Annotated in this window: 53 protein-coding genes and 1 pseudogene (1 of these 54 running past the window's edge); 32 read left to right on the top strand and 22 right to left on the bottom strand. The window is 70.1% G+C overall.

The features are described 5' to 3' along the window. The 3 genes from JHN63_RS09560 to JHN63_RS09550 form a co-directional block, all read left to right on the top strand. Positions 1 to 854, top strand: the 3' portion of a protein-coding gene (locus JHN63_RS09560) for a metallophosphoesterase (RefSeq protein ID WP_200678790.1). It extends 361 nt beyond the left edge of the window; only the last 854 of its 1,215 coding nucleotides appear in the window; its start codon lies beyond the left edge, outside the window; its stop codon occupies positions 852 to 854. Between the two features lie 195 nt (positions 855 to 1,049). Then, the gene (locus tag JHN63_RS09555; RefSeq protein WP_200678789.1) at positions 1,050 to 2,606 is read left to right on the top strand and encodes an ABC transporter substrate-binding protein; all 1,557 of its coding nucleotides are present in this window, start codon (positions 1,050 to 1,052) and stop codon (positions 2,604 to 2,606) included. Positions 2,607 to 2,734: 128 nt separating this feature from the next. Further along, positions 2,735 to 3,139, top strand: a complete 405-nt coding sequence (locus tag JHN63_RS09550) for an ATP-binding protein (protein ID WP_200678788.1) — start codon at positions 2,735 to 2,737, stop codon at positions 3,137 to 3,139. Positions 3,140 to 3,158: 19 nt separating this feature from the next. On the opposite strand, the gene JHN63_RS09545 is transcribed toward JHN63_RS09550, so the two are convergent. After that, positions 3,159 to 4,613: a cell wall metabolism sensor histidine kinase WalK gene (locus tag JHN63_RS09545; RefSeq protein WP_200678787.1), complete on the bottom strand. Its 1,455-nt coding sequence runs from the start codon at positions 4,611 to 4,613 to the stop codon at positions 3,159 to 3,161. Next, positions 4,610 to 5,296 carry a response regulator transcription factor gene (locus JHN63_RS09540; protein WP_200678786.1) on the bottom strand — a complete coding sequence of 229 codons (687 nt, stop codon included), beginning with the start codon at positions 5,294 to 5,296 and terminating at the stop codon, positions 4,610 to 4,612. Before JHN63_RS09540 ends, JHN63_RS09545 begins: the two co-directional genes overlap by 4 nt. Before the next feature lie 187 nt (positions 5,297 to 5,483). On the opposite strand from JHN63_RS09540, the gene JHN63_RS09535 reads away from it, so the two are divergent. Then, positions 5,484 to 7,883, top strand: coding sequence for an MMPL family transporter (locus JHN63_RS09535; protein WP_200678831.1), 2,400 nt, complete (start codon positions 5,484 to 5,486; stop codon positions 7,881 to 7,883). Between the two features lie 9 nt (positions 7,884 to 7,892). Here JHN63_RS09535 and JHN63_RS09530 read toward each other — a convergent pair whose 3' ends face one another. From JHN63_RS09530 to JHN63_RS09515, 4 genes are all read right to left on the bottom strand, one after another. After that, positions 7,893 to 8,678 carry a TetR/AcrR family transcriptional regulator gene (locus tag JHN63_RS09530; protein ID WP_200678785.1) on the bottom strand — a complete coding sequence of 262 codons (786 nt, stop codon included), beginning with the start codon at positions 8,676 to 8,678 and terminating at the stop codon, positions 7,893 to 7,895. Positions 8,679 to 8,689: 11 nt separating this feature from the next. Then, positions 8,690 to 9,208 (bottom strand): thiol-disulfide oxidoreductase DCC family protein, encoded by a 519-nt coding sequence (locus JHN63_RS09525; protein ID WP_374222905.1) that lies wholly within the window; start codon positions 9,206 to 9,208, stop codon positions 8,690 to 8,692. Then, on the bottom strand, positions 9,205 to 9,612 hold the full coding sequence (locus tag JHN63_RS09520; protein ID WP_200678783.1) for a hypothetical protein: 408 nt from the start codon (positions 9,610 to 9,612) through the stop codon (positions 9,205 to 9,207). The genes JHN63_RS09525 and JHN63_RS09520 overlap by 4 nt, the downstream gene beginning before the upstream one ends. A 96-nt stretch (positions 9,613 to 9,708) precedes the next feature. Then, complete coding sequence (locus JHN63_RS09515) at positions 9,709 to 10,119, bottom strand: VOC family protein (RefSeq protein ID WP_200678781.1); 411 nt, start codon at positions 10,117 to 10,119, stop codon at positions 9,709 to 9,711. Positions 10,120 to 10,291: 172 nt separating this feature from the next. Between JHN63_RS09515 and JHN63_RS09510 the strand changes: the two genes are divergently transcribed. Beyond that, positions 10,292 to 10,597: a hypothetical protein gene (locus JHN63_RS09510; protein WP_307781857.1), complete on the top strand. Its 306-nt coding sequence runs from the start codon at positions 10,292 to 10,294 to the stop codon at positions 10,595 to 10,597. Continuing rightward, complete coding sequence (locus JHN63_RS09505) at positions 10,597 to 13,080, top strand: DUF4132 domain-containing protein (protein WP_200678779.1); 2,484 nt, start codon at positions 10,597 to 10,599, stop codon at positions 13,078 to 13,080. The genes JHN63_RS09510 and JHN63_RS09505 overlap by 1 nt, the downstream gene beginning before the upstream one ends. Before the next feature lie 6 nt (positions 13,081 to 13,086). On the opposite strand, the gene JHN63_RS09500 is transcribed toward JHN63_RS09505, so the two are convergent. From JHN63_RS09500 to JHN63_RS09475, 6 genes are all read right to left on the bottom strand, one after another. Continuing rightward, positions 13,087 to 13,695, bottom strand: a complete 609-nt coding sequence (locus tag JHN63_RS09500) for a Uma2 family endonuclease (RefSeq protein ID WP_200678778.1) — start codon at positions 13,693 to 13,695, stop codon at positions 13,087 to 13,089. Positions 13,696 to 13,852: 157 nt separating this feature from the next. Next, entirely contained in the window at positions 13,853 to 14,632 is a 780-nt protein-coding gene (locus tag JHN63_RS09495) for a succinate dehydrogenase iron-sulfur subunit (protein ID WP_200678777.1), read from the bottom strand. Continuing rightward, positions 14,632 to 16,386, bottom strand: a complete 1,755-nt coding sequence (gene sdhA, locus JHN63_RS09490; RefSeq protein WP_200678776.1) for a succinate dehydrogenase flavoprotein subunit — start codon at positions 16,384 to 16,386, stop codon at positions 14,632 to 14,634. Before sdhA ends, JHN63_RS09495 begins: the two co-directional genes overlap by 1 nt. 30 nt (positions 16,387 to 16,416) lie before the next feature. Further along, on the bottom strand, positions 16,417 to 16,899 hold the full coding sequence (locus JHN63_RS09485) for a succinate dehydrogenase hydrophobic membrane anchor subunit (protein ID WP_026150201.1): 483 nt from the start codon (positions 16,897 to 16,899) through the stop codon (positions 16,417 to 16,419). Between the two features lie 5 nt (positions 16,900 to 16,904). Then, the gene (gene sdhC / locus JHN63_RS09480; RefSeq protein ID WP_037750247.1) at positions 16,905 to 17,285 is read right to left on the bottom strand and encodes a succinate dehydrogenase, cytochrome b556 subunit; all 381 of its coding nucleotides are present in this window, start codon (positions 17,283 to 17,285) and stop codon (positions 16,905 to 16,907) included. 263 nt (positions 17,286 to 17,548) lie between these two features. Further along, positions 17,549 to 18,115, bottom strand: a complete 567-nt coding sequence (locus tag JHN63_RS09475; RefSeq protein WP_200678775.1) for a 2-oxo-4-hydroxy-4-carboxy-5-ureidoimidazoline decarboxylase — start codon at positions 18,113 to 18,115, stop codon at positions 17,549 to 17,551. A 256-nt stretch (positions 18,116 to 18,371) separates the two neighbouring features. On the opposite strand from JHN63_RS09475, the gene JHN63_RS09470 reads away from it, so the two are divergent. The 4 genes from JHN63_RS09470 to JHN63_RS09455 all read left to right on the top strand — a co-directional run bounded on the left by JHN63_RS09470 (position 18,372) and on the right by JHN63_RS09455 (position 23,265). Next, on the top strand, positions 18,372 to 19,994 hold the full coding sequence (locus tag JHN63_RS09470) for a glycoside hydrolase family 20 protein (protein ID WP_200678828.1): 1,623 nt from the start codon (positions 18,372 to 18,374) through the stop codon (positions 19,992 to 19,994). 64 nt (positions 19,995 to 20,058) lie between these two features. Further along, positions 20,059 to 20,736, top strand: coding sequence for a DUF4328 domain-containing protein (locus tag JHN63_RS09465; RefSeq protein ID WP_200678774.1), 678 nt, complete (start codon positions 20,059 to 20,061; stop codon positions 20,734 to 20,736). 148 nt (positions 20,737 to 20,884) lie between these two features. Next, positions 20,885 to 21,454, top strand: coding sequence for a hypothetical protein (locus JHN63_RS09460; RefSeq protein ID WP_200678773.1), 570 nt, complete (start codon positions 20,885 to 20,887; stop codon positions 21,452 to 21,454). Positions 21,455 to 21,789: 335 nt separating this feature from the next. After that, on the top strand, positions 21,790 to 23,265 hold the full coding sequence (locus JHN63_RS09455; protein WP_200678771.1) for an MFS transporter: 1,476 nt from the start codon (positions 21,790 to 21,792) through the stop codon (positions 23,263 to 23,265). A gap of 3 nt (positions 23,266 to 23,268) precedes the next feature. On the opposite strand, the pseudogene JHN63_RS09450 reads toward JHN63_RS09455, so the two are convergent. Further along, positions 23,269 to 23,461, bottom strand: a pseudogene (locus JHN63_RS09450) (gfo/Idh/MocA family oxidoreductase); the annotation flags it as partial. A gap of 441 nt (positions 23,462 to 23,902) precedes the next feature. On the opposite strand from JHN63_RS09450, the gene JHN63_RS09445 reads away from it, so the two are divergent. The 4 genes from JHN63_RS09445 to JHN63_RS09430 all read left to right on the top strand — a co-directional run bounded on the left by JHN63_RS09445 (position 23,903) and on the right by JHN63_RS09430 (position 26,883). Further along, positions 23,903 to 24,589, top strand: coding sequence for an RNA polymerase sigma factor (locus JHN63_RS09445; RefSeq protein WP_200678769.1), 687 nt, complete (start codon positions 23,903 to 23,905; stop codon positions 24,587 to 24,589). Continuing rightward, entirely contained in the window at positions 24,582 to 24,782 is a 201-nt protein-coding gene (locus JHN63_RS09440; RefSeq protein ID WP_200678768.1) for a hypothetical protein, read from the top strand. Before JHN63_RS09445 ends, JHN63_RS09440 begins: the two co-directional genes overlap by 8 nt. A gap of 263 nt (positions 24,783 to 25,045) precedes the next feature. Beyond that, on the top strand, positions 25,046 to 25,708 hold the full coding sequence (locus tag JHN63_RS09435; RefSeq protein WP_200678766.1) for an RNA polymerase sigma factor: 663 nt from the start codon (positions 25,046 to 25,048) through the stop codon (positions 25,706 to 25,708). After that, positions 25,708 to 26,883 carry a hypothetical protein gene (locus JHN63_RS09430; RefSeq protein ID WP_200678764.1) on the top strand — a complete coding sequence of 392 codons (1,176 nt, stop codon included), beginning with the start codon at positions 25,708 to 25,710 and terminating at the stop codon, positions 26,881 to 26,883. Before JHN63_RS09435 ends, JHN63_RS09430 begins: the two co-directional genes overlap by 1 nt. A 225-nt stretch (positions 26,884 to 27,108) precedes the next feature. On the opposite strand, the gene JHN63_RS09425 is transcribed toward JHN63_RS09430, so the two are convergent. Next, positions 27,109 to 27,936: a L,D-transpeptidase family protein gene (locus tag JHN63_RS09425; RefSeq protein WP_200678762.1), complete on the bottom strand. Its 828-nt coding sequence runs from the start codon at positions 27,934 to 27,936 to the stop codon at positions 27,109 to 27,111. Positions 27,937 to 28,117: 181 nt separating this feature from the next. On the opposite strand from JHN63_RS09425, the gene JHN63_RS09420 reads away from it, so the two are divergent. Continuing rightward, positions 28,118 to 28,699, top strand: coding sequence for a Uma2 family endonuclease (locus tag JHN63_RS09420; RefSeq protein ID WP_200678760.1), 582 nt, complete (start codon positions 28,118 to 28,120; stop codon positions 28,697 to 28,699). Positions 28,700 to 28,729: 30 nt separating this feature from the next. Further along, a complete protein-coding gene (leuE, locus tag JHN63_RS09415; RefSeq protein WP_200678758.1) occupies positions 28,730 to 29,386 on the top strand; it encodes a leucine efflux protein LeuE in 657 nt (218 codons plus the stop codon). Here leuE and JHN63_RS09410 read toward each other — a convergent pair. Then, complete coding sequence (locus JHN63_RS09410) at positions 29,383 to 30,798, bottom strand: FAD-dependent oxidoreductase (RefSeq protein WP_200678756.1); 1,416 nt, start codon at positions 30,796 to 30,798, stop codon at positions 29,383 to 29,385. The genes leuE and JHN63_RS09410 overlap by 4 nt on opposite strands. Positions 30,799 to 30,871: 73 nt before the next feature. On the opposite strand from JHN63_RS09410, the gene JHN63_RS09405 reads away from it, so the two are divergent. Next, entirely contained in the window at positions 30,872 to 31,522 is a 651-nt protein-coding gene (locus tag JHN63_RS09405; protein WP_200678754.1) for a TetR/AcrR family transcriptional regulator C-terminal domain-containing protein, read from the top strand. 7 nt (positions 31,523 to 31,529) lie between these two features. On the opposite strand, the gene JHN63_RS09400 is transcribed toward JHN63_RS09405, so the two are convergent. From JHN63_RS09400 to JHN63_RS52515, 3 genes are all read right to left on the bottom strand, one after another. Next, positions 31,530 to 32,018 (bottom strand): RICIN domain-containing protein, encoded by a 489-nt coding sequence (locus JHN63_RS09400; protein ID WP_200678752.1) that lies wholly within the window; start codon positions 32,016 to 32,018, stop codon positions 31,530 to 31,532. Between the two features lie 94 nt (positions 32,019 to 32,112). Beyond that, positions 32,113 to 32,967 carry a helix-turn-helix domain-containing protein gene (locus JHN63_RS09395; RefSeq protein WP_200678750.1) on the bottom strand — a complete coding sequence of 285 codons (855 nt, stop codon included), beginning with the start codon at positions 32,965 to 32,967 and terminating at the stop codon, positions 32,113 to 32,115. A 21-nt stretch (positions 32,968 to 32,988) separates the two neighbouring features. Further along, entirely contained in the window at positions 32,989 to 33,948 is a 960-nt protein-coding gene (locus tag JHN63_RS52515) for a helix-turn-helix domain-containing protein (RefSeq protein ID WP_234476352.1), read from the bottom strand. Between the two features lie 174 nt (positions 33,949 to 34,122). On the opposite strand from JHN63_RS52515, the gene JHN63_RS09385 reads away from it, so the two are divergent. Then, positions 34,123 to 35,109: a glycosyltransferase family 2 protein gene (locus JHN63_RS09385; RefSeq protein WP_200678748.1), complete on the top strand. Its 987-nt coding sequence runs from the start codon at positions 34,123 to 34,125 to the stop codon at positions 35,107 to 35,109. Then, the gene (locus tag JHN63_RS09380; protein ID WP_200678746.1) at positions 35,106 to 36,467 is read left to right on the top strand and encodes a polysialyltransferase family glycosyltransferase; all 1,362 of its coding nucleotides are present in this window, start codon (positions 35,106 to 35,108) and stop codon (positions 36,465 to 36,467) included. The genes JHN63_RS09385 and JHN63_RS09380 overlap by 4 nt, the downstream gene beginning before the upstream one ends. Positions 36,468 to 36,538: 71 nt before the next feature. Here the strand turns inward: JHN63_RS09380 and JHN63_RS09375 are convergent, their stop codons facing one another. From JHN63_RS09375 to JHN63_RS09365, 3 genes are all read right to left on the bottom strand, one after another. Beyond that, a complete protein-coding gene (locus JHN63_RS09375; protein ID WP_200678744.1) occupies positions 36,539 to 37,714 on the bottom strand; it encodes an acyltransferase in 1,176 nt (391 codons plus the stop codon). Positions 37,715 to 37,857: 143 nt separating this feature from the next. Beyond that, positions 37,858 to 39,198 carry an alpha-2,8-polysialyltransferase family protein gene (locus JHN63_RS09370; protein WP_200678742.1) on the bottom strand — a complete coding sequence of 447 codons (1,341 nt, stop codon included), beginning with the start codon at positions 39,196 to 39,198 and terminating at the stop codon, positions 37,858 to 37,860. After that, the gene (locus JHN63_RS09365; protein ID WP_200678826.1) at positions 39,198 to 40,178 is read right to left on the bottom strand and encodes a glycosyltransferase family 2 protein; all 981 of its coding nucleotides are present in this window, start codon (positions 40,176 to 40,178) and stop codon (positions 39,198 to 39,200) included. Before JHN63_RS09365 ends, JHN63_RS09370 begins: the two co-directional genes overlap by 1 nt. A gap of 198 nt (positions 40,179 to 40,376) precedes the next feature. Here JHN63_RS09365 and JHN63_RS09360 point away from each other — a divergent pair, with 198 nt between their 5' ends. From JHN63_RS09360 to JHN63_RS09340, 5 genes are read left to right on the top strand one after another with little or no spacing between them, the layout of a single operon-like run. After that, on the top strand, positions 40,377 to 41,696 hold the full coding sequence (locus JHN63_RS09360; protein WP_200678741.1) for a DUF6716 putative glycosyltransferase: 1,320 nt from the start codon (positions 40,377 to 40,379) through the stop codon (positions 41,694 to 41,696). Between the two features lie 32 nt (positions 41,697 to 41,728). Then, entirely contained in the window at positions 41,729 to 43,030 is a 1,302-nt protein-coding gene (locus JHN63_RS09355; RefSeq protein WP_200678740.1) for an N-acylneuraminate cytidylyltransferase, read from the top strand. A gap of 14 nt (positions 43,031 to 43,044) precedes the next feature. Continuing rightward, on the top strand, positions 43,045 to 43,983 hold the full coding sequence (locus tag JHN63_RS09350) for an N-acetylneuraminate synthase family protein (RefSeq protein ID WP_200678739.1): 939 nt from the start codon (positions 43,045 to 43,047) through the stop codon (positions 43,981 to 43,983). 54 nt (positions 43,984 to 44,037) lie between these two features. Further along, positions 44,038 to 45,126, top strand: a complete 1,089-nt coding sequence (locus tag JHN63_RS09345; protein WP_200678738.1) for a hypothetical protein — start codon at positions 44,038 to 44,040, stop codon at positions 45,124 to 45,126. Positions 45,127 to 45,161: 35 nt separating this feature from the next. Further along, positions 45,162 to 46,019 carry a hypothetical protein gene (locus JHN63_RS09340; protein ID WP_200678737.1) on the top strand — a complete coding sequence of 286 codons (858 nt, stop codon included), beginning with the start codon at positions 45,162 to 45,164 and terminating at the stop codon, positions 46,017 to 46,019. Here the strand turns inward: JHN63_RS09340 and JHN63_RS09335 are convergent. Beyond that, positions 45,995 to 46,675, bottom strand: coding sequence for a class I SAM-dependent methyltransferase (locus JHN63_RS09335; RefSeq protein WP_200678736.1), 681 nt, complete (start codon positions 46,673 to 46,675; stop codon positions 45,995 to 45,997). The genes JHN63_RS09340 and JHN63_RS09335 overlap by 25 nt on opposite strands. Positions 46,676 to 46,926: 251 nt before the next feature. On the opposite strand from JHN63_RS09335, the gene JHN63_RS09330 reads away from it, so the two are divergent. From JHN63_RS09330 to JHN63_RS09295, 8 genes are all read left to right on the top strand, one after another. Next, positions 46,927 to 48,156: a M20 family metallopeptidase gene (locus JHN63_RS09330; RefSeq protein WP_200678735.1), complete on the top strand. Its 1,230-nt coding sequence runs from the start codon at positions 46,927 to 46,929 to the stop codon at positions 48,154 to 48,156. A 288-nt stretch (positions 48,157 to 48,444) separates the two neighbouring features. Next, the gene (locus JHN63_RS09325) at positions 48,445 to 49,485 is read left to right on the top strand and encodes a BMP family protein (protein ID WP_200678825.1); all 1,041 of its coding nucleotides are present in this window, start codon (positions 48,445 to 48,447) and stop codon (positions 49,483 to 49,485) included. A gap of 215 nt (positions 49,486 to 49,700) precedes the next feature. Beyond that, positions 49,701 to 50,762: a BMP family protein gene (locus JHN63_RS09320; protein WP_200678734.1), complete on the top strand. Its 1,062-nt coding sequence runs from the start codon at positions 49,701 to 49,703 to the stop codon at positions 50,760 to 50,762. A gap of 225 nt (positions 50,763 to 50,987) precedes the next feature. Next, entirely contained in the window at positions 50,988 to 52,691 is a 1,704-nt protein-coding gene (locus JHN63_RS09315) for an ABC transporter ATP-binding protein (protein ID WP_200678824.1), read from the top strand. Then, entirely contained in the window at positions 52,688 to 53,815 is a 1,128-nt protein-coding gene (locus JHN63_RS09310; RefSeq protein ID WP_200678732.1) for an ABC transporter permease, read from the top strand. The genes JHN63_RS09315 and JHN63_RS09310 overlap by 4 nt, the downstream gene beginning before the upstream one ends. Continuing rightward, positions 53,812 to 55,074 carry an ABC transporter permease gene (locus JHN63_RS09305; protein ID WP_200678730.1) on the top strand — a complete coding sequence of 421 codons (1,263 nt, stop codon included), beginning with the start codon at positions 53,812 to 53,814 and terminating at the stop codon, positions 55,072 to 55,074. Before JHN63_RS09310 ends, JHN63_RS09305 begins: the two co-directional genes overlap by 4 nt. Next, entirely contained in the window at positions 55,071 to 55,481 is a 411-nt protein-coding gene (locus JHN63_RS09300) for a cytidine deaminase (RefSeq protein WP_200678727.1), read from the top strand. The genes JHN63_RS09305 and JHN63_RS09300 overlap by 4 nt, the downstream gene beginning before the upstream one ends. Positions 55,482 to 55,579: 98 nt before the next feature. Beyond that, the gene (locus JHN63_RS09295) at positions 55,580 to 56,857 is read left to right on the top strand and encodes a thymidine phosphorylase (protein WP_200678823.1); all 1,278 of its coding nucleotides are present in this window, start codon (positions 55,580 to 55,582) and stop codon (positions 56,855 to 56,857) included. Positions 56,858 to 56,921: the final 64 nt, after the last annotated feature.

The following is a 56,921-nucleotide window of genomic DNA, read 5'->3' as shown; positions in this document are numbered from 1 at the left end:
CAGCCACGGAGGAGCCGCGGCCTTCCGGTCCCTCGCGTCGGCTCTTCGTCTCGCGGGCCGTCGGGGGTGCGGCTGCCGCTGCCGCCGTGGGGACCGTCGGATACGGCACCTACGGGGTGCTGCGCGGGCCGGGTGTCAAGCGGGTCACCGTGCCGTTGGCCAAGCTGCCGCGGTCCGCGCACGGGTACAGGATCGCGGTCGTCAGTGACATCCACCTGGGGCCCGTCCTGGGCCGTGGGTTCGCGCAGAAGGTCGTCGACACGATCAACTCGACGCAGCCCGATCTCATCGCGGTCGTCGGTGACCTGGTCGACGGCAGCGTCAAGAACCTGGGGCCCGCGGCGGCACCCCTGGGCGGGCTGAGGGCCCGTCACGGGAGCTACTTCGTCACCGGGAACCACGAGTACTTCTCCGGCGCCGAACAGTGGCTGGAAGAGGTCCGCAGGCTCGGGATCCACCCCCTGGAGAACGCCCGTACCGAACTCCCCGGGTTCGACCTCGCCGGGGTCAACGACCTCCAGGGCGAGAGCGAGGGACAGGGGCCCGACTTCGGGAAGGCGCTCGGCGATCGTGACACCACGCGCGCGTGCGTGCTGCTCGCGCATCAGCCCGTGCAGATCCACGAGGCCGTGAAGCACGCCGTCGACCTCCAGCTCTCCGGGCACACCCACGGCGGCCAGTTGTGGCCCGGCAACTTCGTCGCGGCGGCGGCCAATCCGACGGTCGCCGGACTGGAGCGCTACGGCGACACCGAGCTGTACGTCAGCAGGGGCGCGGGCGCGTGGGGGCCGCCCACGCGAGTGGGGGCGCCGTCGGACATCACGATCGTCGAACTCGCCTCGAAACAGGCCTAGTTGCCGGTGGAAGGCGCTCTCGGCACTTGGCTGGGAGTCGCCTGTGAAACGGGCCATTAACACCGGTCGGTAAGTTCTTTCTCATCTCGGCAGAACCCTCTTCCCCCACATGAAACTCCTGTGGTTAGGTGATCCGCGCCACTAGGGGAGTGGCATATGCGAGGGACCCGGGAGGGTCCTTGGGAGGGCACACCGATGCGGTCGGTTCGCATACGGATTCTCGCGACGCTGCTGGTTCTGGCGGCCGTGGGAGTCGGGGGCTGGCAGTTGCTGCCCCCGGACGGGAACAAGAACAAGACGATCACGGTGGGGACGACGGACGCCGTCACGTCCCTCGACCCGGCCGCCGCCTACGACGCCGGTTCCTGGGCGTTGTACAGCAACGTCTTCCAGTCGCTGATGACCTTCGACTCGGGCGGCACGACACCCGTGCCGGACGCGGCCAAGAGCTGCGCGTTCGTGGGCGGCGGGCTGCGGACGTACCGCTGTGTGGTGCGCGAGGGGCTCACCTTCCCGAGCGGGCGCTCGATGACCGCCGAGGACGTCAAGTACTCCTTCGACCGGGTCAAGAAGATCAACTCCGATGTGGGTCCGTCGGCGCTGCTCTCCACGCTCGGCTCGGTCGACGCCTCCGGGATGACCGTCACCTTCCATCTCTCGTCGCCGGACGCCACGTTCCCCTTCAAGGTGGCCACCGGCGCCGGTTCGATCGTCGACAGCACCAAGTACCCGAAGGACGCCCCGCGCAACGGCTTCCGGGCCGACGGCACCGGGCCGTACACCCTGACGACGTATACGAAGGGCAAGAGGGCGGTCCTCACACCGAACGGCCACTACAAGGGTGCCGTCAAGAGCACCGGCAGCCCGATCGAGCTGCGGTACTACGCCGACTCGGACGCGCTGCAGAAGGCGTACCAGGAGAAGCGGGTCAAGGTCGCCACCCGCCAGCTGCCCCCGAAGATGCTCTCCGGGCTCTCGGCGAGCGACCCGAACCAGCGGGTGTCGGAGGCGGACAGCTCCGAGACCCGCAACCTGTACCTCAACACCCGTAAGGGCACGCCCCTGCACGACGTCCTGGTGCGGCGGGCCATGGCCTGGCTGATCAACCGCGAACAACTGGCCGCCACGGTGTACGACGACACGGTCGACCCGCTGTACTCGCTGATCCCCGCCGGTCTCGTCGGCCACACGACGTCCTTCTTCGACGACTACCCCTCCCAGAGCACCAAGAAGGCGAAGGCCCTCCTCGAAGAGGCCGGTGTCTCCCTCCCGGTGACCTTCACCTACGGGTACGGCATCGGGCACGGCGCAGGCGCCGAGGAGGCCGCCGAGCTGAAGAAGCAACTGGAGGCGGGCGGGCTCTTCAAGGTGAACGTCAAGGGCTACGAGTGGACCGACTTCCAGAAGCGCTGGGCGACCGGCAAGCTGGACGCGTACGCCGTCGGCTGGGTCGCCGACTACCCCGACCCGGACACCTTCGGCTCCCCGCTCGTCGGCACCGGCTCCACCATGAACACCGGCTACAGCAACAAGATCGTCGACCAACTGATCCTCAGCAGCCAGCAGTACGCCGACCGCAGCCGTGTCGACGACGACTTCCGCGACCTCCAGTCGGACGTGGCCGAGGACGTGCCGCTGATCCCGCTGTGGCAGCGCAAGGAGTACGTCGTGAGCAGCGAGGACGTCGGCGGCATCTCCTACCTCACGGACGGCACCGGCGTGTTCCGGCTGTGGGCGCTGGACTGGATCTGAGGCGGCTCCGCGGCAGCGGACGTGCTGCCGCGGCGTTGACCTTTGTTCGATCTTTTGTCCGAGTGACGGCGGACGGCCACCACACGCAGCACCATGTGACGGAGGCGTGTGTGGGGTGAGGAGCCGACGTGGTCAGACGCAACTCCTTCCGGCTGCCCCGGCATCCGGCTTCGGTGGGTCTCGCCCGGCGCCGGGTCCGGGACCATCTGGCCGACTGGGGGCACCGGAGTGACGACCCGGCGCTCCAGGACGCGGTGCTGCTCGTGTCCGAGCTGGCGACCAACGTCGTACGCCACGGGCCGCTCCTGGAGCGGGAGTTCGAGGTGGCGGTGACGGCCCTCGCGGACGGCTCCTGCCTCATCGAGGTGTCGGACGAGGGCCGGTTGGAGCCCCGGCTGCGGGTCGTGACGGACGTCGAGGAGGCCGGCCGCGGACTCCACCTCGTGGAGGGCATAGCGGCCGCCTGGGGCGTCTGGAGCCGCGGCCCGCACGGCAAGACGGTGTGGGCCCTCGTCCAGGCGGACACCGGCTGAGACCCCTGGCCCTGGTGTCCTACGACGGCACGGGCGTCCGTGTCGGCAGGGTCACCGTCACCGCGAGCCCCTCGCCCGGCGCCGTCCGCACCGCCACCTCGCCGCCGTGCGCCTGTACGACGCCCTGCACGATGGCCAGCCCCAGTCCGCTGCCCGCGCCGCCGCCCGCCCGGAAGAAGCGGTCGAAGATGCGCGCCGCGTCGTCCTCGCACAGCCCCGGCCCCTGGTCCGCGACACACAGCCGTACGACCCCGTCCTCGCGCTCCACACCGAGCCGTACGGGCGTGTCGGCGGGGGTGTGGGTGCGGACGTTGGTCACCAGGTTGCCGACCAGCTGGCGCAGCCCCGACTCGTCGGCGCGCACCAGGAGGGAGCCGTCGGCGCCGACCGTGACGGGCCGCTCGGGCTGCTGCACCCGCAGGTCCTCGGCCGCGTCCCGCACCAGGCGGCTCAGATCGACGTTGCGGAAGCGCAGCTCGGGCCGCTGGTCCAGGCGGGCCAGCATGAGGAGTTCGTCGACGAGGTGGCCCATCCGGTCCGCCTCCGCGTTCATCCGGTCCCAGGCCCGTCTGCGCTCGTCGGGCTCGGTCAGCATGCCCTTGTCGTACAGCTGGAGGTAGCCGCGTATCGCCGACAGCGGGGTGCGCAGCTCGTGCGAGGCGTCGGCCACGAAGCGGCGCAGCTGGGCCGCCGTGCGCTCGCGCGTGCGGTACGCCGACTCCACCTGGTGGAGCATGGAGTTGAGGGCGAGGCGCAGTTGCTCGACCTCCTGCGTCGGGTGGTGGCTGGAGGGCACGCGCCGGGTCAGATCGCCCTCGGCGATCGCCGTCGAGGTCTCGACCATGTCCTCCAGGGGCCGCAGTCGCCGCCGCACGCTGATCATGGTCAGCGTGGCGAGCAGCACCAGCAGCAGGCTGCCGAAGGTGAGGTCCAGCTTGAGGGCCTTGGCCATGCCGTGGTGGAGGTTGCCGGTGGCGGCGGCGATCAGGATGTACGTGCCGTCGGTGAGTTGGGTCCCGGTCGCCCGGTAGGAGTCGCCGCGCAGCGAGATGTCGCGCGGAGTGCCGTCCTTGGTGAGCTTGGTCGGGTCCTGGAAGGCGTCGGCGAGCGCCCGCTGCGCGGCGGTCGGCGCGTACCCGGCGATCGTGAGCACCTTGCCCCGGCGGTCGACCGCCGCGAACACCGTGTCCGGCTTCGGGGAGCCGGCCTGCTGCTGCGGCACCAGCCGGTCGCCGATGCCGGCCAGCGAGCTCAGTACGTTGATCTGCCGCATGGTGAGCTGCGAACTGCTCAGCGAGTCACGGGACTTGGTCAGCTCCGCGTCCACCTGGGCGAGCAGATAGTGCCGCATGCCCATCAGGCTGACGGCGGTGGCCATGACGATGCCGAGGGAGAGCAGCGCGAGGTTGGCCAGGGTCAGCTTGGCGCGCAGGGAGTGGGCACCGCGCTCGCAGTTCGGCAGGCGGATGTTCATGCGAGCCCGTATCCGACGCCCCGGCGCGTGGTGATCACGGGCGGTCCCAGGGTCTCCAGCTTGCGCCGCAGATAGCTGATGTAGGTCTCGACGACGGTCGACTCCTGCGGGGTGTGCTCGTACTGCCAGACGTGGCGCAGGAGTTGCTCCTTGGGCACGACCCGCCCGCCGTTGCGCACCAGGAAGCGCAGCAGGGCGTACTCGGTGGGGGTCAGCTCGACCGAGCGGCCCGCGCGGTGCACCGAGTACGTCGTCTCGTCCAGCTCCAGGTCGCCGTAGCGCAGGGGCGGGCGCTGCGGGAGGACGTCGGCGGGGCGGGTGCGGCGCAGGACGGCGGTGATGCGGGCGACGACCACGTCGATGTCGAAGGGCTTGGTGATGTAGTCGTCGCCGAAGCCGAGGGCGCCGACGATCTCGGCCGGCGCGTCCCGCGCGGTGAGGAAGACGATCGCCAGCTCGGGCCTGCGGGCGCGCAGTTCGTGCCCCAGGGCGCGGCCGTCGCCGTCCGGGAGCATCACGTCGAGCAGCGCGCAGTCGGGGCGGGTGCGCTCGGCCAGCGCGAGCGCCTCGCGCACGGTGCCGGCGGTCATCACCTCGAAGCGGTGGTAGCGCAGCGCGATGGCGAGGACGTCGGCGATGCTCGGTTCGTCCTCGACCACCAGCACGGTTCCTGGAGCCGTCATGCCCCCAGTATCGGCGGCGGCACTGACATCGGGGCCGTCCGGTCTTTGGAGTTCCTTGAGAGTCATGGCCAGGACATGTCCACGCGTGCGTGCCGCCGCCAATTCTGTAGCCCAGGACCTGGGGGACCAACTGACCGACCGACCGAGTCGACTCGGTTTCGATGAAGGAGCGTTGAGCGTGGCGGCATTGGCACGGTGGTGCTATCGGCACCGGTTGGTGGTCCTGTTGCTGTGGGTGGGGGCGTTGTTCGGCCTGGGCTTCTCGGCCACGGCGGCGGGTACGGACTACGCGAACGTCTTCTCCCTCCCGGACACGGACTCCAAGAGCGCGTACGACCTGATGGAGAAGGCCTTCCCGAACAGCTCGGGCGACACCGACACGGTGGTGTGGAAGGTCGACTCGGGCTCGGTGAAGGACCAGTCCGTCCAGTCCCGGATCCAGCCCGCGCTGGACAGGATCGCGGACATGAAGGGCGTCGGCGGGGTCACCGGCCCCTACTCGGGCGCCCGGGGCGCCACCCAGATCAGCTCCGACGGGACGATCGCGTACGCGCAGATCACCTTCGCCGAGCAGGCGAACGCCGTCCCCAAGGAGCTCGTCCAGAAGGTCGTCGACACCGCGCAGGACGCACAGCGTGACGGCCTCCACGTCGAGCTGGGCGGCCAGGCCGTCCAGCGGGTCGAGGAACCGCCGGGCGGCATAGCCGAGGGCGTCGGCATCCTCGCGGCGGCCGTCGTCCTGTTCCTGGCATTCGGTTCGTTCTACGCCGCCCTGCTCCCGATCGGCATCGCGATCTTCGGCGTCGGCACGGGCCTGTTCTCCACCCAGCTCCTCAGCCACACCACCGACATCCCCGACCTGGCACCCCTGCTGGCCACCCTGATCGGCCTCGGCGTCGGCATCGACTACGCCCTGTTCATCGTCACCCGGCACCGACGCGGGCTCCAACGCGGCCTCGATCCGGAGGAGTCGACGGTCATCGCCCTCAACACCTCGGGCCGGGCCGTGCTGTTCGCGGGCGGCACGGTGTGCATCGCGCTCGCCGGCATGCTGGTGACGAACCTGCGCTTCCTGGACGGCGTGGTCGTCGGCACCTCGCTCACGGTCGTCCTGAGCGTCCTGGCGGCCACGACCCTGCTGCCCGCCCTGCTCGGCTTCCTGGGCCCGCGCGTGCTCAGCCGCAAGCAGCGCCGCAAGCTGGAGAACGGCCCCGAGCCGGAGCGCACCGACAACCTCGCGGTCCGCTGGTCGGCCGCCGTGCAGAAGCGGCCGCGCCGGATCGCCGCCCTCGCCCTCGTCGTCATGGCCGTCCTCGCCCTCCCCGTGCTGTCGTTGCGCCTCGGCGCCACCGACCAGGGCAACGACAACGCCTCGACGACCACCAGGAAGGCGTACGACCTCCTGGCCGACGGTTTCGGCCCCGGCTTCAACGGCCCTCTCCAGGTGGTCACGTCGAGCGGTGACACGGCCACCCTGGTCGAGGACATCCGGGCGACCAAGGACGTCGCCCAGGTCGCCGCGCTGCCGCCCGTGAGCGGGGTGACGGTGATCCAGGTCGTCCCGAAGACCTCACCGCAGTCCGTGGAGACGGACGACCTGATCGACACTCTGCGGGACAAGGTGATCCCCGGGGCCGGCGCGACCGGTCACGTCGGCGGTGTGACGGCGATCTCGAAGGACTTCGCGTCGGTGACGGGCGACCGCCTCCCGCTCTTCGTCGCGACGATCATCGGTCTGAGCTTCCTGCTGCTCCTGCTCGCGTTCCGTTCCCTGGTGGTGCCGTTGACGGCCGCCCTGATGAACCTCATCGCGGCGGCGGCCTCCTTCGGTGTCCTGGTGGCGATCTTCCAGTGGGGCTGGGGCCTGGACATGCTGGGCCTCGGCAAGGAGGGCCCGATCAACGCCTTCCTGCCGGTCATCATGCTGTCCCTGCTGTTCGGCCTCTCCATGGACTACCAGGTGTTCCTGGTGAGCCGTATGCACGAGGAATGGGTGCACACCAAGGACAACGCCCGCGCGGTCCGCGTCGGCCTCGCGGAGACCAGCCGGGTCATCAACTCCGCCGCCCTGATCATGGTCTGCGTCTTCCTGGCCTTCGTCCTGAGCGGCAACACGGGCGCGGCGACGGCGGGCGTCGGCCTGGCCGCCGCGGTCGCCCTGGACGCCTTCATCCTGCGTACGGCCCTGGTGCCGGCCGCGATGCACCTCCTGGGCAACTCCAACTGGTGGCTCCCGGCGTGGCTCGACAAGAGCCTGCCGCACCTCGCCGTGGAACCCGCCGAGGAGCCCGTACAGGCCGTCGTGGAGGGCCCGGCGTCGGCCGTCCACGGTTTCGTCCGTACGGCCGAGGGCGAGCCCGTGGAGGGCGCGTCCGTCACGCTGCGGACGACCGGCGGACGCGAACTGGACCGCGTCGAGTCCCTGGCGGACGGCTCGTACATCGTCTCGGTGCCGGCACCGGGCACCTACCTCCTGGCGACGACCGCACCCTCGTACGGCGCGATCGCCCGGCAGGTCACCGTGGCGGACGGCCCGCTGGTCTACGACGTCGAGCTCGCCGAGGGCGAGGTGGACGCGGTCAACTGACCTGACCGCTCAGGGGCGTTCGTCGTCGGCGGGTCCGGCGGCGGGCGCCCCGCGCTTCTTCTTCGCCGGGTCGGGCAGCGCGTGGGTCATGCCCGGCAGGAAGTCCGTGAACAGCTCGTGCACCTCAAGGACGAGCGGCCGCAGCACCCGGAAGCGGGCCAGCGACACACCGCGCGCGGTGAGGCGGGCGCCGCGCTCGGCGAGCCGGTAGCTGCGCTCGCGCCCCTCGGTCCGGTCGAACACCCAGTACAGGACGAGCCCCATCTGGGAGAGCCACATCAACTCGGGCAGCACGTCCCGCAGTTCCGGCGCCACCTTGGTCTTCGCCCCCGAGAGCACCTCCCGGTGGACACTGATGGCCTGCACACGCGCGTGCTCGCTCTCCGCGGAGAACGGGCTGAGCGGGCTGTCCGGGTCGGCGGCGTTCTTGAAGAACTGCACCGCGAACTCGTGGTACGGCTTCGCGATGTCCAGCCACACCCGCAGCACGCCCGAGAGCCGCGCCTCCAGATCGGTCTCCTTGTCCAGCACCTCGCGGACCGCGAGCCGGTGCTCCTCGGCGAGACGGTCGTAGAAGCCCTGGACCAGGTGCTCCTTGCCGGCGAAGTAGTAGTAGGCGTTGCCGACCGAGACGCCCGCCTCCTTGGCGATCGCCCGCATCGTCGTCTTGTCGTAGCCGTGCTCCTGGAACAGCCGCATGGCCGTCTCCAGGATCAGCGCGCGGGTCTGCTCGGACTTCGCGGACTTGGCGGGCGTACCGCCGTCCTCTTCGGGGCTGTCGTTCTTCGCGGGCACGGAAACAGAGCCTATCCAGTGGCGCAGGAACCGCCTGCGCAGCCCGGCCCGGTGTACGACCAGCCGGTGTTCGGGTCGTACGTCCAGCCGTCCCGCTGCCGGTACACGCCACCGCCCCACCCGCCGGGGCCCCACTGCGCCCCGCGCCACTTCGCGGCGGCGAGCACGGCGCCCTTGGCGATCCTGGCCCCGGCCGGGGTGCTCAACCGGTGTGCCAGCGGCCGGTGTTCGCGCAGGGCCCACAGGGTGACGATCCAGGCGGCGGCACCTCGGTAGACCTGCCCGGAGTCGCCGACGACGGTGATCTCCTCGAGGGTGGCGCGATGGTCGAGCCCGGGAAAGCGTTGTCGTGCCTCTTCGGAGGAGGCCGGTACCAGTTCCAGGGGGACCAACTGCGACTGCCGTACGAGCCAGTCGCGCACGAAGGCGCACAGGGCGCAGTCGGCGTCGTAGAGGACGGTGAGCCCGTGGACCGGGACGCGCGGGGCGTCCCGGTCCCGGGGTGCCGTGGCCGGGGCCACCCCCGTCACGCCCCGACCGTCGGCGGGACCCAGCCCTGCGGCCCGACCGGCGGCACCTGCTCGTGCTCCAGGACCCCGCGCCTGCGGATCTTGTTGAGCACGAACACGTTCCCCAGATGCATCACCCCGAGGACCAGCAGCACCACGCCCAGCTTCTTCGAGAGGGCCTCGAAGATGCCCCGGGTGTCGTCGATGGTGCCGTCGCCGCTGAGGTACAGGGCGACGAACCCGAGGTTGACGAGGTAGAAACCGACCACCAGGAGGTGGTTCACGGCCTCCGCGAGTTTTTCGTTCCCCCGGAGGACGTCGGCGAGGAAGATCCGTCCGTTGCGGCTGAGCGTGCGGGCCACCCAGACGGTGAGTCCGATGCTGACGATCAGATAGATGACGTAGGCGATGACCGTGCGGTCCATGCGCCTCCCCCTTCTTGAACACGTTCAAAAATGCTGACAGGGGAAACTGTAGGAGCATTTTTGAACGTGTTCAACTCGCTTGTGCTGGGACCTGCGTCACACCCGCCGCGCCAGCTCCGGCCGCTTCGAGTAGTCCGTGAACCCGAGGACGTTGCCCCAGGGATCGGCGATCTCGACGGTCCACCCGGTGGCCACGGAGAAGGGTGCGTCGAGCAGCGCGATGCCGGCCGCCCCGAGGCGCTGCGCGGCCTTCCGCGCGTCCGGCACCTCCAGCCACACGCGGGCCGAGGGCCAGGCCGGCGGCCGGTGCCCGAGCCCCTCCTCCTGCCGCAGCAGCACCCCGGGTGTCTCGCCGCCGACCTTCAGGATCGCGATCCCGGCCTCGTCGAGCCGGAACCCGACGGTGAACCCGGCGCGTTCGTAGAAGGGGACGGCCTCGGCGAGGTCTCCGACGGGGAGCAGGACGTTGTCGAAGCCGAGCAGTTCGTACGACTCTTCATCTGACATGCCGTCAGGTTAGAGCGATGATCGGCGAAGGGCCGGGATTGGCCTCGGCGCGGGATTGTCAGTGCTGCCTCGTACTGTCGGAGGCATGGGAATCGTGACGTTCGTCGACGAGACGACAAGCGGGAGCCGGAGCGACGGCTGAGGGCTGGAGATCGCCGAGGAGCGCATCGGCGTGCGCGAGCTGATCCGCCGCCGGGTGTTCCAGGAGGTCGCCGAGTACAACGCACGGACGCCGGAGGTCTTCCAGGGCCTGGTCCAGCCGCGCGACACGGAGCGGGTGCTGAACGGATACGCGCTGCGCACCCCCCGCCGGATAGACCCCGAGGAGCAGACGGAGCTGGCCCTCGCGGCCTTCGCGGGCAACGGCTTCCTGCTGCTGGTGGGGGACCGCCAGCTCACCGAGTTCGACGAGGAGATCGAGCTGGGGCTCGGCGTCGAGGTCACGTTCCTGAAGCTCGTCGCGCTGGTGGGTGGCTGATGAGCGACACACCCGCCGGGTACGACGAGAAACTCCGCGACATCCGGGGCCTGATCGCCACCGACGACAGCGACCGTCTGGTCCTCGAACTGATCGAGTTCGCCGAACTGCTCGACGACCAGTGGTACCAGTACCGGCTGGCCGGCCCCGTCGTCTCCGCGGTGATGGACACCTCCGCGCAGTTCCAGGTCCGGGTGTCCCAACTGCTGTTGGAGCGCTACGAGGAGACGGCCGGGGACCCGGCCCTGCGCCACCGCATCACGTGCCTGCGCAACGCACTCCGGGGAGTCGAGAAGATCGAGGGACAGCCGCACGAGGCCCGCGCCACCCTCATGCGCGTGCTCGCCGACCAGGAGCTGCACTACGACACCGACGAACTCGCCCGGCTCGCCGAGCTGGAGTTCGCCGAGGGCCGTGAACTCCCGGGAGACTTCGTCGCGTTGATCCGCCGCTCGCACCTGACGCGGTGGAACGGCGCCGATGTGCTGGGCCCGATCGTCGACCGGATCACCGACCCCGTGGTGAACCCCGGCGAGGCCTGGGCCGACGCGGCGATCGCGGAACTGACCGACCTCGGCGAGGACTGGCGGCGCCTGGTCGCCCACGCCACCACCGCCACCGCCGCCCGTCCCTCCACGAAGTGGGAGAAGACCGGACGGACACTGGTCGACGCCGTCGGTCCGGACGCGGTGCGCTCCCGACTGGTGCCCTGGCTACGGCTGGTGGGCCGACCGCGCACCCACCCGCTGGCCGCCACGGAGCAGACGGGGGAGAGCTTCGACGCGTACAACGCCATCGCTCTGCGCGGACTCGCCTGGTCGCTGGCCCTCCTGCCGCCGCACCCCGAGACCGCCCGCGCCCTCGGCACCCTCGTCGAGACCGCGCTGCGCAAGGTGCCCGGCCTGGGCCCGGTCAACCCCAAGGTCGCCAACGCGGCGGTCAACGCCCTGTCCCGGATCGACAGCGAGGCGGCCCTCGCCGAACTCGCCCGCCTCGGCACCCGCGTCACGTACAAGGGCACGCTCAAGCTGCTGAACACGGCGCTGGACGCGAAGGCCGAGGAGAAGGGCCTCAGCCGCGAGGAGATCGAGGAACTGGCCGTCCCCGCCTACGGGTTGACCGAGGTCGGCCGGGTGGAGCTGTCACTCGGCGAGACCACGGCACTCCTGGAGGTCCACGGCCCCAAAGCGACACTGAGCTGGCGCACCGCGACCGGAAAGGCCGTCAAGGCGGTGCCCGCCGCCGTCCGCCGCGACCACGCCGACGAGCTCAAGGAGCTCAAGGCCGCGATCAAGGACATCGACAAGATGCTCACGGCGCAGAGCGAGCGCCTGGACCGCCAGTTCCTGGCCCGCCGCACCTGGACCTACGCCGCCTGGCGCGAGCGCTACGTCGACCACCCCCTCGTCGGCACCCTGGCCCGCCGACTGCTGTGGACGGTCGACGGGACGACGGTCGGACACGCCGACGGCGCACTGCGCACCCTCGCCGACACCCCGGTGACCGAGGGCACGCTGGTCGCGCTCTGGCACCCGGTCGGACACAGCCCCGACGAGATCGTCGCCTGGCGGGACTGGCTGGAACGGCACGCGATCACCCAGCCGTTCAAGCAGGCCCACCGCGAGGTGTACCTCCTCACCGACGCCGAGCGGACGACGGCCACGTACTCCAACCGCTTCGCGGCCCATGTCCTGCGCCAGCACCAGTTCCACTCCCTGGCGGCCGTCCGCGGCTGGCACAACAAACTCCGGCTGGCCGTCGACGACGAGGCCCCGCCGGCCGTCCGCGAACTCCCGCGGTGGGGCCTGCGCGCCGAGTACTGGATCGGGGGCGACGGCGGCGCCGACCGCGCGGACCTCAGCGCGTCCGGCAGCTTCATGCACCTGCGCACCGACCAGGTCCGCTTCTACCCGATCGACGCCCCGCCCAACTCCGCGCACTGCTACGGCGGCGAGTACCGCATGCGGCCACGCGACGGCAGGGCCGCGGTCGACCCGCTCCCGCTCGACTCCGTACCGCCCCTCGTCCTGTCCGAAGTCCTGCGCGACGTCGACCTGTTCGTCGGTGTGGCCAGCGTGGGCAACGACCCGACCTGGCAGGACGGCGGCCCCGGCGGACGCTTCCGCGCGTACTGGACGTCGTACGGCTTCGCGGAGCTGAACCAGAGCGCGCAGACCCGCCGCACGCTGCTGGCCCGCCTGATCCCGAGGCTCGCGATAGCGGACCGCTGCACGCTGGAGGGGCGCTTCCTGCACGTCAAGGGGGAGCGGCACACGTACAAGATCCACCTGGGGTCCGGCAACATCCTGATGACCCCGGACGACCGGTACCTCTGCATCGTTCCGAGCGCGGCGTCGTCCGCTCCGCAGGCCGGGTATCTGCCGTACGAGGGGGATCGGATGTCGGCGGTGATCCTCAGTAAGGCGGTGTTGTTGGCGAACGACACGGGGATCACGGACCCGACGATCCTGAGCCAGTTGTGAACGCGCTCAGCCGTTCTGGGGCTGTCCGGCCTTGAGGATCTCCGCGACGTCGAGGGTGACTTCGGCGCCGATGGACTTGGGCAGGGTGACCACTTCGCCGGGGGAGTGCGGCCGGTGGCTCTCGTAATCGTCCCCTGTGGGGCTGGTCAGGACGTGGAGGCGCTGATGCTTGCGGTCGATGATCACGTAAACCGGGATCTTGGCGGCGGCGTACGCCTTCACCTTGTCTCGCAGGTCCGTCCGATAGTTGCTGGAGGTGACCTCCAGGACCAGGCGGAAGCAGATGGGGTCGTAGCAGTTGTTCTCGACGTAGTGATCCCGGTAGTCGGCGTCGACCACCACAAGGTCGGGGATCGCGTAGTCCTCTGTCCCGGTCGGTAGCCAGAGGCCGACGCCTTGGAGCACCTTCGATTCCGTCCCATGCAGACCGGAAGCCGCGAAGGGCAGCATGAGGTCGGTCAAGGCCTCGGCGTGCGGGCCGTCCGGTGGCGGGGACACGATGATCTGGCCTCCGATGATCTCGACGCGGTAGCCCGGGAGGCGATCCATGATCCGGTTCGCCTCCGCGATCAACGGACGGTCCTCATTCGGCCGCTCGACCGCTGCTGCGGACATCAGGTGCCTCCCGTGGGCTGGTGTCGAGAGCATCATCGTAGGCCGGACAGCGCCGGTATGTCCTTGACGATCACGTTCACCCAAACGGGTTGCCGCACGCCAGAGGGCCCCGCTTCCAACCCGGAAACGGGGCCCTCGCAGCCGTACGGAAACAACCTCAGAAGCGCCGCGTGATCAGCGCCCGCTTCACTTCCTGGATCGCCTTCGTGACCTCGATGCCTCGCGGGCACGCGTCCGTGCAGTTGAAGGTGGTGCGGCAACGCCACACGCCGTCACGGTCGTTGAGGATCTCCAGGCGCTGCTCGCCCGCCTCGTCGCGCGAGTCGAAGATGAAGCGGTGCGCGTTGACGATGGCGGCCGGGCCGAAGTACTGGCCGTCGTTCCAGAAGACCGGGCAGGACGACGTGCAGGCCGCGCACAGGATGCACTTCGTGGTGTCGTCGAAGCGCTCGCGGTCCTCGGCCGTCTGGAGACGCTCGCGCGTCGGCTCGTTCGTGTCCTTCGTGATGAGGAACGGCATCACGTCGCGGTACGCCTGGAAGAACGGGTCCATGTCGACGACCAGGTCCTTCAGGACCGTCAGACCCTTGATCGGCTCGATCGTGATCGGCTTCTCGGGGTTGAGGTCCTTGATCAGGGTCTTGCAGGCGAGACGGTTCTTGCCGTTGATCCGCATCGCGTCCGAACCGCAGATGCCGTGCGCGCACGAGCGGCGGAAGGTCAGCGTGCCGTCGATCTCCCACTTGATCTTGTGGAGACCGTCGAGGACGCGCTCCTTGGGGTCGATCTCCAGCTGGAAGTCCTCCCAGACCGCTTCCGCCGAGACCTCGGAGTTGAAGCGGCGGACCCGGAAGGTGACCGTGATGTAGGGGGAGTCGGCGAAGCCGGGCTCGGGCTGGCCGGCCGCTTCCGCCTTGTCCAGAACAGGGGTAGCCATCAGTACTTACGCTCCATCGGCTGGTAGCGGGTCTGGACGACCGGCTTGTAGTCGAGACGGATGGACTCGGTGCCGTCGTCGCCGACCTCGCGGTACGCCATGGTGTGGCGCATGAAGTTGACGTCGTCGCGGTTGGGGTAGTCCTCGCGGTAGTGACCGCCGCGGGACTCCTTGCGGGCGAGCGCCGAGACCGCCATGACCTCGGCGAGGTCGAGCAGGTTGCCCAGCTCGATGGCCTCGAGGAGGTCCGTGTTGAACCGGCGGCCCTTGTCCTGGATCGAGACGTTGCGGTAGCGCTCGCGCAGCTCCGCGATCTTCTCGACCGCCGTCTTGATGGTCTGCTCGGTGCGGAACACCATGACGTTCGCGTCCATGGTCTCCTGAAGCTCGCGGCGGATGACCGCCACGCGCTCGGTGCCCGTGGAGTTGCGCAGGTGCTCGACCTGGTCGATGACCTGCTGCGCCGGGTCCTCCGGCAGCTCGACGTAGGACGCCTTCTGGCTGTACTCCGCCGCCGCGATGCCCGCCCGGCGCCCGAACACGTTGATGTCCAGGAGCGAGTTGGTGCCCAGGCGGTTGGCGCCGTGCACCGACACGCACGCGACCTCGCCGGCCGCGTACAGGCCGGGGACGACGGTGGTGTTGTCGGTGAGGACCTCACCCTCGACGTTGGTCGGGATGCCGCCCATCGCGTAGTGCGCGGTGGGCTGGATCGGGATCGGGTCCGTGTACGGCTCGATGCCGAGGTAGGTGCGCGCGAACTCCGTGATGTCGGGCAGCTTGGCGTCCAGCTGCTCCGGCGGGAGGTGCGTCAGGTCCAGGTACACGTGGTCGCCCTCGGGACCGCAGCCGCGGCCCTCACGGATCTCCGTGTAGATGGAGCGGGACACGACGTCACGGGACGCGAGGTCCTTCATGACCGGCGCGTACTTCTCCATGAAGCGCTCGCCGTCCTTGTTGCGGAGGATGCCGCCCTCACCGCGGGCGCCCTCCGTCAGCAGGATGCCCATGCGCCAGATGCCGGTCGGGTGGAACTGGAAGAACTCCATGTCCTCCAGCGGCAGCCCGCGCCGGTACACGGCGGCCTGGCCGTCACCGGTCAGGGTGTGCGCGTTCGACGTCACCTTGAAGAACTTGCCGCAGCCGCCGGACGCGTAGATCACGGCCTTCGCCTGGAAGACGTGGATCTCGCCGGTCGCCAGCTCGTACGCGACCACACCGACCGACGTCTTCACGCCGTCGACGTCGGCGATCAGCTGGTCGAGGACGTAGAACTCGTTGAAGAACTCCACGCCCTCCTTGACGCAGTTCTGGTACAGCGTCTGGAGGATCATGTGGCCGGTGCGGTCGGCCGCGTAGCAGGACCGGCGGACGGGTGCTTCACCGTGGTTACGGGAGTGGCCACCGAATCGCCGCTGGTCGATCGTGCCGTCCGGCGTGCGGTTGAACGGCAGGCCCATCTTCTCCAGGTCGAGGACGGAGTCGATGGCCTCCTTCGCCAGGATCTCGGCGGCGTCCTGGTCGACCAGGTAGTCACCGCCCTTGATCGTGTCGAAGGTGTGCCACTCCCAGTTGTCCTCCTCCACGTTGGCGAGCGCGGCGGCCATACCGCCCTGCGCGGCGCCCGTGTGGGAGCGGGTGGGGTAGAGCTTCGTCAGGACCGCGGTGCGGCTGCGCTTCGTCGACTCGATCGCGGCGCGCATACCGGCGCCGCCGGCGCCGACGATGACGGTGTCGTATTTGTGGATCTTCATCAGAATTCCTCAGTCCCTCAGCCCGATGGCCTAGCGGATGTTCGGGTCGAAGGTGAAGATCACCAGCGTGCCCAGCAGGATGGTGAACACCGTGGCGGTGTAGAGCAGGCCCTTGAGCCACAGCCGGGTGTTCGCGCGCTCCGCGTAGTCGTTGATGACCGTGCGCAGGCCGTTGGCGCCGTGCAGCATCGCCAGCCAGAGCATCAGCAGGTCCCAGACCTGCCAGAACGGCGAGGCCCAGCGGCCCGCCACGAAGGCGAAGCCGATCTTGGAGACGCCGCCGTCGAGCACGAGCTGGATCAGCAGGTGGCCGAGGACCAGGACGACCAGCACGACGCCGGACAGGCGCATGAAGAGCCAGCCGTACATCTCGAAATTGCCCCGGGTCGACTTCGGGGTCTTCTTGGTGCGCTTGCGGGGGGCCTCGATGAGGGGCGCGGGGTTGTCCACGGTGTAGACGGACGCGCTCTCCACCGGGCCGATGCCCGACGCTGCGGTTTCAGTCGTAGACATCTGCGTCAGCTCCCGAACAGAACACGAGCGGCGTGGCCGAGCACGGGGTAGATCGCCCCGAGCATGAGCACGACCCACAGGCCGACGACGGACCAGAGCATCTGCTTCTGGTAGCGCGGGCCCTTCGACCAGAAGTCGACGGCGATGACGCGCAGGCCGTTGAGGGCGTGGAAGAGGATCGCGGCGACGAGGCCGTACTCCAGCAGTGCGACGATCGGCGTCTTGTAGGTGGCTACGACCTTGTCGTAGTCCTCGGGGGAGACACGCACAAGAGCGGTGTCCAGCACGTGTACGAACAGGAAGAAGAAGATGAGGACGCCGGTGACTCGATGAGCCACCCAGGACCACATTCCTTCCCGGCCGCGGTACAGCGTTCCAGCCGGCACGGAAGAACCCTCCGGGAGCGGGGATTTAGGGCCGCGCCGGCTTCTCTGTCGGTCGGGCCCGGCCGGGTACGGTCCACCGGCCCTCAGCATCGTAACCAGGCGCTGACGGGGGTCTTACGGCGGGCCTGCTTGTGTGATCAAACTGGCACCCAAAGGTGCGCGTATGGGCTAGTTTCGGGCGGCTGGTGGGGTAGGGGGTTCCGTTGCGCGCCGGGTGCGGGTCCGCTGTGGCTGGTCGCGCCCCACGGCGGAGCCGCGACATGTCACAGCCCCGCGCCCCTCAGAATCCCGGCCAACCGTTCCCTTGCCAGGCGCCGGAGTTCCTCCGCCACCACCACCCGCTCTTCCTCCGGGTCGTTCGTCAGACGGGACCGGATGCCTGCCAGGACGTGGTCGAGGACCTCGTCCGGTGCAATGCCGTCCGCGCAGATGACGAACACGTGCCCGAAGCGGGCCTCGTAGGCCGCGTGCGCCGCGTCCAACGCCATGTGGGCGGCCTCGTACGTGTCGTCCGGGAGGACCGGCAGCGACTCGCCCGCCAGCGCCTCCGCCAGGTCCCCGGGGGTGAGGTCGTACGCCGCCTCGTCGGACGCGGCGAGTAGTGCGTCCAGGTCGGGGTAGGGGCGGTGGTCGGTGAGGCGGCGGGACCAGCGGAGGCTGTGGAGGCAGGCGAGGAGGGTGTGGCGGGCGTCCTCGGGAGGCGCTGTGTTGAACGTCTCCAGCGAATTCGGGGACGGCGAGGTGCGGGACTGCTCGGGCAGCGCCGGTATGGCCACTCGGCCGGGGAGGTGGGGGAGGCGGTGCGCAGGCAGTGTGGATCCTCGCGTCACGGACGGTGCGGCAGGGGAGCGATGAAAGATGCGATGAGCGATGTGGTGAGAGATGCGATGAGCGATGTGGTGAGAAGTGCGTCACCACGTTATCTGGAGTGGTCATGACGTGTTCGACAGATGCCCGAATTTCACCCGGACGGGAGAGTTTCGGAACGTGTGGTGGACACCCGCGCTCCACCGGGGGCCGTAGGTTGGCGCCGTGAGCCAGCACAGGCGCCGCTCGTCGGCGAAGCAGGTGAAGCGGAAGCAGCGGCTGAAGCAGAAGCGGGGGCTGATCGCGGTCGCCGCGGCCACCGCCGTGGTCGCGGGCGGGGTCGGCCTCGGGCTGTGGGCCTCGTCCGGGGAGGGCGGGAGCCCGGTCGGCGCCGCGCTGAGTCCCGCCGACGGCACCTCCTCGTCCTCGCGGGCCTCTGTCTCCCCCACTCCCACCCCGAGTCCGACCCGCGTCTATCCGCTGTCGCAGACCCCCCGCACCATCCCCGCCGTCCGCTCGCACACTCCCGCGCGCGGCCCCGGCTGGCGCCCCGCCAAGGGGAACCGGGTCGTCGTCGACGACGCGGACCTCGTCGACGAGGGGCGACTGATCGCCGGTGAGCTGGGGCTGTCGTACGGCGGCGAGGCGAGTGACGTGCGCGCCGGGGACGTACGGCTGGCGCTGAACGACGACGAGGGCGCGAACCCGGAGTCGTACGCGATGACCGTGCGCGGCGGGCGGGTCACCATCAGCGGGCCCTCGGACGCGGGGGTGTTCTACGGCACCCGCACGCTCAAGCAGGAGGTGCACGGCGGCGGTACGGCGCCGGAGGGCGTCGTGCACGACCAACCGGCCAAGCCGCGGCGGGGGTTCATGCTGGACATCGCGCGCAAGCCGTTCACCGCGTCCTGGATCGAGGACCGGGTACGGGAGTTGGGCGACCTGAAGTTCAACGAACTGGGGCTGCACTTCTCCGACGACCAGGGATTCCGGATCGCCTCCACGACCCACCCGGAGATCGTCTCCAAGGACCATCTGACCAAGGCCCAGGTGAAGTCGATCGTCGATCTCGCCGCCGGCCGCCACATCACCGTCGTGCCCGAGATCGACTCGCCGGGGCACCTGGGCGCGGTGCTCGCCGCCCACCCGGATCTGCAACTGCGCAATGCGTCCGGTGTCGCCAGGCGCGGTGCGATCGACATCTCCAAGGACGCGTCCGCCGCGGTCGTCGACGAACTCCTCGACGAATACGCCGGGTTGTTCCCCGGCGACCAGTGGCACCTCGGCGGCGACGAGTACCAGGCGCTGACCGTCGCCAACCCCCAGGCGTCCTTCCCGCAGTTGGCCGCCGCCGCGACGAAGGCCTACGGTTCCGGCGGCACCGTCGCCGACCTCACCGCCGGCTGGCTCAACGACCGCGCCGACACGGTCCGCGACCACGACCGCACGATGCGGGTGTGGAACGACGGCTTCTTCAAGGGGACTTCGGTGGCGGCGGCCAAGGATCTCCAGGTGGCCTACTGGACGGGCAAGGAGATCGGCGCCCGGCAGCCCGTCGCGTATCTGAGCGCGGGCCGCAAGGTCCTCAACTACAACGACGAGTACCTCTATTACGTCCTCGGTGAGCCGCAGACCTTCGTCTATCCGACGGGACGGCGGATCTACGAGCAGTGGAACCCGCGCGTGCTGCGCGGCACGCAGGCCGTCCCGGCGAAGTACGACGGCCAGATCCTCGGCGGCTCCTTCGCGGTCTGGTGCGACCTGGCCAACTCGCAGACGCAGGCGCAGGTCGCGGCCGGCATCCGGATGCCGCTGCGGGCCACGGTCCAGAAGCTGTGGGATCCGGGGACACCGGCGCTGACCTGGACGCAGTTCAAGTCCCTGGCGGACAAGGTGGGTTGAGGGCGGACGGTATGTTCCTCCCTGTTGTCCGCACTCGGGGGGTTGCTTCATCGTGTCCGTTCCCGTGCCCACGCCCAGAACCGTGTCCCGGCTCCGCTCGCCGGTCGGCCTCGGCCGGGCCGCCGCCGCGCTGCTCGGGATCGTCGTCGCCGCCGATCTGTTCGCCGGCTACGCCGGATTCAAGCTGTACGACGTGACGGGCGACCTCATGAACGGCGCGACCGGCAGCGCGGTGCTCCGGAGGTCGGATGCCGCGGAGACGCTCGACTCGCTGGCCGAGAAGGTCCATTCGGGCGCGATGCTCGTGTGCGTCATCGTGTACGTGTCCTGGTTCGTGCTGGTGCGCGGGAACGCCGAGGTGTTCGATCCGGCCGAGCAGAGCATGAAGTCCTGGTGGGCGGTGGTCGGTTGGTTCGTGCCGTTCCTGAACCTCTGGTACCCGCGCCGGATCACCCTGGAGATCTGGGACGCCAGCAGCCCGGTGGGCGCCCGCAGGTCGCATCTCCTGGTCAACGTGTGGTGGACGCTGTGGCTCCTGTCGCTCTTCGCCGACCGGGTGGGCGGCCTGCACTACAAGGAGAGCGCCGAGCCCGGCGAGAACCACGCCGTCCTCCAGTTGTCGCTGCTCGCCGACGCCGTCGAGATCGCGGCCGGCGTCCTCGCGATCCTCGTCGTCCTGCGCCTGACCCGTATGCAGCGGGACAAGGCACTGGCGGGGCGGGCTGTGCCGCTCACGGTCTGACGACCAGGTGGCCGACAGTTGGCCGAAAATCTCTTCTTCCGTTTCTCGACCTGTTCAGGGCGCTCCCGTGTGACACTCCCGGGGTGGAGCACGCAGTTTGGGGAAACGCGGGCTCCATAGGGGAGGGGCCCCGAAGAGGGAGGTCTGGATGAGTCTGGCGGAACTGATCGCACAGGCCGACGAACGTGCGCTGGCCGTCGGCGGACTGGCTTGTTTGGATCGGTGCGTGCCGTTGCTCGGCGGCGACGACGAGGTGCTGCGGCCCCTGTGGTCCAGCCTCGCGGAGGGCGCCGTGGGGGAGACGTGGGGGGAGTGCCTGGAGCAGGCGCGCGCCAAGCTGCCCGCCCTCTTCGAGGAACCCGGCGAGGACCGTGCCGTGGCCCTCGCCCGCACGATGCTCGCGACGGCGCCCGCGATGCCGGTCGGCGCGGCGGTGCGGGAGTGGGCCGACGCCTGCTCGCTCGCCTCGCTTCGGATCCACCGGCTCCTGGAGGTCATGGCCCCCACCGACGACGCGGACGCGATCGCCTCGCGCCGTGAGGGCCGTACGGACGGAATGTCCCCCCTCGTCGCCGCCGAGCTGCGGCGCCAGATCACCGTCCTCGAACTCCTCGCCACCACCGCCCCCGGCGGACTGCGCCAGGTGCTCGCGGTGTCGACGGAGGGCCGCCGGGTGCTGCGCGCGGTGGTCTCGCGGCGGGCACGCGGGCGGAGTTGAGGACGGGGCCGGGGCGGGGGCCGTGAACGGCGTTCGGCGGTAAGGGAGTTCGGTGGGGTCGGGCGGTCCTGCGCGGCGCGGGGAGATGTCCGGGCGGGGTGCCGGAACAGCGTCCCGCCACCGGGCGCCCTCGGCGGACCGGCGCTGTGTCGGTGGGCACGGGTCGCCGTAGGCACTGTGCCGGGACGCGGCGAACGGCGTTCGGTCGTAAGGGAGTTCGGTGTGGGGGCGGCTGTGCGGGGCTCGGCAAAATCGGGGTAATAAGAGACGCTGGCGTTCCCCAACGGTGGGGTCCGGGAGGACGATGAAGGCGGCCGTCGGACCGGGGAGGGCATATGGCCGAGAACCGTCGTTGGTGGGCGCTGGTCGTCATCGCGCTCGCGCAGTTGATGGTCGTCCTCGACATGACCATCGTGAACATCGCGCTGCCGTCCGCCCAGGTCGACCTCAACATGTCGGACGGGAACCGGCAGTGGGTCATCACCGCCTACACGCTCGCCTTCGGCGGGCTGCTGCTGCTCGGTGGCCGTGTCGCCGACCTCGCCGGGCGCAAGAACACCTTCATGATCGGGCTGATCGGCTTCGCCGCCGCGTCCGCGCTCGGCGGTGCCGCCGCCAACCAGGGCATGCTGTTCGGCGCCCGGGCGCTGCAAGGTGTCTTCGCCGCCCTGCTGGCCCCCTCCGCGCTGTCGCTGCTGACGACGACGTTCACCGACCCGAAGGACCGCGGCAAGGCCTTCGGTGTGTTCGGCGCGATTGTCGGCGCGGGCGCGGCCGTCGGACTCCTCGCGGGCGGATTCCTCACCCAGTACCTGGACTGGCGCTGGTGCCTCTACGTCAACGTGCCCATCGCGCTGATCGCGTTCGCCGGCGCCTGGGTCCTGCTCAGCGACAGCTCCCGGCACCCGGAAGCGCACCTCGACATCCCCGGCGCGCTCCTCGGCTCGGCCGGCATGCTCACCCTCGTCTACGGCTTCTCCGAGGCGGAGTCGCGGAGTTGGGGCGACGGGCTGGTGCTGACACTGCTCGCGGCCGGGGTCGTCCTGCTCGCCGCCTTCGGGTTCTGGCAGACGAGGGCGCGCGTTCCGCTGCTGCCGATGACGGTGGTGAAGGACCGGCAGCGGGTCGGCGCGTTCCTGACCATCCTGTTCGTCACCATCGGCATGTTCGGTGTGTTCCTCTTCCTCACCTACTACATGCAGCGCGTCCTGGGCTATTCGCCGGTCAAGACGGGCGTCGCCTATCTCCCCATCACCGTCGGCATGATCACCGGCTCCACGCAGGTCGCGGCCCGGCTGCTGTACAAGGTCCCGCCGCGCACCCTGATGGTCCCGGGCCTGCTGGTCGCGGCGGGCGCGCTCGCGCTGATCGCCCAGGTCGGGGTGGAGCCCGCGTACGCCACGTACATCCTGCCCGGCATGCTGATGCTCGGCCTCGGCATGGGTACGGCGATGATGACCTCGGTGTCCCTGGCCACCGGAGGCGTCGCCCCGCGCGACTCCGGCGCCGCCTCCGCCACCTTCAACACGGCCCAGCAGGTGGGCGGTTCGATCGGTACGGCCCTCCTCAACACGATCGCCGCCACGGTCACCACCCGCTACGCCACCGCGCACGCCGGCCCCGGCGTGAACAAGCAACTCCTTGAGGCGAAGGCCGCGGTGCACGGCTTCAACGTCGCCACCTGGTGGGCGATGGCCTCGATCCTGCTGGCCGCGCTCATCGCGGGCGTCCTGGTGAACGCGGATCGGGTACCCACACCGGGCGCCGTCCCGACGGAGACCCCCCAACAGCCGGTGGACACCACGATCTAGCGTCTACGGCGTCTGACCCCGCTCGAAGCAGGCGACCAACTCCGGTTCGAGGGGCGGTACTTCACGCGGGGTACCGCCGTCCCGCAGTGACTCGGTGGCCCCCGCCCCGGCGGCCACCGCCATCCACGCGGCGGCCGGCGAGGTGTCGGTACGTCCGCCGTGCCCGTACGAACCGCACGAACTCGTCGGCCAACACCCCGTTGTCCAAGCGCATGTTGACCAACGACACGTTCTCGGCCGCCGCCGCGCGGGCCGCCGGGGCGGGGTCGGCGAGGGCGGTGACACGGGAGCCCGCGCCGGGGCGGTGGGTGACGCGGGCGAGGCTGTCGCGCGGGCCGTGGCCGAGGGCACCGGTACGGAGGTCGGACATGGGTCTCCTTCGGTCGCGGGGCGCCACGGGCGGAGGTTCACCGGGGACGGAGGGACCGTGCCCCGCCGGCGGGCCGGAGATGTGTCGGACATCCGACGGGCTGTGACGTTTCTGTGAGGCCCGGCGCTGATGGCGATGGGGGTGCGGGGACCGTCGCGGGGGTGCGAGGGCCGCCGTGCTCGGTACGGATCCCTCGCGCACGCGCCACCGGTTCCCGGCGTACGCGCCGCGGGTCCTTCGCGCACTCGGTACGGACGAGGACAGTCCTTGGGTCAGACAGGCGAGCCCCGACGCGGGCACGCGTACGACGGGGAACTGGGCGCGGCCGTCGCGCGCGCCCAGCAGGGCGACGACGGCGCTTTCGCGGTCGCGTACCGGATCGTGCAGCCCGGGCTGCTCGGGTATCTGCGCGGGCTCGTCGGCGACGAGGCCGAGGACGTGGCGTCCGAGGCCTGGCTGGAGATCGCCCGGGATCTGGGCCGGTTCCGTGGCGACGGGGCGGGATTCCGGGGCTGGACGGCGACCATCGCCCGGCACCGGGCGCTGGACCATCTGCGCAGACAGCGGGTGCGTCCGAGACCGGCGGCGCTGGAACAGGACGTACTCGAACTGCCGGGCCCGCACAGCACCCACGACCAGGCGCTGGAGTCCCTCTCCACCGAGTACGCCCTCGACCTGGTCCGGGGCCTGCCGCGCGACCAGGCCGAGGCCGTCCTGCTCCGCGTGGTCGTGGGCCTCGACGGCCCCGCCGCCGCACGGGTGCTGGGCAAGCGCCCGGGCGCGGTGCGTACGGCGGCCTACCGGGGGTTGAAGCGTCTGGCCCGCGAACTGGGCGGGACGGGACGTGAGTTGGGCGGGACGGGACGCGAACCGGGCGGGACAGGACGTGAAGTGCGAGAGACGGAAAGGGACAGAGGCGGGGACAGGGACAGAGGTGGAGACGGACATGGCTGACCATGACATGGGCCTCCCGGGCCTCCCGGCGCTGTTGGGTGCGGCTCTGCGCGAGGGCGAGGTGGACGGCGAGGCCGAACGGCGGGCGGTGGCGGCGTTCGTGGCCGCGTTCAGCGCGGCGCGGGAAGCGGGGGTCCAGTCGGCGCCGACCCGCAGCCAGGACGACTGGCGGCCGAGGGGCAGTGCCCCGTAGGCGGCAGAGGAGAGCTGTGGCGGAGAGACACCGCGGAGACGGCCGGGGCCGCCACCCCCCACAGGAGAGGCCCCGGCCGTCGCGCTGTACGGGCCGCGCGGCGGCCCGTACTTTTTACAGCGCCGTGAGTGCGTTTTCTGTCACACCGCACCGCCGAACCACGTAGTTGAGCCTTGTACGGACATGGACGAGGAACAGTTTCAGGTCGTAACGTGCCTTTCGCGCCGGAGTGCGGACGCGACCAACACCATTCGAGGGACCACGTGCTGGGGGACGACGCGGAGCTGACCGCCGCGGTGCTTGCGGCACAGGACGGGGACGAGACCGCGTTCCGGACTGTGTACCGCACGGTGCACCCACGGTTGCTCGGATACGTACGGACGCTGGTCGGCGATCCGGACGCCGAGGACGTCGCGTCCGAGGCCTGGCTGCAGATCGCCCGGGACCTGGAGAGGTTCAGCGGGGACGCGGACCGGTTCCGCGGATGGGCGGCCCGGATCGCCCGCAACCGTGCCCTGGATCACATACGGATGCGCGGCCGGCGTCCCGCGATAGGCGGCGACGAGAGCGAACTCACCGGTCGCGCCGCCGATTCCGACACCGAGGGAGAGGCCATCGAGGCCCTGGTCACCGACAGCACCCTCTCCCTCATCGCCCAACTCCCGCAGGACCAGGCCGAGGCCGTCGTCCTGCGGGTGGTCATGGGTCTCGACGCCAAGACCGCCGCGGAGACCCTCGGCAAGCGGCCCGGCGCCGTCCGTACGGCCGCGCACCGCGGTCTGAAACGGCTGGCGGAGCTGCTCGGCGGCGACCCGGAATCGGCCGCGGCCCTGGATGCCCTGCCACCCCAGCGAGACCCGCGCGACCGCGCGGTGACGTCCGCCACTGTGACGCATACGCGCACGCGGACGCAGAAGGACATGTGATGGCCGACGAGCGCTCTGCTTTTCCGGGGGACACCGATTCCGCCGGCGGCTCCGCCGCGGGCCGGACCCCCGGCCGATGGCTGAACCGTGAGACCGCCGAGCTGTTGCTGCGCGGCGAGTCCCTCGAAGCCGTCGATCCGGCCGCGCGCGAGGAGGCCGAGCGGCTCGCCAGAACCCTCGGCGCGCTGTCCGTGGAACCCTCGCCGGCCAAGGTCGAACTCCCGGGCGAGGAAGCCGCGTTGGCCGCCTTCCGGGCCGTGCGCACCGGCAAGGGTGTCGAACGGGCGGTCGTCGGCCGGCGCGGTCGTACGCCGTCCTCCGACGCCGGGCTCGTCCGGCTCGGGCGGCCCGCCACGGCCGTCCCGGGCCCGCGCTGGGGCAGATCCATGCGGTTCGGGCTGACCGCCGCGGTCGCCGTCGGGATGTTCGGCGGGGTCGCGGTCGCCGTCGGCACGGGCGCCCTGCCCACGCCGTTCCACGACGACCCGACGCCCGCCGCCTCGATCTCCGCCGCCGAGACGCCGCCCGACCGCACCCTCGTCTCACCCGCGCCGAGCGGCTCCAGCGACTCGGGTACGCCGACGGCGGGCGGTTCCGACGACTCCTCGGGCGAGGCCGCAGGGAGCGGCACGAACCCCACGCCGAGCGCGGGCGCCGACGACAAGTCCGTCGGCTCGGGCAGCTGGTGGCGCGGAGTCGCCTCGTCCTGCCGTGCCGTGCGCGAGGGCAAGCCCCTGGCCCCCGGCCGCAAGCGCGCCCTGGCGGGTGTGGCGGGCGGCTCGTCCCAGGTGGGGCCGTACTGCGACAAGCTCCTGAAGCGCACCGGCGCCGGCACGGACGACTCGGACGACAAGAACGACCAGGGCAGCGGCGGCAAGGACAGCGGCACCGGCAACGGCAAGAGCGGCGGCGGACAGACCGGCTCCGGCGGCCAGGGCGGCGAGTCCGAGGGACAGGGGCACATATCCCCGATCGCACCGGGCGGCGGTAACAACGGCGGCGGTGGCAGCGGCTCCGGCTCCGGCGGCGGGTTCGACGGCAGCAGCGCCGCCAGTCCCCTCCCCTCGGTCTTCGCCCCGCTGGCTCGGCGCCAGTCGCCGTCCGTGCCGACCCCGTCGCACACCACCGCCACCGGGCAGACCCCGGCCCCGAGCCCCACGTACAGCGCGCTCTGAGCTCAACGCACGCCGCTGACCTGCGCTTTCATGACATGCGGGAAATTCTTCACGGCAGGTGTGACATTTCCGGCCGCCGTGGCGCAGTACTGAGTGAGCCGACTGGTCATCGGCCATCGCACTGAGCCGGGGTTCCCCCCGTACCTGGGCTCGTGCACCCGGCGCGGGTGGGACACGTTCCCCCGGTCCCGCCCGCGCCTCATACCTCTCACCGTCCCGTGTCCCTCACTGGTGGACGACGACCTTGTCGCCGGTCCGCACCTGGGCGAAGAGACTCGCGATCGCCGCCTCGTCCCTTACGTTGACGCAGCCGTGCGAGCCGCCCGCGTAGCCCCGGGCCGAGAAGTCGTAGGAGAAGTGCACCGCCTGGCCGCCGCTGAAGAACATCGCGTACGGCATGGGGGAGTGGTAGAGCGTGGACACCCAGTCCCGGGCCTTCCAGTAGACCTGGAACACGCCGTCGCGGGTCGGGGTGTACTGCGCGCCGAACCGTACCGACATCGTCGACACCGTCCGGCCGTCGATCATCCAGCGCAGGGTGCGGCTCGTCTTGTCGATGCACAGCACCCGGCCGGTCAGACAGCGTGGATCGGGGGCGCCGGCCGGCTGGCCGCCCATCAGATACAGGTCCCACTTGCCCGGCTCGTGCGTCATCTTCAGCAGCCGCTGCCAGGTGACGGTGTCGGTCCGGCCCGTCTTCGGCAGCCCGCGCTTGCCCTGGAAACCGGCGACGGCCTGCTCGGTGAGATCGTCGTACGTCCCCGTCGGCCCGTCGAAGAGCCAGTCGACCTGACGCAGCCGCGCCTGCAACTCACGTACGTCCATGCCGCTGTCGCCGCGCGCCCACAGGACGTTCGCGGCACGGACCGTGCCCGGGGCGCTCGCGGTGGCGCTCGCCGAGGGCTTGGCATCCGCGCCCGGCAGCTTGATGTGCACGGGCAGATGGTGCCTGCCGTCCCCGCCCGTGTCCTGCACCGTGCAGCCGCCCACCGCCACCAGGGCCGACAGTGCCACCGCGGCGGCGAGCGCTCTCCCCATGCCCGTAGTACGCATCGCGGACCCCTGTCGTCTCACCGGCGTCGTACGCCGACCATAGATGCCCGGCAGAGGCGGGAGGTATGTGTCGGTGGATGTGTTCCGAGCTGGGCGATTACTCCATATGAGTGATCACGGGAGGGATCGATCCGACCCCGGTTACTCTCGTTGCAGAGTGGGCCCCGAAAAGGAGGACGCCATGGCCGTACTGCAGCAGGAGCTGACCCTGGGCGAGGCTGCCGACCAGCTTGCCCGTGCACTGCCAGGCCACCGCGTGGAGATTCTCCAGGGGAGGCTTACTGTGACACCGCCGCCGGACGGCTCGCATGCGCTGGCACTGACGAAGTTGGGCAGGGCTTTCGACCGGGCTGGGATCGTGGAGGCGGGCTACGAGCACGTCCAGGGCATCGGCCTGTGGCTGCCCACGCTGCCCGCCGACTACGCGATCCCCGACTTCTCCGTCGTCGACGAGGACTTCAGGGACGCTTTCGTCCAGAAGAACTGTTACGCACCGAACGTCTTCCGCCTCGTCGTCGAAGTGACCTCGTCGAACTGGTCCGACGACCTCGGCCCCAAGGTCGAGTGCTACGCCGAGGCAGGCATCCCGGTCTACATCGTGGCCGACCGCAAGCACGACGAGGTGCTGCTCTACCGGGATCCGAGCGATGGCAAGTACGCGGCCCCCGAGCGCTACAAGCGAGGGCAGAGCATTCCGGTCCCGGAGTCCGTCGGTGTCACGCTCGACCTCTCCGTGGATGTCCTCCTGGACGGCGACGGCTGACTGTCGTACCCCCATGGGACACTCGGTTCCATGTTCGGTGTCATAGACCTCCCCACCTACCTGGCCGGCCTGGTCCTGATCGTGTTGTTGCCCGGGCCCAACTCGCTGTACGTCCTCTCGGTCGCCGCCCGGCGTGGTACCCGGGCCGGGTACACGGCCGCTGCCGGTGTCTGGTGCGGGGACACCGTGCTGATGACGCTCTCCGCGGCCGGGGTCGCCTCGCTGTTGCAGGCGAACGCCGTGCTGTTCGGGATCGTGAAGTACGCGGGGGCCGGCTATCTGACCTGGCTGGCGTTCGGGATGCTGCGGGCCGCGTGGGCGATGTGGCGCGGCCGCAAGGAGCGGGCGGCCGCAGAGGCGGTGCCGGACACCGCGGCCGCCGACGAGCGGCCCTACCGCCGCGCCTTCGTCGTGAGCCTCTTCAACCCGAAGGCGATCCTGTTCTTCGTCGCCTTCTTCGTGCAGTTCGTCGACCCGGGGTACGCCTATCCCGCGCTGTCCTTCGTCGTGCTCGGCGCCTTCGCGCAGCTCGCGAGTTTCCTCTACCTCAGTGCGCTGATCTTCAGCGGGACCCGGCTGGCGAGCGCCTTCCGGCGCCGCAGGCGGCTCGCGGCCGGGGCCACCTCGGCGGCGGGGGCGTTGTTCCTGGGCTTCGCGGTGAAGCTGTCACTGGCCAGTTCGGTCTAGCGGAGCCCGTACCTCTCCGCGTACTCCGCGAGGCCGTCCTCCGTGGCGCCCGCCCAGCCGACGTAACCGTCCGGGCGGACCAGGAAGAGACCCGTGCCGTACGGCTCGACGGCGGGACCTTCCACGACCCGCACCGCGTCGCCGACGCCCGCCGGTGCCTTTGTGCCCAGGGCCAGCAGGGTCCAGTGCGGGCCGCGGAAGGCGTCGAAGAGGCGGACGCCGTCGATCGTGCGGTCGGGTGCGCGGTCGCCCGCCCGTAGCGCGTCCTCGGACAGATCCGTGCGGGTCTCCACCGAGAGGGAGCGGTCGCGGTAGCCGAGGCCGAGCTGCTGGGTGGCCTTGCCGCGCTGTACTTCTCCGCGGTGGACGCGGGTGGACAGGCCGAGCATGTCGGCCGCGTTGGGCAGCCGCTCCTCCTCGTAGGTGTCGAGCAGCGACTCGGGGGCGCCCTCGCGCAGCACAGCGCCCAGCTTCCAGCCGAGGTTGTAGGCGTCCTGCACGCTGGTGTTGAGGCCCTGTCCGCCGGCCGGCGAGTGGACGTGCGCCGCGTCCCCGGCGAGGAAGACCCGCCCGGCGCGGAAGCGGTCGGCGAGCGCGGCCCGGGGCCGGAAGTTCGAGGCCCAGCGCAGTTCGGTCAGGTCCTCGGGGGCGAGGTGGGTGCGGGCGGCGACGGTCTTGCGGACACCGTCGAGGGAGAGGTCGACATCGGTGCCGTCCGGGTACTGCGCGATGACCTGGAAGTCCTCGGTGCCGGCCAGCGGGAAGACCGCGAGGAAGCCGTCGCTCTCGGCGCCCGGCGGGAAGACGTGCACGCTGTCACGGTCCAGGCCGGTGATCCGGACGTCCGCCACCAGCATCGGGTTCGGGTCGACCGTCTCGCCCGTCATACCGATCCCCAGCGTCCGCCGTACGACCGAGCGACCGCCGTCGCCCGCGACGACGTACCGCGCGCGGACGTCGGCCCCGGAGGCGAACTCCACGCTCACGCCGGTCCCGTCCTGCGCGAAGCCGGTCACCTCCCGTCCGAAGGCGACCTTCCCGCCCAGCTCCGTCAGCCGTGCGAAGAGGATCTCCTGGGTGCGCCACTGCGGCACCATCCACGGCTTGCCGTACGGCGTGTCGGGGTCCGTCTCGGACGGCTCGAACATCTGGTGCTCGCCGACCTTCCGTCCGTCCTGCCAGACCGCCCCGGTCGGGTAGGTGCCGCCCTTCGCGAGGATCCCGCCGATCACGCCGAGGTCGTCGAAGACCTCCATCGTGCGCGGCTGGATGCCCTTGCCGCGCGAGCCGGGGAACAGCGCGTCCGCCTTCTCCACGACCAGCGCGTCCACCCCGCGCCGGGCCAGGTCGATGCCGAGGGTGAGGCCGGTCGGGCCCGCGCCGACGATCAGCACAGCCACATGCTCTGTCATGGTCCCTATCTCCTTAACGCCGTTAAGTTGCGACGTCCGTCAGAGTGCCCTTAACGCTGTTAAGCTGTCAAGCGTGAGTACGGAACGACGCACACCCCTCGACCGCAAGCGCGTCGCGGACACGGCCCTGAAGCTGCTCAACGAGGTCGGCCTCGACGGGCTGTCCCTGCGCGCCATCGCCAAGGAGCTGGACGTCAAGGCGCCCGCGCTGTACTGGCACTTCAAGGACAAGCAGGCGTTGCTCGACGAGATGGCGACGGAGATGTACCGGCGGATGGTCGCCGGCTCGGAGTTCTCCGCCGAGGACACCTGGCAGGAGCACCTGCTCAAGCACAACCGCGCCCTGCGCGACGCGCTGCTCGGCTACCGCGACGGCGCCAAGGTCTTCAGTGGCTCCCGCTTCACGGGCACGCTGCACGCGGTGGAGATGGAACGCACCCTGCGTCTGTTCACCGAGGCGGGCTTCACCCTCGCCCAGGCGGTCCGCGCGACCTCGACGTCGTACCTCTACACGATCGGGTTCGTCAGCGAGGAGCAGGGCGTCCAACTGCTCCCGGACGAACGCCGGGAGGGTTACGACGTGAACGAACGCGCCCGGCTGCTGGCCGACTTCCGTCTGTCGGCAGCGGCGGGCGCGGAGATCTTCGAGGACTACGGCAAGCACTTCGAGGAGGGGCTGGCCGTGGTCGTGGCGGGGGTGGAGGTGTGGTCGGGGGTCAGGTGAGGGTGGGTCAGTCGTGGGTGCCGGCCCACGTGTAGTACGAGGAGGCCTCCTGGCCGAGGTCGGTGGAGTAGACGGCGTCCTGGATGTTGCTCGTTCTCAGGAACTCCTCGTCGACTCCACCCATGTTGTTGAAGAGGCGCTGGGTGGCGGCGTTGTAGTACCACCACTGGCCGGCGGAGGCGCTGCACGTGCTCTGCCAGACGGCGTTGACGGACGACTGGTTGTCGGTCATCAGGCAGAGGCCGGTCTCGCGGTTCCTGAGCTCCTTGTAACCGTCGGGGCCGTCGCCGATCCAGTCCCACTGCTGGCGGGCACTGCCGACGCAGGACGTGGCGAACGCGTTCGAGGTGTTCCCGCCCGTCAGACAGGTACCGAAGCGGGCGTTCTGGAACTGCCAATAGGTGGGCGCCGCCTGCGCGGTGGCAGGGAATATCAGCCCGGCACCTGCGGCGAGCGCGCCCACGGCGCCGACTGCGGCAAGACGGAGTTTCTTCACCGCAACCTCTTTCGGAGAGTTGGAAGTGGAGCGGTCGTCCTGATCAACAGCCTGCCGGGCGGGGGTAGTTGGGACGTTGGCGCACAGAGCACACTCATGTGGCAATGCGTCCACAGGAGCCGTAGGAGCCGTACGGGCCGTAGGGGCCGTATGACCGGCGTCGGAAGTCGCCCGGCGTGAGGCCGTACGCGGCGCGGAAGGCGCGGGCGAAGTCGGTGGCGCGGGCGAAGCCCCAGCGGGCCGAGATGGTGTGCACGGGGGTGCCGGCCTGGGCCGGGTCCGCGAGGTCGAAGCGGGCGCGCTCCAGGCGCCTGCGGCGGATGAACGCGGCGACGGTCTCGCTCTCGGCCTCGAAGAGCCGGTGCAGATAGCTGAGCGAGATGCCGTGCGTGGCGGCGATCCGGTGTGGGGTCAACTCCCTTTCGCCCAGGTGCTGTTGGATGTACGCCGTAATGCGCGCGGTCAGCGGTGTCCGCGCGGGCGGCACGGCGTCCGGCTCGGCGGCGCGGGCCAGCAGGGCCGCGACCAGGCTGCCGAGGACCGTGCCCAGCCGGGGTCCGTCGGCGGGCCGGTAGACACCGGTGTTCCTGGTGACCTGGGTGAGGAACCGGGCGAGCGGGGGACCAGCGCAGTCCCCGCCCGGGATGCGGTGCCCGGTCACCCGGGCGGCATCATCCCGGGGCAACGGCAACAGCGCCTCCGGTACGGCGGTCCCTGCGGCCCTGATCGGACCGGTCCGGATCTCGTGCGGGCGGGAGCCGTCGTCGTAGTAGAAGTCGCCCGTGTGCAGGGGGACTTGGCGTCGGCCGGAGGTGATCGTCGCCTCTCCCTCCAGGAGGAGCACGAGGCGGTGGTGCCGGCCGGTCCGGGGAGCCGGCCGTAACTCCAGCGGTGGGAAGGACGCCGACCACACCGGCACCGCACCGAGTCTGACGAACCGTCTGCTCATGAACTCCCCCTGGATGTGCGGTCATTGGGCGCGGGTGCGGCGGAACTCCCGGGGCGGAACGCCGTAGGCCGTCCGGAACGCCCGGGTGAAGGCGGAGTGGTCGCGGAAGCCCCAGCGGGCGGCGATGCGGTGCACCGGCAGTTCGCGCAGGCGCCGGTCGGCGAGGTCGTGGCGGGCCCGTTCCAGGCGCCCGTGGCGGATGAGCGCGGTGACCGTGGTGCCGCGGGAGCGGAAGAGGCGGTGCAGATAGCTGACGGAGATGTGGTGGGCGGCGGCCACCGTGCGCGGGGTCAGGTCGGGATCGGCCAGGTGCGTCCGGACGTAGGACTCGATGCGCGGGAGGAGGCCGGGGCCGGGTGGTGGTGCGGGGGTGGTGTCGAGGTGGTGGGTGAGGGTCGCCGCCAGCAGGTCGAGGGCGACCGCGCCCAGCAGGGTCTCGTCGGCGGCCGGGTAGGCGCGGGGGTCGGCGGCCAGGTCGGTCAGGAAGTGGGTGAGCAGCGCGCCCAGCCCCGTCCGGCCGGGTAACAGGACTCCCGCGAGCCGGTCGATCCGGCGGGCCGGGAGCGGCAGCAGGGACCGGAGTACGTCCGCCCGCAGCAGGGTGGCCGGTCCCGGGCCGGTGATCCGCAGCCGGAGCGGCCGCGAACTGTCGTAGAAGGTGAGGCCGCGCCCGCGCAGAACGGCCACGCGGCCCGCCTGGGACACCGTGAGGCTGCCGTGCAGGGGGAACACCACCGAGCACAGGCCGGGGTCGGAGCGGCGGATCAGCGGGTTCGTGCGGCTCAGGACGGACGGCGAGCAGGTCAGTTCCAGAAGATGCAGCGGGCCGAGGCGCCGGACGCGGGCCAGGGCCCGGAAGTCCGTACCGGTCCCGCTGGTCGCTCGGGTCGGCAGTCGGGCGGGCGGTGGTAGGTCCTCGCCGCGGAACGCTGTCCTGAACGCCGTACCGATCACGTGATCCCCGATCGATCGTCCACCCATTCGATTGTTGGATCGCCGAGTGGGGGTTCGGGATGTGTGCTGGAGTGGCTATTTGTAAATGGAGGGCGGCCCGTAACTTCGCGTTCACCTGTTGGCCCCGGCAGGGTTGATATCCGGGCTCGAACATCTCCTACGGTCACAAGAATCCGCCCCGGAGAGAGCCCAGGTGTACGCGTGACCAACCGCCCCCCGACACTGTCCGTGATCGTCCCTTGCTACAACATCGAGGCCTATGTCCCGGAAACGGTGACGAGTCTCGTCAACAACGCGAGTGACGAGTTCGAGTTCCTGTTCGTCGAGGACCGCTCGACCAAGGACATGACCTATGAGGCTCTCCTGGAGCTGACGAAGCGGCTCCCGAACAGCAGGGTGATCCGGCACGAGAAGAACGGCGGTCTGGCCACCGCCCGCAACACCGGGATCGACGAGGCCGAAGGCCGCTACCTCACGTTCCTCGACGGCGACGACTGGCTCGCGCCGGGCTATCTCGCCGATCTCGTGGACGTCATCGAGCGCTTCGACGTCGACTTCGTGCGCACGGACCATGTCACCGTCACCGGTGTGGAGAGGGCCATCCAGCGCTCGCCGGAAGGCCGCCGGCACACCCCCCTCGACCCGCGCAGCTCGATCCTGCCCGTCGACGACACGACCATGGTCGACTACCCGTACGCCTGGGCCGGCATCTACCACCGCCGCCTCCTGGACCGCGGCCTGCTGCGCTTCCACGACGGACTGCGCACCGCCGAGGACCGCCCCTGGATCTGGGAACTGCACCGCAAGGCGGACTCGTACGTCGCCGCCAGCCTGCGCGGGGTCTTCTACCGCCGCGGCCTGGCCGGTTCGCTGACCCAGATCGGCGACGTCCGCCAGCTCGACTTCTTCCGCTCCTTCGACCTGGTCCTCGCCGAGCTCGCCGACGACCCCGAGGCCGCGAAGCTGCGCAAGAAGGCGCTGCGCAACTACTGCGTCGTCATCGCCCACCAGCTCCTGGACCGGGGCCGCTTCGAGCGCAACGTGCACGCCAAGCTGCGGCAGATGGCCGCCGAGGCGCTCGGCCGGATGACGGAGACCGAACTCAACGAAGCACTCGTCGGCATGGGCGAGGAACGCGTGCACACCCTGCGGCGCATCCGCGGTGGCATGAAGGGAGTCGCGGCATGAGCGGCACGAAGAGCGGCACGACACAGATCTTCTTCTCGGCCACGCAGTACGCCGCCGCGACCGTCACCGCCGCGATCCGCGCCGGTTTCTTCGGCCCGCGTACGGCCCACCGCCGCATCCTCGTGGTCAGCAACACGGCCGCCGTGCCCGAGGTCGGCACCCCGCTGGACCGGATGCCCGGCTTCGAGAAGCTGCGCCCCGAGTTCGACGAGGTCCGCTCGTGGAACGAGTTCATCTCGCCGTTCCACCCGGCTGGCTGGTCCCCGCGCGCCCAGGACACCTCCCTGTGGGAGAAGGCCGTACGGCTCGCCTGGAACCTCGGTGACGAGGAGGTGGAGATCGCCTGCGAGTCCATCCAGGCCAACCCCTCCCGCGGGGTCGCCGACATCTTCGCCGACAGCAAGGTGCATGTGTACGCGGACGGCCTGATGAGCTACGGCCCCACCCGCAACCGCATCCCGCACAACCTCAACAGCCGGATAGCCCGGGTGCTGCACCTCGACCTGATACCCGGCCTGCGCCCGATGCTGCTGTCCGAGTACGGGGTCGAGCCGCAGCCCATCCCGAACGAGGCGATCGTCGAGGTCCTCGCCCAGATCGGCGAGGACGGCGCCTCGATCCTCGCCGGCCTGCTGCCGAGCGAGAACCGGCCGACGGCCGTGATGCTCGGCCAGTACCTCTCCGCCATCGACCTGATCACCCAGGACGAGGAGGAGCAGCTCCACGTCCGGATGCTGCGCGCGGCGGCCAAGGCGGGCCACCAGGACATCCTGTTCAAGCCCCACCCCAGCGCACCCGCCGTCTACAGCACGTCACTTGAGCAGGCCGCCGACCAACTCGGCGTCCGCCTCACGGTGTTGCGCGAGCCGGTCCTCGCCGAGACCGTCTTCGCCCATCTCCGCCCGCAGTTGGTCATCGGCTGCTTCTCCACCGCGCTGATGACGGCCGCCGCGTTCTACGACATCCCCGTCGCCCGCGTCGGCACCGGACTGCTCCTCGAACGCATCACGCCGTACGAGAACAGCAACCGCATCCCGCTCACCGTCATCGACGCGATCCTGCCGGACGCGGAGAAGGACAAGGTCGGGCAGCCGCTCGAACTGGGGCGTCTGGCCGAGGAGTTGGCGCCGCTGGTGCGGGCCGTCGGCTACTGCATGCAGGCCCTCAAGTACCACGGGATGCGCGACGAGGTCACCGCCTGGCTGACCGTCCACCTCGACGAGTACCCGCAGTACTTCAAGAAGCGCCGCCTGACCAGCCTCCGCCTGCCCGGCGGCAGCCCGGTCCGCGCGGAGTCCCTGCGCCGGAACCCGACCGTACGGCGCGTGGTGCGCCGTATCCGGGCGGCGCAGGCCTGAACGGACAACAGGTGCCCCCCGGCCATGTCGGGGGGCACCTGAGGCGTTTCAGAGGCGGGTCGCCTCCGGTGTCACTTGCCGAGCTTCGCCGCCAACTGCTTCGACTGGAGCGTCATCGTCCGCTTCAGCCGTGGCCCGAACGGTTTCTCTACGAAGCGGTGCATCAGATACGCCAGGCACAGCAGCCCCGGCACGGTCAGCGCGAGCGTCTCGTACGGGCCGAGTCCGAAGCCCCGGTGCAGGACGCGGATCGCGAACCAGCCCAGGTGCTCGTGGATCAGATAGAACGGGTACGTCAGCGCGCCCGCGAGCGTCAGCCAGCTCCAGTTCGCCCAGCTCGTCCAGCCCAGGGCCACCGCCGCGACGGCCGCGAAGGCGACGAAGACGATCGCCTGGATCACGTGCGGGTTGCGGTGGAAGTCGCCGGTCATGCCCGGGTGCCACAGCGCCGTCACCGAGTAGCGCTGACCCAGCAGGAAGGACATCCCCACGATGCCCCACAGCAACAGGTCACTGCCGTAGCGGTAGATCAGGTAGAAGGCGAGGCCGCCGATGAAGTACGGCGCGTGGTCGCGCATCACCAGCTCGGTCGTCAGCGGGTTGTCGGCGACCCGCGCGAAGCAGCCGGCCATCGTCCACAGGATGCAGAAGGTCACCACCCGGCGGTAGGTGACGCCCTTCCAGATCACGAACAGCGCGAAGAACAGGTAGAACCGCATCTCCACCCAGAGCGTCCAGTCCACGCCGATGACCCGGGGCACGCCCATCGGCTGCTGGAGCATCGTGAAGTTGACCAGGAACTCGTCCGAGCGCAGCGGCTTGACGACCACCGGCATCAGGACCGACGCGGTGCCGACCAGGATCAGGGCCACCCAGTACGCCGGGTAGAGGCGGGCGATGCGGGAGCGGAAGAACTCGCCCATCGACTTGCCCCAGCTGCTCATGCAGATCACGAAGCCGCTGATGAGGAAGAAGAACTGCACGCCGAGCGAGCCGTAGGTCCCCGCCTGGGACAGGGTCGGGAACATCTGCCCGGGGGACTGGTGCCAGGAGGACGCGACCTCACCGTTCTTGCCGGTGAAGTGGTAGAGGCACACCATCAGGGCGGCCAGCAGCCGCAGTCCGTCCAGGGCGCGCAGCCGGTTCTCCCGGGGCGGGCGGGGCGGGGCGACGGGTGGCTGCTCCGGGTCCTGCCCAGGGTCCTGGCCCCGCAGGGTGGGTGCCAGGGCCTGGTCAACCGCGTTCATCCTGGGCCTTTCTCGCCGACGTCGAATGGCTGTTCCGTAGCGGAACGATGTGACGCTACGAACGTTCGACGGATGAAAGGCAATTCAGCGGCGACACACAGGGGTCTCCTACATGTCGCCCGGATGAACAAATTGAATGGACGCTAACGGCCGGACAACGCCCGGGCTCGGCGCGCGATGCGCCGCACGGTCTGATTGCGCGGAATGAAGGAGAGTTGTGCCGGTACGGCGCCGGGCAGTGCCAGCGCGGTCAGGCGCCGGCGTTTGAAGTAGCGCCAGGTGTGCGGGTTGAGGTGGGTGGAGAGATAGCGCTCGGCGTCCTCGCGCAGCCGCGGATAGATCTTGGGCTGCATCGCGAAGCCGACCGCCTTGAGCAGCCCGGAGAGTTCCTCCACCCGCTCCGGTGACGGCATCCGCCAGTCCGTCACCGCCTTCTTGTCGCCGAGGTCGGGCAGTACGGCGTCCACGATGGTCAGCGGCACCCGGTTGCTGTTCTGGTACGGCGCGAGGCGGGCCAGCACGGTGTCCGTGCCGACGCGGGCGACCGGCAGGTCGTACAGTCCTGCGGCGGTGAACAGAGCGGTGGAGAAGCAGCCGACGACCAGGGCGGGGCGCAGCTGCTGGAAGGCGACCTCGGCGAGCACCGGCCGGTCCAGCAGGGTGAGTCGGGCCCCCAGCTTCTTCGCCTCGTCCTCCAGGAGTTGCGACCAGCGGGAGGGCGCGACCGGGTGCGGCTTGAACACCAGCGTGCGGTGGCCGAGGGCCACGGCGCCGCGCACCATGCGCAGATGCAGCTCCTCCTCCTGCTGGTCGGTGAGGATGCCGAGCGCGGCGAGGTACTGGCCGAGCAGCAGGGCCGGTTGACCCGTCACGGTCGGCAACTCCTCCTCGGACTCGGCGAGTTCGCCAAGTACCTTGAGGAAGGCCTCCGTCGGCACCAGCTCCGGCGGGACGCCGAACTCGGTGAGCAGCAGCGGGGTGAGGCCCGGGACGAGATCGAGGTGCAGCAGCCGCTCGATGCGGGTGCCGATCAGCGGGTCGATCTTGTCGCGCGTGGGGCCATAACTTATGAGGCCGTCCGCGTAGACGTCGACCGGGGCGCCGGTGAACAGCTGGCACAGCGCGAGCGACGGATTGACCTGGACGGACTCCACCGCGAGCCGGATCTCGTCGTCGCCGAGCCGCCACAGCAGCCGGACGTAGCGCTCCCACATCGGGACGTCGTCGCCCCGCGGGCTCCAACCGCTCGGGTGGAAGGGGGAGATGGTCTCGTTCCACGACAGCACGTCGTCGAAGCGCCCGCGCAGTCGGTCGAAGCCCGGCATCGAGTCCACCGACGGGGTGGTCTCCGGGTTCGCCGCGTTGTTGGTGATCAGCAGCAGCCTGCGGTCGGCCTCGCCGAGGAGCCCGGCGTCCAGCGCGGCGGCCAGCGTGGCGGCACCGTACAGGGTCGACGCGCACAGGATCTGGGTGGTGCGGGGCATCAGGCGGCCACCGTCCGGGCCGAGGTGGGACGGCGGCGCAGGCGGCGCAGTCGGCTCGCGCGCTGGGGGTCCATCGAGTCCATTACCTCCGCCAGAACATCCTGGGGCATGCGCTTGAGCGCGGCGGAACTCAGTGAACGCAGTTTTCGAGCCACGGCGGGTTCGAACCTCTCGATCGATCCGAGATGATGAGCCATGATCGCGCAATAGGTGCGCACCGCTTTGGGGAGCAGTTGGTCGGCGTCGCGGTCAGCCGCCGTTTCCTCGATTACCTGGTCGAACGCACGAATGAAATCGAGCTGCCGCACATCCCCGATCTGGGTCAGCGACGAGGCGACCCCGCGCCGGTAGAACACCCCGAGCAGCCCCACCGTGGCGAAGGACTCCGCCTCCCGGTGCAGCTTCCAGATCCACGGCCGGTCCTCGGCGGTGCGCAGCCCGTCGGTGAAGTGCAGCAGGCCCCGGTCGACGAGTCTGCGGTGGTAGATGCCCGCCCAGGCGTACGCGTAGTCGACGGAGGTCGAGCGGTCGGCGGGCAGGATCGCGTCCCGCGGGTTCAGCACCACACCCCGCCGGCCCTGCGGAACCCGGGCGATCGAGCGGGCCTTCGCCGTGCACACCACATGGTCGGTGCGCACGAAGTCGCAGCCGAGTTCCTCGATGGCGGCGAGCAGCCGCGGGAAGTAGTCCGGGGCGAGCCAGTCGTCGCCGTCCAGGAACGTCAGATACTCGCCACGTGCCTTGTCGATGCCGGTGTTGCGGGCGGTCGCCAGCCCTCCGTTCTTCTTGTGTCTGACATGCACGACTCCTGGCAGCTCGCGCTCCGCGCGCGCGAGAATGTCAGGGGTCTCGTCGGTCGAACAGTCGTCGACGAAGATGAATTCGAAGTCCTCCCGTGTGTTCGCACGCAGGCTCTTCAGGGTGTCGGGCGCGTATTGCTGCACGTTGTAGAACGGCACGATGACGGAGAGCTTGACCACCCGTATGACGGTAGAGGGCGCTCCGGCATCGGTCTTTACCATTGGTTTGATGTCGGGTGAACGCCACGTGGCGAACCTGTGAACCAGGAATTTTCGCGGCCCTACCACGCCCTGATTCGCCATTCGGCGGTGTGCTGTTAACCCTTTGTTGCCTTCGGGTTGGGCCGATCAACGGAATGGCTTCCTAGCGTCTTCGGTGTGCCAGCAAGTGCAACGCAGACCCTGCGAGTAGCCGTCCTCGCGGATTCCGACACCCGGTGGAAATGGGGTTCGCTCACCGCGAACCGTATTGCTCCGGCGAATTCGGACATCTCTTTGGACGGGTACCTCCTGCGGGGTCGTGCCACCCCAACAGCCCGCCAGCTGAAGGAAGTCGGCGTCACCGCCGACTCCCTCCGCGAGGTGACCGCCGTCGAGTTCCTGCGTGTCATGGAGAGAGGCATCGAAGACCAGTACGACATCCTCGTGCTCTCCCTCGTCGGCGGCGGGGTGCAGGCGATGCTGCACGGCCTGGCCCGCGCCTGGGACGGGCGCACCGAGCGGCCCGTCGTCGTCACCGGCTATGTCGGCGTCGTCTACGAGAAGCTCACCGACGGTCTGCTGCTCCGGCACGGCGCGGACCTCGTGCTCGCCAACTCCCGCCAGGACGCGGACCGTTTCAAGGAGGTCTACGACGGCGTCGGCGCCGACTCCTCCTCGGTGACCGAGGTCGCCCTGCCGTTCCTCGGCGGGGACACCTACACCGGCGAGCACGACCCCTACACGGTGGTCTTCGCGGTGCAGCCCTCGGTGCCCGACAACCGCCGGGACCGCGACTACCTGCTCAACCGGGCGATCCAGCACGCCCGTTTCCACCCGAACCGTGAGGTGCTGCTCAAGCTGCGCTCCAAGCCCGGCGAACACACCACGCACATCGAGGAGTTGCCCTACCAGAAGCTGGTCCAGGGCAAGGACCTGCCCGCCAACTTCCGCCTGGTGTACGGGCACATGGGCGAGGTGCTCGACCGCACCGACCTGCTGGTGACCATCAGCTCGACGGCCGCGCTGGAGTCCCTGCACCGCCGTATCCCCACCGTCGTGCTGACCGACCTCGGCATCCGCGAGGGGCTCGGCAACCACCACTTCGTGGGCTCCGGGTGCCTCGCCTCCTGGGACCAGCTCGACGCCGGGTACAAGCCGGCGCCGGACGCGGAGTGGGTGGCCCGGCAGGGGGTCTTGGCCGACGGCTCGTACGAGACGGCCTTCGACGCGGCCCGGGAGCGGATCGCCAAGCTGCTGGCCGGCGGCGAGATGGCCGCCCTGAAGCCGTACTACACGCCCGAGACCGCCCCCGGCTATCTGCCCGGCATCCTCGCCCGCCACCACCTCGGCCCCGACGGCACCCCGCTGCCCGGCGCCCCGGCCGCGGACAAGGCGCCGGGGCCCGTCCGGCAGATCGTGCGCCGAGCCGCGCGCGGCGCCTACCGCCACGGAGTGCAGCGCGTGGCGCCCGTCATCCGCCGGATGGGGGAGCTGTGAACGTCAGGATTCCCGCTCAAGGAGTAGAGCCCATGTCCAACTCGCAAGCGGGCCAAGGCGCTTCGGTGCGCCGGGTGCTCGCGGTGATCCCCGCACGCGGCGGCTCCAAGGGCGTCCCCGCCAAGAACCTCGCGCCCGTCGGCGGCGTCCCGCTGGTGGCCCGCGCCGTCCGCGAGTGCCGCGCCTCGCGCCTGGTGACGGACGTGGTCGTCTCCACCGACGACCAGGCCATCGCCGCCGCCGCCCGCCAGGCCGGCGCCGAGGTCGTGCTGCGCCCCGCCGCCATCGCCGGTGACACGGCGACCTCCGAGGCCGCCGTCCTGCACGCCATGGACGCCCACGAGGCCCTGCACGGCGCGGCCGTAGACGTGGTCCTGCTCGTGCAGTGCACCAGCCCCTTCATCGTCCGAGAGGACGTCGACGGCATCGTCGACGCGATCGTCGCGAACGGCGCCGACACCGCGCACACCGTCGCCCCCTTCCACGGCTTCGTGTGGCGCGACGCGGACGACGAGGCCACCACGGTCGTCGAGCCGACCGCCACCGGTCAGGTCGGCGGTGCCACGAAGGTCGCCAACCCCCCTGTCACCAGCGGCGGTTACGGCGTCAACCACGACAAGTCCTTCCGCCCGCGCCGCCAGGACCGCCCCCAGGACTTCCTGGAGACCGGCGCCGTCTACGGCATGGACGCGGCCGGCTTCCGCAAGGTCGGCCACCGCTTCTTCGGCCGCACCGAGCTCGTACGGACCGACCCCGCCCGGGTGTTGGAGATCGACGACCCCCACGAGCTGGCGCGGGCAAGGGCGTTGGCCCCGCTGTTCGACGCGGACCGCCCGGGCTCACTCCCGACCGCCGACGACATCGACGCGGTCGTACTCGACTTCGACGGCACCCAGACCGATGACCGGGTGCTGATCGATTCCGACGGACGGGAGTTCGTCTCCGTGCACCGCGGAGACGGGCTCGGTATCGCGGCGCTGCGCAAGAGCGGCCTGAAGATGCTCATCCTGTCCTCGGAGCAGAACCCGGTCGTCGCCGCCCGGGCCCGGAAGCTCCAGCTCCCGGTCCTGCACGGCATCGACCGGAAGGACCTCGCACTCAAGCAGTGGTGCGAGGAGCAGGGCATCGCGCCGGAGCGCGTGCTCTACGTCGGCAACGACGTCAACGACCTCCCGTGCTTCGCCCTCGTGGGCTGGCCCGTGGCGGTCGCGAGCGCCCACGACGTCGTACGCGGCGCCGCACGCGCGGTCACCACCGTGGCCGGTGGCGACGGCGCTGTCCGAGAGATCGCCAGCTGGATCCTCGGCCCCTCTCTCGACTCCCTCACCAAGTAAGGAAACCCGCTGTCATGAGCATCAACTCCCGTCTGCGCCAGTTCGGTTCGAAGACCGCAGGACCCGGCCAGCCCGTCTACGTCGTCGGCGAGATCGGCATCAACCACAACGGTGAGCTGGAGAACGCGTTCAAGCTGATCGACGCCGCCGCCGAGGCCGGCTGCGACGCCGTCAAGTTCCAGAAGCGCACCCCGGAGATCTGCACCCCGCGCGACCAGTGGGACATCGAGCGCGACACCCCCTGGGGCCGCATGACCTACATCGACTACCGCCACCGCGTGGAGTTCGGTGAGGACGAGTACCGCCAGATCGACGACTACGCCAAGTCGAAGAACATCGACTGGTTCGCCTCCCCGTGGGACACCGAGGCGGTCGCCTTCCTTGAGAAGTTCGACGTCCCGGCCCACAAGGTCGCCTCCGCCTCCCTCACGGACGACGAGCTGCTGCGCTCGCTCCGCGCCACGGGCCGTACGGTCATCCTCTCCACCGGCATGTCGACGCCGAAGCAGATCCGCCACGCGGTCGAGGTCCTCGGCAGCGACAACATCCTGATGTGCCACGCCACTTCGACCTACCCGGCGGTGGCCGAGGAGCTCAACCTCCGCGTCATCAACACCCTCCAGGCCGAGTACCCGAACGTGCCGATCGGCTACTCCGGTCACGAGACGGGCCTCCAGACCACCCTCGCCGCGGTCGCGCTCGGCGCCACCTTCGTCGAGCGTCACATCACCCTCGACCGCGCCATGTGGGGCTCGGACCAGGCCGCCTCCGTCGAGCCGCAGGGCCTGACCCGCCTCGTCCGCGACATCCGCACCATCGAGGCCTCCCTCGGCGACGGCGTCAAGAAGGTCTACGAGTCGGAGCTCGGCCCGATGAAGAAGCTGCGCCGCGTCAACGGCGTCGTCGCCGAGGCCGAGATCGCCGCGGCCGCGGGCGAGCCGGTCTCGGTCTGAGTCTGAGCCATTAAGAGGCAGCGTCACTTACGGTCACGGGACGGTCGTACGACAATGAGCCCCCACGCCGGCACAGCCGGTCTCACCCCCCACACTCTCGCGTTCGTGGAGAGTCCGGTACAGCTTCTGAACGTGCTGGAGTGGGCGCACCTGCGTGCGCCCCGAGCCGAGGGGGCACCCGGCGGGGGGCTCACCCTCGTGGTCCTGTCGCCGACCGACCCGATGACCCGCGGCCAGTTGCGCCGCATGGCAGACCTCGCCCGCGACGAGGGCCACACCGTGCGCTGGGAGGAGGCACGGGGTGGACCCATGGCCCCCTTCCAGACCATCGGCGGCCTCACACGGCTGCTCCGCAAGGCGGACCGGATCGTCATGGGCGACCCGTTCTCCCGCTACGTACAACTGCTGCTGACGATCACCAAGGCACGTGACCTGGTGGTGGTCGACGACGGCACCGCGACGATGGAGTTCGTCGCCCAACTCGCCAGCGGCGAACGCCTGGTGCGCTGGCACCGCAAGGGCGGCCGCCCCGGCCCGCGCGACCTGATCTTCGCCCCGGTCTCCTCGGCGGCCCGCCGCCGGCTGACCCCGAGCACCCGCCGCAAGGTGGAGATCTTCTCGTCCATGCCGATCGAGACGACCCCCGAGGGCGTCACGATCACGGCCAACGCCTTCGCCTGGACCCGCGCCACCTTCGGCCCGCCCCGCATCACCAAGGGCGCCGACATGGTCGGCACGTCCCTGGTGGAGACCGGCGTGGTGGACAATGACCGCTACCTGGAGGCGGTCGCCACCCTCGCCAAGACGCACGGCGCGACCCGCTACTTCGCCCACCGCCGCGAATCCACGGAGAAACTCCACCGCCTGGCGGTCGAGACGGGCCTGGAGATCGTCCGCCCGGACCTCCCCCTGGAGCTGATCGCCCGCCGCGGCCCCATCGGCCGTACGATCCTCAGCTTCCCCTCGACCGTCGTGCACACCCTGCCGCTGGCCCTGGTCGGCACGGAGGTCCGCGTCGCGGTGTGCGAAATCGACCCCGCATGGCTCACGGAGAACGCCTCGCCCCGCGCGCAGGGGTTCCTGTCGGGAGTCACGGGGACGGCGCGGGACGTCCACCGGTTGTCGGCGGTGACGGTGGCCTAGCCCGGCCGGCGGGGGCGGCCTGGCACGCTCAAGGCGTGCAACCACAACCAGGAATCGCGCCTACGACCACTCCCGCAGCCGGCACCCTGTTCGCCGCCCTCTACGGCGACCTCACCCCGCACCCCTGGCACGACCCCGACTCCGAGCACGACGCGTACCAGCTGTTCCACCGGCACTCGCTCGCCATGGGCTGGCTGGACGACCGGGGGATCCGGATCTCGGGACGCACCGGCGAGGAGCGTCCGGTGGGCGGCCCGGGGCTCTGGGCCATGAACGACGCGGGCTGGACCCACCCCGGAGCCGCGCCCGGCGCCGGACTCGTCTCCTGGTTCCAGGCCGAGGCCGGTGCCGTGGTGGCCGAACGGCCGCTCCCCGTCCAGCCGTTCCTCCGCTGCGCCCAGGACGTGACGGCACGGATCGGTACCGTACGGCTCTCCGCCGTGCAGGTGCTGCTGCCGGTCCAGGGCATCGATCCCGGGGCACGGCCGCCCTACGCCGCCGTACCCTCCCTGCTCACCACCGAGTGGTTCGGCGAGCGCGACCCGGCGGCCAGGGCCCCGGTGGACGTCCGCGTCAACAGCGGACGCGATCCGGTGATCCCGGCCGTCGCGCGTCAACTCGCCGACGACATCGCGGAGTTGGACCAGGACGTCTTCACCTGCGGGGACCACGACGTCACCGAGCGGGGCGCTGCCCTTGCGCCGCTCTTCCACGACGCCTTCTGGAACGGGCCGCCCCTGCACGGCATGACCCTGCGCGGTGAACTCGCCGAGTGGTCCTGCGACGCGATCGGCTGGCTGGCCGCGACCGTCGCCGACTGTGCCGCCCGGCTCGGGGTGCGGTCACCCCTGCTCCTCACCGCCACCGTTCATTCGGAAGCCGAAGGCTTGTGAGCCAGGGTGAAGGCGCGGCCCCACCTCTGCTGGCCCGTGGGTTCCACGCGGGCCTGCGCGGCGAGGGTCAGGCCCGCCTCCGTGAGGAACGTGGCGATCCGGGCCGGGGTGCGGAAGTAGTAGTCGAGCGCGATCTCCTGGCCGTAACGCTCGGTCATGTGGATGTGCTCGCCCTCCGAGGCCTGGAACGCGAGGAGGACCTGACCGCCCGGCCGTAGGGCCCGGTGGAACTCGGCGAGGACACGGGGCAGGTCGGCGTCCGGGATGTGGATCGTCGAGTAGAGGGCGATGATGCCGCCGAGGGTCCCGTCCGCTACGTCCAGGGACGTCATCGAGCCGACCTGGAACCGGAGCCGGGGGTGCGCCTCGCGGGCCAGGGCCACCATGTGCGGGGAGAGGTCGATGCCGAAGGCCTGGACCCCGAGGGCGTTCAGGCGGGCGGTCACATAGCCGGGGCCGCTGCCGACGTCGGCCACCGGGGCCTCGGCCCCCGCCGTACGGACGAGCTCGGCGAAGGCGGTCAGCAGGGCGGTCTCGACAGGGCCCTCGCCCAGCCCGTCGGGGTGCTCGGCGCTGTACGCGGGGGCGATCGCGTCGTAGGAGGAGCGGGTGGCCTCTATGAAGTCCGCGGTCACAGCCGCGTTCGGGTCGGTCACGTCGGCGGACCCTACCAAGGGCACGCTGCGTAGCCGTAGCGTCGCGTGGCGGTGAGGATTCCGCGATACGGACGGTTCAAGCTGTGCTGTGGTGAGGCGTGGTATCCCAGAAGGAGCGGGAAGCCTACCCATCCCAGCAAGCAGCTATGCGGCCGGCGGTCAGATTTTCTTCGACTAACGGGTTGAACTTTTGTTGATCGAGGGTCAGTTGACCACCCGGGCGCCCTACCCTTCAGAGGGTGAAGCAATTGATGTCACCAGAGTCCGAGGCAGAGTCCGAGGTCGAGTCCGTCGGGAATGTGCTTCCGGGCACCCTGCCGGAGGACCTGCGTGCCGAACTCGTCGCGTTCCGGCGCGACTTGCACATGCACCCCGAGCTGGGCAACCAGGAGTTCCGGACCACCGCCGCGATCAAGGCCAGGCTGGAACAGGCCGGTCTCCAGCCGCGCGTCCTCGCCATCGGGACCGGGCTCGTCTGTGACATCGGCCCGCGTGACGCGGCCGTACCCATGCTCGCGCTGCGCGCCGACATCGACGCCCTGCCCATCCCGGACACGAAGAGTGAGTGCGCGTACCGCTCCACCGTGCCCGACCGCGCCCACGCCTGCGGCCACGACGTGCACACCACCGTGGTGCTCGGTGCCGGCCTCGTGCTCGCCCGGCTGCACGAACAGGGACTGCTGCCGCGGGCCGTACGGCTGCTCTTCCAGCCCGCCGAGGAGATCCTGCCCGGCGGCGCGGCCGACGCCATCGAGTGCGGGGTGCTGGACGGAGTGGGGCGGATCATCGCCGTGCACTGCGACCCCAGGGTCGACAGCGGGCGGATCGGGCTGCGGGTCGGCCCCATCACCTCTGCCTGCGACCGGCTGGAGGTCTCCCTCGACGGCCCCGGCGGGCACACCGCCCGGCCGCACCTCACCACCGACCTGGTGACCGCCGCCGCCCGGGTCGCCACCGACGTGCCCGTGATCGTCTCGCGCCGGATGGACGCGCGCAGCGGGGTCTCCGTGACCTGGGGGCGGATCGAGTCCGGCCACGCGCCCAACGTCATCCCGCAGCACGCCGAGCTGTCCGGCACCGTACGGTGTCTCGATCTCGACGCCTGGCGGCAGGCGCCCGACGTCGTGCACGCGGCGATCGACGAGGTCGCCGGGCTGTACCGGGCCAAGTCCGCGATCGAGTACGTGCGCGGGGTGCCGCCGGTGGTCAACGACGTGCTCGTCACCGAGCTGCTGCGGGACGCGATGGTGGCGCGGCGCGGCCCGCTCTCCGTCGAGGACACCGAGCAGAGCCTGGGCGGCGAGGACTTCTCCTGGTACCTGGAGCACGTGCCCGGCGCGATGGCCCGGCTCGGGGTGCGGACCCCGGGGGAGCGGACCGTGCGCGACCTCCACCAGGGCGACTTCGACGCCGACGAGTCCGCGATCACGGTCGGCGTGGAACTGTTCACCGCCGCCGCGCTGATCGACGCCGCGCTCTGAGCGGGACTCCTTGGAACAGGCGGCCGTGGGGGTGCCCGTTCGGTACCCCTACGTCCCCTTGTGTCACCCGGGTGTAACCACCGGCGCGTGAACGTAACGCGGTGGCGGCACGATCCGGTAACGGCAAGGAGAAACCCCGTTCCCCTCCTCGTCTACGCGCGTTACTGTGCGCGGAAATCGCCACAGTGGCGGCGGCTTGGGGAAGCGGTCCGACAACGGTGCCGTGGGGACGAAGGAGTGCTTGCTGTGCGTCAGACAACTCGGAGGACGAAGTTCTCCCAAGCAGCGGTGGCCGTCACGGTCATCGCCCTCGCGGCCACCGCCTGCGGTAGCTCCAGCAAGGATGCCGACAAGGCCACCGACAGTTCGTCGTCCTCGTCCGGCAAGTACACCGGCAAGGGCATCGGCCTGGCCTACGACGTCGGCGGCAAGGGCGACCAGTCCTTCAACGACGCGGCCTACGCCGGTTTCCAGAAGGCCGAGAAGGAGTTCAACCTCACCGGCCGCGACATCGAGCCGCAGGACAACGAGTCCGACGCGGACAAGGTGCAGCGCCTGGAGAGCCTGGCCACGGCCGGCTACAACCCGGTGATCGGTGTCGGCTTCGCCTACGCGCCCGCCGTCAAGGAGGCCGCCGCGAAGTTCCCGAACATCACGTTCGGCATCATCGACGACGAGCAGGACAAGGCCGCCAACGTGGCCGACCTCGTCTTCCACGAGGAGCAGTCCTCGTACCTGGCGGGCGTCGCCGCGGCCAAGGCGACCAAGAAGAACCACATCGGCTTCATCGGTGGCGTCGACGTCCCGCTGATCCACAAGTTCGAGGCGGGCTTCGACCAGGGCGCCAAGTCCGTCAACCCGAACATCAAGATCGAGTCGCAGTACCTGACGCAGACCGCGGCCCAGGGCGGCTTCTCCAGCCCCGACAAGGGCAAGGACGCGGCGAGCGGCCAGATCGACGCGGGCGCGGACGTCATCTACGCGGCCGCCGGTCTCTCCGGCCAGGGCGTCATCTCCGAGGCCTCCGCCAAGGGCATCTGGGCCATCGGTGTGGACTCCGACCAGTACGAGCAGGCTGCGCTCGCCAAGTACAAGGACGCCATCCTCGGCTCGGCGCTGAAGAACGTCGGCGGCGCCGTCTACGACCTGGTGAAGTCCGTCTACGAGGGCAAGCCCAAGACCGGCGTGGTCCGCTACGGCCTCGACAACGACGGCGTCGGCTTCTCCGACACCAACCCGAAGTACAAGGCCATGACGGCCGCCGTCGCCGCGGTGGACAAGGCGAAGGCGGACATCATCTCCGGCAAGATCACCGTCAACACCAAGTAGAACTACCCCGCAGCACTACGCCCTACGGGCATCGTTGCAGCCTGGCGCCCCTTGCCTCCCGCAAGGGGCGCCAGGCTGTCCGTACGCTGGCCACCATCTGTGGCCACAGCTCTATAACGGACCGGACAGATGGGGTTTTCCGTCTGGTCTACGCGCGTTACGCTGCGGCGGAACCAGCGCCTGGTTTGGGCGCTTGCACGAAGGAGTCTCGTTCCATGCGCCGGGTGTCCCGAATCGCGGTTGCAGGCGTTGCAACCGCAGCTCTTGCAGTAACCGTCTCCGCCTGCGGCAGCTCGTCCAGCGAGTCCAGCTCCAGCAGCTCCAGCAGTGCCGGCACGTCCAAGGGAATTGGTCTTGCCTACGACGTCGGCGGCAAGGGCGACCAGTCCTTCAACGACGCCGCCTACGCCGGTCTGGTGAAGGCCGAGAAGGACTTCGGCGTCAGCGGCCGTGACGTCGAGCCGCAGGACAACGAGTCCGACGCGGACAAGGTGCAGCGCCTGGAGACCCTCGCCAGGTCCGGCTACAACCCGGTGATCGGTGTCGGCTTCGCCTACGCCCCCGCCGTCAAGGAAGCCGCCGCGAAGTTCCCGAAGGTCACCTTCGGCATCATCGACGACAACACCATCACCGCCGCCAACGTCGCCGACATGGTCTTCCACGAGGAGCAGTCCTCGTACCTGGCCGGCGTCACCGCCGCGCTGACCACCAAGACCAACACCGTCGGCTTCATCGGCGGCGTGGACGTCCCCCTGATCCACAAGTTCGAGGCGGGCTTCGAGCAGGGCGTCAAGGACACCAAGAAGGGCGTCACGGTCAAGGCGCAGTACCTGACCCAGACCGCCGCCCAGGGTGGCTTCTCCAGCCCCGACAAGGGCGAGGCCGCGGCCGACGGTCAGATCGAGGCCGGCGCGGACGTGGTCTTCGCGGCCGCCGGTCTCTCCGGCCAGGGCGTCATCAAGTCCGCCGCCGCGCACAAGGTGTGGGCGATCGGTGTGGACTCCGACCAGTACAACCAGGCGGCGCTGGCCAAGTACAAGCCGTACATCCTCACCTCGGCCCTGAAGAACGTCGCGGGCGCGGTCTACGACCTCTCCAAGTCCGTCATCAAGGACAAGAAGCCGCTGAGTGGCGAGATCCGCGGCTCGCTGAGCAACGGCGCGGTGGGCCTGGCCGACTCGAACCCGACCTTCAAGAACAACGCCACCCTCCAGGCCGCCCTCGCGAAGGCCGAGGCGGGCATCAAGGACGGCTCGATCAAGGTCAAGACCTCCTGAACCGTAGGTTCTAGGCCAGTCAGGACCATGGCCAAAAGAGCGCTGTAATGACAGCGTTACGGCCACGGAACGGGGTGTGGGGAGGATGTCTGCCCACGCCCCGTTCGCGCGGCAGAATGCTCGGAACGGATCGGATGCCAGTCGAGAACCGATCAGGTCCGGGCACTATTTAAAGCAGGGGCGCTACGCGCGTAGAGAGGCCCCTTTCCACAAGGAGAGTTCGCCATCGACGCGTCCAGCAACCCTCCACTCGGCGATCGGTCGACGATCGCGGTCGAGCTGGTGGGGATCACCAAGCGCTTCCCGGGTGTCGTCGCCAACAGCGACATCCACCTCAGTGTCAGCAAAGGCACCGTGCACGCCCTCGTCGGCGAGAACGGCGCCGGCAAGTCGACCCTGATGAAGATCCTCTACGGCATGCAGAAGCCGGACGAGGGCACCATCGCCGTCGACGGCGAGCAGGTCACCTTCTCCTCCCCGGCCGACGCCATCGCCCGCGGCATCGGCATGGTCCACCAGCACTTCATGCTCGCCGACAACCTCACCGTCCTGGAGAACGTCGTCCTGGGCAGCGAGAAGCTGCACGGCATCGGCGGCGGCGCCCGCAAGAAGATCAAGGAGATCTCCGACCGCTACGGCCTGAGCGTCCGCGCGGACGTCCTCGTCGAGAGCCTCGGTGTCGCCGAGCGCCAGCGCGTGGAGATCCTCAAGGTCCTCTACCGCGGCGCCCGCACCCTGATCCTGGACGAGCCCACCGCCGTCCTGGTCCCGCAGGAGGTCGACGCCCTCTTCAGCAACCTGCGCGAGCTGAAGTCCGAGGGCCTCGCCGTCATCTTCATCTCGCACAAGCTGGGCGAGGTCCTCTCCGTCGCCGACGAGATCACCGTCATCCGGCGCGGCACCACCGTCGGCACGGCCGTCCCCTCCGCGACGACCCCCCGCCAGCTCGCCGAGATGATGGTCGGCAGCGAACTGCCCACCCCGGAGACCGCCGAGTCCACGGTCACCGACCAGCCCGTCATCGAGGTCAAGGGCCTCACCGTCTACGCGAGCGGCGGCGCCTCCCTCGGCGCCGAGTCCGAGCCCACGGCCGGCGGCCTGCTCGGCGACCTCGCCCCCACGGCCGGCGCCGCCAAGCGCGTCCTGGACGACGTCACCTTCACCATCCACGCCGGTGAGGTCATGGGCATCGCCGGCGTCGAGGGCAACGGCCAGACCGAGTTGATCGACGCGCTGATCGGCCTGAAGAACGCCGACTCCGGCACCATCGGCTTCCTCGGCGACGACATCACCCCCTGGGCCACCCGCAAGCGCCGCGAACAGGGCATCGGCTACATCCCCGAGGACCGCCACCGCCACGGCCTCCTCCTGGAAGCCCCGCTCTGGGAGAACCGCATCCTCGGCCACGTCACCGAGAAGCCCAACGCCAAGGGCATGTGGCTCGACATCAAGGGCGCCCAGGCCGACACCCGCCGGATCGTCGAGGAGTACGACGTCCGCACCCCCGGCATCGACGTCACCGCCGCCTCCCTCTCCGGCGGCAACCAGCAGAAGCTGATCGTCGGCCGCGAGATGAGCCACAAGCCGAAGTTCCTGATCGCCGCCCACCCCACCCGCGGTGTGGACGTCGGCGCGCAGGCCGCGATCTGGGACCAGATCCGCGAGGCCCGCCGCGAGGGCCTGGCCGTGCTGCTGATCTCCGCCGACCTCGACGAGCTGATCGGCCTGTCGGACACCCTGCGCGTGATCTACGACGGCAGGCTGGTCGCCGACGCCGACCCGGCCACCGTCACCCCCGAGGAACTCGGCTCGGCCATGACCGGCGCCGCGTCCGGTCACCTCGAACACGTCGAGGAAGCAGCAGACGGCGCGGACAGCACCGTAGAAAACACGGACGACACCGCCGCCCCGGAGGACGAGGCCCGATGAAGAAGTTCGACAAGGAGCGCGTGCTCCTCGCCGTGGCCGGCCCGGTCATGGCGCTGGTCGCCGCGATCCTGCTGACCTCGGTCGTGCTGCTCGCCTCGGGCAAGAACCCGATCGAGCCGTACAACCTGATGCTCCAGCAGATCGGGTACTCCGACGTCCAGGTGCTGATCATCAACCAGGCGTCGATGTACTACATCGCCGCCCTGGCGGTCGCCCTCGGCTTCCGGATGAACCTGTTCAACATCGGCGTCGACGGCCAGTACCGGCTCGGCGCCGTGATGACCGCGGTCGTCGGCGCGCACGTCGGCCTGCCGGCCGTCCTCCAGGTGCCGCTGCTGCTCCTGGTCGCGATCCTCACCGGCGCCTTCTGGGCCGGTATCGCGGGTGTCCTCAAGGTCACCCGAGGGGTCAGCGAGGTCGTCGCCACGATCATGCTGAACGCGATCGCCACCAGCCTGATCCTCTACCTCACGCAGACCAACACCTGGGGCGTGCAGGTCGGCAACAACATGACGACCGGCATCATGGAGAAGTCCGGCTGGATCCCGGGCATCGACATGGGCTCGGACGTCGGCGAGATCTACGGCCTGGTCTTCCTCGCCGCGATCATGGGCGTCCTGTACTGGCTCGTCCTCAACCGCACCCGCTTCGGGTTCGACCTGCGCGCCACCGGCGAGTCCGAGTCCGCCGCCGCGGCCTCCGGCGTCGACGCCAAGCGCATGACGCTCACCGCGATGCTGATCTCCGGCGGTGTCGCGGGCCTCGCCGGTCTGCCGCTGCTGCTCGGCGACAGCCACACCTACAGCCTCACCTTCCCCGAGGGCCTGGGCTTCACCGCCATCGGCATCGCCCTCCTCGGCCGCAACAACCCGGGCGGCATCGCCCTCGCGGCCCTCCTGTGGGCCTTCCTCGACAAGGCGTCTCCCGCCCTGGACTACGCGACCCCGGTCGCGTACCAGAAGGAGATCGCGACGATCATGCAGGGCCTGATCGTCTTCGCGGTCGTCATCTCCTACGAGGTCGTCCGCACCTGGGGCCTGCGCCGCCAGCAGAGCCGCGTCGGCGCCGAACTCGCAGCCGCCGCCCGGAACAACTCCGAGAAGAAGGAGGTGGCGGCCCGATGAGTACCGCGACCATCGCCAAGCCGCAGGCGCAGCAGCCCGGCAAGGGCGGACGCCGATTCTCCCTCCCCGTGCTCCTGCTCGTCGTCGCGGGCGCGCTGATCCTCACGTCGATCGTCCGCCTGATCACGGGCGCGGACGGCATCACGTCCACCGGCCAGATGTCCACGGCCCTTCGCGCCGCCGTGCCGATCGGCCTCGCCGGTCTCGGCGGCCTCTGGGCCGAGCGCGCGGGCGTCGTCAACATCGGCCTCGAGGGCATGATGATCCTCGGCACCTGGTTCGGCGCCTGGGCCGGCTACCAGTGGGGTCCGTGGGTCGGCATCGTCTTCGGCATCATCGGCGGCTGCCTCGGCGCGCTGCTGCACGCCATCGCGACGGTGACGTTCAACGTCAACCACATCGTCTCCGGTGTCGCCATCAACATCCTGGCGCTGGGCACCACCCGATACCTCTCGAAGTTCACCTTCGCCGACACCGAGCAGGGCTCCGCCAAGCAGTCCCCGCCGATCGACTCCCTGGGCACCTTCGACATCCCCGGGCTGTCCACCTGGCTGGACAAGCTCAACGAGAAGCACTGGTTCCTGCTCTCCGACCTCGCGGGCCTGATCGGCGGTCTGATCACCGACCTCTCCCCGCTCACCGTCATCGCGGTGGCGCTCGTACCGGCCACCTGGTGGGTGCTGTGGCGCACCGCCTTCGGCCTGCGCCTGCGCTCCTGCGGCGAGAACCCGGTGGCCGCCGAGTCCCTCGGCGTCAACGTCTACAAGTACAAGTACATCGCCGTGATCATCTCCGGCGGCTTCGCCGGCCTCGGCGGCGCCTTCCTGTCGATCGTCGCGTCCAACGTCTACCTCGACGGCCAGACCGGCGGCCGCGGCTACATCGGCCTCGCCTCGATGATCTTCGGCAACTGGATGCCGGGCGGACTCGCCCTCGGCGCGGGCCTGTTCGGCTACACCGACAGCCTCAACCTGCGCGGCGGCTCCACCAACGTGCACGCGCTGATCCTGCTGCTCGGCTTCCTGCTGGTCGCGGGCTGCGCCTACATGGTCTGGAAGAAGCGGTACGTCCCCGCCGTCGTCACCGCCGTCCTCGGCGCCCTGATGTTCGTCTGGTACGCCACCACCGACTCCGTCCCGACCCAACTGGTCGGCGCCAGCCCGTACATCGTCACCCTGCTGGTGCTCTCGCTGTCCGCGCAGCATCTGCGGATGCCGAAGGCGGACGGCCTGCCGTACCGGAAGGGACAGGGCAAGTGACCTCGCCCGCCGCCGAGTTGGCCGTCGACTGGGACGAACTGCGCGCCGAGGCACGGGAGGCGATGTCCCACGCCTACGCGCCGTACTCGGGCTATCCCGTGGGGGTCGCCGCCCGCGTCGACGACGGCCGCACGGTCTCCGGCTGCAATGTGGAGAACGCGTCGTACGGCCTCGGCCTGTGCGCCGAGTGCGGACTGGTCTCCGACCTCCAGCGCACCGGCGGCGGCCGGTTGACGCACTTCACCTGCGTCGACGGCAAGGGCGACATCCTCGTCCCGTGCGGCCGCTGCCGGCAGTTGTTGTACGAGTTCGGGGGCCCGGGTCTGCTGCTGGACACACCGGCGGGGATCCTCGCGCTCTCGGAGATGCTCCCGCAGGCCTTCGGGCCGGACCATCTCACCAGGTAACTCCCGTACGGCCCCGCCGAGTTGGTCCATCCCCCTCGGCGGGGCCGCACATTTTCTAGAACGTTCGGAAGGAAAGCCAAGCCATGGCGCAAGTCTCGATGGACGCCATCTCCGTCATCCGCACCAAGCGGGACCGCGGTGAACTGAGCGACGAGCAGATCGACTGGGTCATCGACGCGTACACCCGCGGGGAGGTGGCCGACTACCAGATGGCCGCCCTCAACATGGCGATCCTCCTCAACGGCATGAACCGCCGGGAGATCGCCACCTGGACCGCCGCGATGATCGCCTCCGGCGAGCGCATGGACTTCTCGTCCCTGTCCCGCCCGACCGCCGACAAGCACTCGACGGGCGGCGTCGGCGACAAGATCACGCTCCCGCTGGCCCCCCTGGTCGCGGCCTGCGGCGCGGCCGTCCCCCAGCTCTCCGGCCGAGGCCTCGGCCACACCGGCGGCACCCTCGACAAGCTGGAGTCGATCCCCGGCTGGCGTGCCCTGCTCTCGAACGAGGAGATGCTGTCGGTCCTGGAGAACACGGGCGCGGTGATCTGCGCGGCGGGCGACGGCCTGGCTCCGGCCGACAAGAAGCTGTACGCCCTGCGTGACGTGACGGGAACGGTCGAGGCGATCCCCCTGATCGCCTCGTCCATCATGTCGAAGAAGATCGCCGAGGGCACGGGCTCGCTGGTCCTGGACGTGAAGGTCGGCACGGGCGCGTTCATGAAGACGATCGAGGACGCGCGTGAACTGGCGTCCACGATGGTGGGCTTGGGCACGGACCACGGCGTGAAGACGGTCGCGCTGCTGACGGACATGTCGACCCCGCTGGGCCTGACGGCCGGCAACGCCCTCGAAGTCCGGGAATCCGTCGAGGTGTTGGCGGGAGGTGGCCCCTCGGACGTGGTCGAGCTGACGATCGCCCTGGCCCGAGAGATGCTCGACGCGGCGGGAGTGAAGGACGCCGACCCGGCGAAGGCCCTGGCGGACGGTTCCGCGATGGACGTCTGGCGCCGGATGATCGCCGCCCAGGGCGGCGACCCGGACGCGGAGCTGCCGGTGGCCCGTGAGCAGCATGTGGTCACTGCTTCGACGTCCGGCGTCCTGACCCGCCTCGACGCCTACGACATCGGCATCGCGGCCTGGCGCCTCGGCGCGGGACGCGCGCGCAAGGAGGACCCGGTCCAGGCAGGCGCGGGAGTACAGATGCACGCCAAGCCGGGAGACACGGTCACAGCAGGCCAGCCCCTACTGACCCTGCACACGGACACACCGGAGCGCTTCGACTACGCCCTGGAGGCGGTCAAGGGTTCCTACGACATCGGCGCAGAGGGGTCGCCGTTCACGGCTTCACCGGTGGTGCTGGAGCGCATCGCCTGATCGGTGGTTGTGGGGGAGGAGCGGGGGGCTGGGGTTCAAATCCCGGCCCCCTTAGGGCTGTTCA

Source organism: Streptomyces sp. MBT65 (assembly GCF_016612545.1).
Classification (GTDB): Bacteria; Actinomycetota; Actinomycetes; order Streptomycetales; family Streptomycetaceae; genus Streptomyces.
Note: the sequence above shows the minus strand (reverse complement) of the source record. Positions and strands in the feature narration are given on the sequence as shown.

Bases quoted from the DNA above. Each gene is read 5' to 3' on its own strand.
- JHN63_RS09555 (WP_200678789.1), top strand. From the start codon at position 1,050: ATGCGGTCGGTTCGCATACGGATTCTCGCGACGCTGCTGGTTCTGGCG.
- JHN63_RS09545 (WP_200678787.1), bottom strand. From the start codon at position 4,613: ATGAACATCCGCCTGCCGAACTGCGAGCGCGGTGCCCACTCCCTGCGC.
- JHN63_RS09540 (WP_200678786.1), bottom strand. From the start codon at position 5,296: ATGACGGCTCCAGGAACCGTGCTGGTGGTCGAGGACGAACCGAGCATC.
- JHN63_RS09520 (WP_200678783.1), bottom strand. From the start codon at position 9,612: ATGGACCGCACGGTCATCGCCTACGTCATCTATCTGATCGTCAGCATC.
- JHN63_RS09515 (WP_200678781.1), bottom strand. From the start codon at position 10,119: ATGTCAGATGAAGAGTCGTACGAACTGCTCGGCTTCGACAACGTCCTG.
- JHN63_RS09505 (WP_200678779.1), top strand. From the start codon at position 10,597: ATGAGCGACACACCCGCCGGGTACGACGAGAAACTCCGCGACATCCGG.
- JHN63_RS09500 (WP_200678778.1), bottom strand. From the start codon at position 13,695: ATGTCCGCAGCAGCGGTCGAGCGGCCGAATGAGGACCGTCCGTTGATC.
- JHN63_RS09495 (WP_200678777.1), bottom strand. From the start codon at position 14,632: ATGGCTACCCCTGTTCTGGACAAGGCGGAAGCGGCCGGCCAGCCCGAG.
- sdhA (WP_200678776.1), bottom strand. From the start codon at position 16,386: ATGAAGATCCACAAATACGACACCGTCATCGTCGGCGCCGGCGGCGCC.
- JHN63_RS09485 (WP_026150201.1), bottom strand. From the start codon at position 16,899: ATGTCTACGACTGAAACCGCAGCGTCGGGCATCGGCCCGGTGGAGAGC.
- JHN63_RS09460 (WP_200678773.1), top strand. From the start codon at position 20,885: ATGAGTCTGGCGGAACTGATCGCACAGGCCGACGAACGTGCGCTGGCC.
- JHN63_RS09455 (WP_200678771.1), top strand. From the start codon at position 21,790: ATGGCCGAGAACCGTCGTTGGTGGGCGCTGGTCGTCATCGCGCTCGCG.
- JHN63_RS09440 (WP_200678768.1), top strand. From the start codon at position 24,582: ATGGCTGACCATGACATGGGCCTCCCGGGCCTCCCGGCGCTGTTGGGT.
- JHN63_RS09430 (WP_200678764.1), top strand. From the start codon at position 25,708: ATGGCCGACGAGCGCTCTGCTTTTCCGGGGGACACCGATTCCGCCGGC.
- JHN63_RS09425 (WP_200678762.1), bottom strand. From the start codon at position 27,936: ATGCGTACTACGGGCATGGGGAGAGCGCTCGCCGCCGCGGTGGCACTG.
- JHN63_RS09420 (WP_200678760.1), top strand. From the start codon at position 28,118: ATGGCCGTACTGCAGCAGGAGCTGACCCTGGGCGAGGCTGCCGACCAG.
- leuE (WP_200678758.1), top strand. From the start codon at position 28,730: ATGTTCGGTGTCATAGACCTCCCCACCTACCTGGCCGGCCTGGTCCTG.
- JHN63_RS09410 (WP_200678756.1), bottom strand. From the start codon at position 30,798: ATGACAGAGCATGTGGCTGTGCTGATCGTCGGCGCGGGCCCGACCGGC.
- JHN63_RS09395 (WP_200678750.1), bottom strand. From the start codon at position 32,967: ATGAGCAGACGGTTCGTCAGACTCGGTGCGGTGCCGGTGTGGTCGGCG.
- JHN63_RS52515 (WP_234476352.1), bottom strand. From the start codon at position 33,948: ATGGGTGGACGATCGATCGGGGATCACGTGATCGGTACGGCGTTCAGG.
- JHN63_RS09380 (WP_200678746.1), top strand. From the start codon at position 35,106: ATGAGCGGCACGAAGAGCGGCACGACACAGATCTTCTTCTCGGCCACG.
- JHN63_RS09375 (WP_200678744.1), bottom strand. From the start codon at position 37,714: ATGAACGCGGTTGACCAGGCCCTGGCACCCACCCTGCGGGGCCAGGAC.
- JHN63_RS09370 (WP_200678742.1), bottom strand. From the start codon at position 39,198: ATGCCCCGCACCACCCAGATCCTGTGCGCGTCGACCCTGTACGGTGCC.
- JHN63_RS09355 (WP_200678740.1), top strand. From the start codon at position 41,729: ATGTCCAACTCGCAAGCGGGCCAAGGCGCTTCGGTGCGCCGGGTGCTC.
- JHN63_RS09350 (WP_200678739.1), top strand. From the start codon at position 43,045: ATGAGCATCAACTCCCGTCTGCGCCAGTTCGGTTCGAAGACCGCAGGA.
- JHN63_RS09345 (WP_200678738.1), top strand. From the start codon at position 44,038: ATGAGCCCCCACGCCGGCACAGCCGGTCTCACCCCCCACACTCTCGCG.
- JHN63_RS09330 (WP_200678735.1), top strand. From the start codon at position 46,927: ATGTCACCAGAGTCCGAGGCAGAGTCCGAGGTCGAGTCCGTCGGGAAT.
- JHN63_RS09320 (WP_200678734.1), top strand. From the start codon at position 49,701: ATGCGCCGGGTGTCCCGAATCGCGGTTGCAGGCGTTGCAACCGCAGCT.
- JHN63_RS09310 (WP_200678732.1), top strand. From the start codon at position 52,688: ATGAAGAAGTTCGACAAGGAGCGCGTGCTCCTCGCCGTGGCCGGCCCG.
- JHN63_RS09305 (WP_200678730.1), top strand. From the start codon at position 53,812: ATGAGTACCGCGACCATCGCCAAGCCGCAGGCGCAGCAGCCCGGCAAG.
- JHN63_RS09295 (WP_200678823.1), top strand. From the start codon at position 55,580: ATGGACGCCATCTCCGTCATCCGCACCAAGCGGGACCGCGGTGAACTG.